The organism is Hallella seregens ATCC 51272 (genome assembly GCF_000518545.1).
Taxonomy (GTDB): Bacteria; Bacteroidota; Bacteroidia; order Bacteroidales; family Bacteroidaceae; genus Prevotella; species Prevotella seregens.
Genome location: NZ_JADU01000008.1, coordinates 57672 through 114758, shown reverse-complemented (window position 1 = coordinate 114758; position 57087 = coordinate 57672). Strand labels below are relative to the sequence as shown.

General features: G+C 59.0%; 53 protein-coding genes (1 of these 53 cut by a window edge). 33 read left to right on the top strand and 20 right to left on the bottom strand.

Annotation, left to right across the window (positions count from 1 at the left end; all coding sequences use genetic code 11):
* From L888_RS0103510 to rhuM, 17 genes are all read left to right on the top strand, one after another.
* Positions 1-1236, top strand: partial view of a thiamine pyrophosphate-binding protein gene (locus L888_RS0103510; protein WP_027951893.1) — the 3' portion only. 498 nt of this gene lie to the left of the window's left edge; the window shows 1236 of its 1734 coding nt (coding positions 499-1734); its start codon lies off the left edge, out of view; it ends in the stop codon at positions 1234-1236.
* The gene (locus tag L888_RS0103505) at positions 1233-1796 is read left to right on the top strand and encodes a serine O-acetyltransferase (RefSeq protein WP_005847206.1); all 564 of its coding nucleotides are present in this window, start codon (positions 1233-1235) and stop codon (positions 1794-1796) included. Before L888_RS0103510 ends, L888_RS0103505 begins: the two co-directional genes overlap by 4 nt.
* Before the next feature lie 3 nt (positions 1797-1799).
* A complete protein-coding gene (locus L888_RS0103500) occupies positions 1800-2855 on the top strand; it encodes a polysaccharide pyruvyl transferase family protein (protein ID WP_027951892.1) in 1056 nt (351 codons plus the stop codon).
* 63 nt (positions 2856-2918) lie between these two features.
* On the top strand, positions 2919-4160 hold the full coding sequence (locus L888_RS0103495; RefSeq protein WP_027951891.1) for a glycosyltransferase family 4 protein: 1242 nt from the start codon (positions 2919-2921) through the stop codon (positions 4158-4160).
* Between the two features lie 50 nt (positions 4161-4210).
* The gene (locus L888_RS0103490; protein WP_027951890.1) at positions 4211-5386 is read left to right on the top strand and encodes an EpsG family protein; all 1176 of its coding nucleotides are present in this window, start codon (positions 4211-4213) and stop codon (positions 5384-5386) included.
* 41 nt (positions 5387-5427) lie between these two features.
* The gene (locus L888_RS0103485) at positions 5428-6510 is read left to right on the top strand and encodes an acyltransferase family protein (protein ID WP_005847213.1); all 1083 of its coding nucleotides are present in this window, start codon (positions 5428-5430) and stop codon (positions 6508-6510) included.
* Between the two features lie 187 nt (positions 6511-6697).
* On the top strand, positions 6698-7681 hold the full coding sequence (locus tag L888_RS0103480) for a glycosyltransferase (RefSeq protein ID WP_005847215.1): 984 nt from the start codon (positions 6698-6700) through the stop codon (positions 7679-7681).
* A 35-nt stretch (positions 7682-7716) separates the two neighbouring features.
* Positions 7717-8679 (top strand): capsular polysaccharide synthesis protein, encoded by a 963-nt coding sequence (locus tag L888_RS0103475; protein WP_027951889.1) that lies wholly within the window; start codon positions 7717-7719, stop codon positions 8677-8679.
* A 14-nt stretch (positions 8680-8693) separates the two neighbouring features.
* Positions 8694-10040: a Gfo/Idh/MocA family oxidoreductase gene (locus L888_RS0103470; RefSeq protein ID WP_027951888.1), complete on the top strand. Its 1347-nt coding sequence runs from the start codon at positions 8694-8696 to the stop codon at positions 10038-10040.
* Complete coding sequence (locus L888_RS0103465; protein ID WP_005847222.1) at positions 10040-10774, top strand: SDR family NAD(P)-dependent oxidoreductase; 735 nt, start codon at positions 10040-10042, stop codon at positions 10772-10774. Before L888_RS0103470 ends, L888_RS0103465 begins: the two co-directional genes overlap by 1 nt.
* A gap of 1 nt (position 10775) precedes the next feature.
* The gene (locus L888_RS0103460; RefSeq protein WP_027951887.1) at positions 10776-11612 is read left to right on the top strand and encodes a LicD family protein; all 837 of its coding nucleotides are present in this window, start codon (positions 10776-10778) and stop codon (positions 11610-11612) included.
* Between the two features lie 32 nt (positions 11613-11644).
* Positions 11645-12778 carry a DUF1972 domain-containing protein gene (locus L888_RS0103455; protein ID WP_005847226.1) on the top strand — a complete coding sequence of 378 codons (1134 nt, stop codon included), beginning with the start codon at positions 11645-11647 and terminating at the stop codon, positions 12776-12778.
* A 73-nt stretch (positions 12779-12851) separates the two neighbouring features.
* Positions 12852-14033 carry a nucleotidyltransferase family protein gene (locus L888_RS0103450; protein ID WP_027951886.1) on the top strand — a complete coding sequence of 394 codons (1182 nt, stop codon included), beginning with the start codon at positions 12852-12854 and terminating at the stop codon, positions 14031-14033.
* Positions 14034-14055: 22 nt separating this feature from the next.
* Positions 14056-15267, top strand: a complete 1212-nt coding sequence (locus tag L888_RS0103445) for a GDP-L-fucose synthase family protein (RefSeq protein ID WP_027951885.1) — start codon at positions 14056-14058, stop codon at positions 15265-15267.
* A 320-nt stretch (positions 15268-15587) separates the two neighbouring features.
* Positions 15588-16688 carry a GDP-mannose 4,6-dehydratase gene (gene gmd, locus L888_RS13330; protein WP_015310465.1) on the top strand — a complete coding sequence of 367 codons (1101 nt, stop codon included), beginning with the start codon at positions 15588-15590 and terminating at the stop codon, positions 16686-16688.
* Between the two features lie 52 nt (positions 16689-16740).
* The gene (gene rfbC / locus L888_RS0103435; RefSeq protein ID WP_005847234.1) at positions 16741-17310 is read left to right on the top strand and encodes a dTDP-4-dehydrorhamnose 3,5-epimerase; all 570 of its coding nucleotides are present in this window, start codon (positions 16741-16743) and stop codon (positions 17308-17310) included.
* 100 nt (positions 17311-17410) lie between these two features.
* Positions 17411-18436 carry a RhuM family protein gene (gene rhuM, locus L888_RS0103430; protein WP_027951884.1) on the top strand — a complete coding sequence of 342 codons (1026 nt, stop codon included), beginning with the start codon at positions 17411-17413 and terminating at the stop codon, positions 18434-18436.
* Between the two features lie 65 nt (positions 18437-18501).
* Here the strand turns inward: rhuM and L888_RS14400 are convergent, their stop codons facing one another.
* The 10 genes from L888_RS14400 to L888_RS0103380 all read right to left on the bottom strand — a co-directional run bounded on the left by L888_RS14400 (position 18502) and on the right by L888_RS0103380 (position 30382).
* Complete coding sequence (locus L888_RS14400) at positions 18502-18597, bottom strand: smalltalk protein (protein WP_015310466.1); 96 nt, start codon at positions 18595-18597, stop codon at positions 18502-18504.
* A 167-nt stretch (positions 18598-18764) separates the two neighbouring features.
* The gene (locus L888_RS0103420) at positions 18765-19268 is read right to left on the bottom strand and encodes an HU family DNA-binding protein (RefSeq protein WP_027951883.1); all 504 of its coding nucleotides are present in this window, start codon (positions 19266-19268) and stop codon (positions 18765-18767) included.
* 394 nt (positions 19269-19662) lie between these two features.
* Positions 19663-20796, bottom strand: a complete 1134-nt coding sequence (locus tag L888_RS0103415; RefSeq protein ID WP_044248540.1) for a Rid family hydrolase — start codon at positions 20794-20796, stop codon at positions 19663-19665.
* An 18-nt stretch (positions 20797-20814) separates the two neighbouring features.
* The gene (locus L888_RS0103410; RefSeq protein WP_027951881.1) at positions 20815-21987 is read right to left on the bottom strand and encodes a Rid family hydrolase; all 1173 of its coding nucleotides are present in this window, start codon (positions 21985-21987) and stop codon (positions 20815-20817) included.
* 15 nt (positions 21988-22002) lie between these two features.
* Complete coding sequence (ccsA, locus tag L888_RS0103405) at positions 22003-24081, bottom strand: cytochrome c biogenesis protein CcsA (RefSeq protein WP_027951880.1); 2079 nt, start codon at positions 24079-24081, stop codon at positions 22003-22005.
* Positions 24081-24830, bottom strand: a complete 750-nt coding sequence (locus tag L888_RS0103400; RefSeq protein ID WP_027951879.1) for a hypothetical protein — start codon at positions 24828-24830, stop codon at positions 24081-24083. Before L888_RS0103400 ends, ccsA begins: the two co-directional genes overlap by 1 nt.
* A 10-nt stretch (positions 24831-24840) precedes the next feature.
* Entirely contained in the window at positions 24841-26181 is a 1341-nt protein-coding gene (locus L888_RS0103395) for a porin (RefSeq protein ID WP_052323272.1), read from the bottom strand.
* A 37-nt stretch (positions 26182-26218) separates the two neighbouring features.
* Positions 26219-27676 carry a di-heme oxidoredictase family protein gene (locus L888_RS0103390; RefSeq protein ID WP_027951877.1) on the bottom strand — a complete coding sequence of 486 codons (1458 nt, stop codon included), beginning with the start codon at positions 27674-27676 and terminating at the stop codon, positions 26219-26221.
* 99 nt (positions 27677-27775) lie between these two features.
* Positions 27776-28993 carry an imelysin family protein gene (locus tag L888_RS0103385; protein WP_027951876.1) on the bottom strand — a complete coding sequence of 406 codons (1218 nt, stop codon included), beginning with the start codon at positions 28991-28993 and terminating at the stop codon, positions 27776-27778.
* A 57-nt stretch (positions 28994-29050) separates the two neighbouring features.
* Positions 29051-30382 carry a hypothetical protein gene (locus tag L888_RS0103380; protein WP_027951875.1) on the bottom strand — a complete coding sequence of 444 codons (1332 nt, stop codon included), beginning with the start codon at positions 30380-30382 and terminating at the stop codon, positions 29051-29053.
* A gap of 226 nt (positions 30383-30608) precedes the next feature.
* Here L888_RS0103380 and L888_RS0103375 point away from each other — a divergent pair, with 226 nt between their 5' ends.
* Complete coding sequence (locus L888_RS0103375; protein WP_005847255.1) at positions 30609-31565, top strand: LuxR C-terminal-related transcriptional regulator; 957 nt, start codon at positions 30609-30611, stop codon at positions 31563-31565.
* Complete coding sequence (locus tag L888_RS0103370) at positions 31565-32155, top strand: helix-turn-helix transcriptional regulator (RefSeq protein ID WP_027951874.1); 591 nt, start codon at positions 31565-31567, stop codon at positions 32153-32155. Before L888_RS0103375 ends, L888_RS0103370 begins: the two co-directional genes overlap by 1 nt.
* A 311-nt stretch (positions 32156-32466) precedes the next feature.
* On the opposite strand, the gene L888_RS0103365 is transcribed toward L888_RS0103370, so the two are convergent.
* The 5 genes from L888_RS0103365 to L888_RS0103345 form a co-directional block, all read right to left on the bottom strand.
* The gene (locus L888_RS0103365) at positions 32467-33063 is read right to left on the bottom strand and encodes a UpxY family transcription antiterminator (protein ID WP_027951873.1); all 597 of its coding nucleotides are present in this window, start codon (positions 33061-33063) and stop codon (positions 32467-32469) included.
* Positions 33064-33065: 2 nt separating this feature from the next.
* Positions 33066-34652: a peptide chain release factor 3 gene (locus L888_RS0103360; RefSeq protein WP_027951872.1), complete on the bottom strand. Its 1587-nt coding sequence runs from the start codon at positions 34650-34652 to the stop codon at positions 33066-33068.
* Between the two features lie 21 nt (positions 34653-34673).
* Entirely contained in the window at positions 34674-35558 is an 885-nt protein-coding gene (gene rfbD / locus L888_RS0103355; RefSeq protein ID WP_027951871.1) for a dTDP-4-dehydrorhamnose reductase, read from the bottom strand.
* Positions 35559-36101 (bottom strand): DUF4924 family protein, encoded by a 543-nt coding sequence (locus L888_RS0103350; RefSeq protein WP_005847265.1) that lies wholly within the window; start codon positions 36099-36101, stop codon positions 35559-35561.
* Between the two features lie 102 nt (positions 36102-36203).
* On the bottom strand, positions 36204-36872 hold the full coding sequence (locus tag L888_RS0103345; RefSeq protein ID WP_027951870.1) for a LysE family translocator: 669 nt from the start codon (positions 36870-36872) through the stop codon (positions 36204-36206).
* A gap of 572 nt (positions 36873-37444) precedes the next feature.
* On the opposite strand from L888_RS0103345, the gene L888_RS0103340 reads away from it, so the two are divergent.
* The 4 genes from L888_RS0103340 (at position 37445) to rplT (ending at position 39449) form a co-directional block, all read left to right on the top strand.
* The gene (locus L888_RS0103340) at positions 37445-37831 is read left to right on the top strand and encodes a rhodanese-like domain-containing protein (protein ID WP_005847269.1); all 387 of its coding nucleotides are present in this window, start codon (positions 37445-37447) and stop codon (positions 37829-37831) included.
* A gap of 270 nt (positions 37832-38101) precedes the next feature.
* The gene (gene infC / locus L888_RS0103335) at positions 38102-38788 is read left to right on the top strand and encodes a translation initiation factor IF-3 (protein WP_027951869.1); all 687 of its coding nucleotides are present in this window, start codon (positions 38102-38104) and stop codon (positions 38786-38788) included.
* Between the two features lie 79 nt (positions 38789-38867).
* The gene (rpmI, locus tag L888_RS0103330; protein WP_005847273.1) at positions 38868-39065 is read left to right on the top strand and encodes a 50S ribosomal protein L35; all 198 of its coding nucleotides are present in this window, start codon (positions 38868-38870) and stop codon (positions 39063-39065) included.
* 39 nt (positions 39066-39104) lie between these two features.
* Positions 39105-39449, top strand: coding sequence for a 50S ribosomal protein L20 (rplT, locus tag L888_RS0103325; protein WP_005847275.1), 345 nt, complete (start codon positions 39105-39107; stop codon positions 39447-39449).
* 95 nt (positions 39450-39544) lie between these two features.
* On the opposite strand, the gene L888_RS0103320 is transcribed toward rplT, so the two are convergent.
* A complete protein-coding gene (locus L888_RS0103320; RefSeq protein ID WP_027951868.1) occupies positions 39545-40963 on the bottom strand; it encodes an FN3 associated domain-containing protein in 1419 nt (472 codons plus the stop codon).
* A 210-nt stretch (positions 40964-41173) separates the two neighbouring features.
* Between L888_RS0103320 and L888_RS14995 the strand changes: the two genes are divergently transcribed.
* Together L888_RS14995 and rpe are read left to right on the top strand one after the other, a co-directional pair.
* Complete coding sequence (locus L888_RS14995; protein ID WP_005847279.1) at positions 41174-41299, top strand: hypothetical protein; 126 nt, start codon at positions 41174-41176, stop codon at positions 41297-41299.
* A 36-nt stretch (positions 41300-41335) separates the two neighbouring features.
* Positions 41336-42001: a ribulose-phosphate 3-epimerase gene (gene rpe, locus L888_RS0103310; RefSeq protein ID WP_027951867.1), complete on the top strand. Its 666-nt coding sequence runs from the start codon at positions 41336-41338 to the stop codon at positions 41999-42001.
* A gap of 4 nt (positions 42002-42005) precedes the next feature.
* Here the strand turns inward: rpe and L888_RS0103305 are convergent, their stop codons facing one another.
* The 3 genes from L888_RS0103305 to mscL form a co-directional block, all read right to left on the bottom strand.
* Positions 42006-42602: an RNA polymerase sigma factor gene (locus L888_RS0103305; RefSeq protein WP_027951866.1), complete on the bottom strand. Its 597-nt coding sequence runs from the start codon at positions 42600-42602 to the stop codon at positions 42006-42008.
* Between the two features lie 137 nt (positions 42603-42739).
* A complete protein-coding gene (locus L888_RS0103300; RefSeq protein ID WP_027951865.1) occupies positions 42740-43225 on the bottom strand; it encodes a pyridoxamine 5'-phosphate oxidase family protein in 486 nt (161 codons plus the stop codon).
* Between the two features lie 14 nt (positions 43226-43239).
* Positions 43240-43662 (bottom strand): large-conductance mechanosensitive channel protein MscL, encoded by a 423-nt coding sequence (mscL, locus tag L888_RS0103295; RefSeq protein ID WP_015310468.1) that lies wholly within the window; start codon positions 43660-43662, stop codon positions 43240-43242.
* A 243-nt stretch (positions 43663-43905) separates the two neighbouring features.
* On the opposite strand from mscL, the gene gap reads away from it, so the two are divergent.
* The 6 genes from gap to L888_RS0103265 all read left to right on the top strand — a co-directional run bounded on the left by gap (position 43906) and on the right by L888_RS0103265 (position 53004).
* Positions 43906-44973: a type I glyceraldehyde-3-phosphate dehydrogenase gene (gap, locus tag L888_RS0103290; RefSeq protein ID WP_027951864.1), complete on the top strand. Its 1068-nt coding sequence runs from the start codon at positions 43906-43908 to the stop codon at positions 44971-44973.
* Between the two features lie 159 nt (positions 44974-45132).
* A complete protein-coding gene (miaA, locus tag L888_RS0103285; RefSeq protein ID WP_027951863.1) occupies positions 45133-46080 on the top strand; it encodes a tRNA (adenosine(37)-N6)-dimethylallyltransferase MiaA in 948 nt (315 codons plus the stop codon).
* The gene (locus L888_RS0103280) at positions 46071-47003 is read left to right on the top strand and encodes a diacylglycerol/lipid kinase family protein (protein ID WP_027951862.1); all 933 of its coding nucleotides are present in this window, start codon (positions 46071-46073) and stop codon (positions 47001-47003) included. The genes miaA and L888_RS0103280 overlap by 10 nt, the downstream gene beginning before the upstream one ends.
* A 1160-nt stretch (positions 47004-48163) precedes the next feature.
* Positions 48164-50107, top strand: coding sequence for a glycogen debranching enzyme N-terminal domain-containing protein (locus L888_RS0103275; RefSeq protein WP_027951861.1), 1944 nt, complete (start codon positions 48164-48166; stop codon positions 50105-50107).
* A gap of 15 nt (positions 50108-50122) precedes the next feature.
* Entirely contained in the window at positions 50123-51391 is a 1269-nt protein-coding gene (locus L888_RS0103270) for a glycosyltransferase family 4 protein (RefSeq protein ID WP_005847294.1), read from the top strand.
* 197 nt (positions 51392-51588) lie between these two features.
* A complete protein-coding gene (locus L888_RS0103265; protein WP_015310473.1) occupies positions 51589-53004 on the top strand; it encodes a glycoside hydrolase family 57 protein in 1416 nt (471 codons plus the stop codon).
* Between the two features lie 646 nt (positions 53005-53650).
* Here the strand turns inward: L888_RS0103265 and L888_RS14610 are convergent.
* Positions 53651-53800 (bottom strand): hypothetical protein, encoded by a 150-nt coding sequence (locus L888_RS14610; protein ID WP_169732664.1) that lies wholly within the window; start codon positions 53798-53800, stop codon positions 53651-53653.
* Positions 53801-53961: 161 nt separating this feature from the next.
* Here L888_RS14610 and L888_RS0103250 point away from each other — a divergent pair, with 161 nt between their 5' ends.
* Positions 53962-55461, top strand: a complete 1500-nt coding sequence (locus tag L888_RS0103250; RefSeq protein WP_027951860.1) for an alkaline phosphatase family protein — start codon at positions 53962-53964, stop codon at positions 55459-55461.
* Positions 55462-55519: 58 nt separating this feature from the next.
* Positions 55520-56917, top strand: a complete 1398-nt coding sequence (axeA1, locus tag L888_RS0103245) for an acetylxylan esterase AxeA1 (RefSeq protein ID WP_027951859.1) — start codon at positions 55520-55522, stop codon at positions 56915-56917.
* Positions 56918-57087 lie beyond the last annotated feature (170 nt).

Sequence of the window (57087 nt, the reverse complement as noted above, 5' to 3'; positions counted from 1 at the left end):
AACATCAGGATAGACGACCGTGTGCAAAGCGTCTTCGACCAGAAAGAGCTGCCCAGCGTTCGCACCATCAAGCGTTACGAATACTGGGACGACTGGAGTGAGTTGGAACTCAAGGGAAAGAAGATTCTCGTCGTCATTGGCGAGCACCGGCCTTTCACGCAGGCCCAAACGGAAGCCATCGATGCCTTTACCCAAAGACATCATGCGGCGGTATACACCAACAATCTGTCTAATTTCCATGGCAGGAACACAGTCCAGGGCAATTTGCTGGTGTCTTCCCGCAGGATAGCCGACAGTCGCCTCTGTCCTGATATTGTCATTACCGTTGGCGGACAGACAGGCGACTATTCCATCTTTGGCGCCTTGAGCGGACTTGGCGAACGGACGGAGGTGTGGAGAGTTGACCGGGGAGGCGACGTGGTGGACACCTACGGCCGGCTGACCAAGGTCTTCGTGTCGCCCGATGCAGACTTCTTCAAACGGACAGCAACGGTCGACGAGGTCGAGGAGAACAATTATTTTACGGAATGGGAAACCGAGATACAGAACTTGGTAACCGACACACAGCTTCCTTTGTCCAATCTTTATGTCGCCCAACAGCTTCATTCCCTGATCCCTGAAAACAGTTATATCAACTTCGCCATCCTTAATAGTCTCCGTTGCTGGAACTATTTCCCACTGAAAGCCTCTGTGAAAGGCTTTGCCAACGTGGCGGCATTCGGAATAGATGGCTGCACTTCCATGCTGGTTGGAGAGAGTATGAACACAGAAGAACTGTGTTTCTTGGTTACCGGCGACCTGGCTTTCTTCTATGATATGAACGCTCTCGGCATCCGCCACATCAGGAAAAACGTGAGGATTCTTTTAATAAATAATCATACGGGAGCGGAGTTCAGGGTGATGACCCGTCCGTGGAAAGACAAGGTAAAACTGGATCAGTTTGTGGCGGCCAGCGGACACAACGGCACGGCCAAGGGTTGGGCCGAAGATTGTGGATTCGTTTATTTGTCGGCCACGACCAAGGAAGAGTTCGAGGAAAAGAAGTTCATCTTTGTCGCTCCGTCCGAGCAACCTGTTGTCTTTGAGGTCACCACCAACCCTGATGATGAGGTGAAAGCCATTCAGGAGCTTATCGGAAGCAACAGCAACGAGCCTGCCCATACGCCTAAAGCGATACTGAAGAAAGTGTTGGGACCGGCAGGAACAGCTTTGGTTAAAAACCTAATCAAGCAATGATTCGCTCCTGGGAAGACTACAAAGCGTATGTAAAGGCCGATCAATCGAATTTTGTCGGTCGAGGTTTACGCGGACAAGCATTCGCCGATCCCATTTGCGACCAGTACCTGCAGCGGCAGTATCTTCGCTGTCTTCGGATGGCAGAATATGCCATCAACTGCCACCACCCCTTGTTGAAACTGTATGCCTTGTGGCGTTTGAGGAGACTTGGGCGAATATCCGGCTTCCAGATTCCGCCCAATGTCCTTGGCAAGGGGGTAACTCTCTTCCATTGGGGGACGATAATCATCAATGGCGAAGCACGGATTGGCAGGAACGCCACCTTCCAACCAAACGTTGTTATCGGCAAAAACAAGAAGAAAGGCGGCTCTCCACAAATAGGCGACAACTTCTATGCTTGTGCCGGAGCAAGGATCTTTGGGGAGATAACGATTGGGCACAATGTGCGGATCGGGCCCAATTGCTGTGTATATAAAAGCATACCCGACAACTGTACCGTAGTGGGAAATCCGGCGGTGATCGTCCGTAAGGACGGTATTAAATGCAAAATCAAACTTTAGACAATGGGCGCATTAGCAAAGATAAAAAGAAAAATAGGCAATATCTTTACTGATATTTACTGTAACAGGCAGGCCGACAAACTGCAAGACGAGATAAAACGAAACCCGGCCGCCAGAACACTCTACCTTTTTTGTGCACCGACGCATAGCAATTTGGGCGACCAGGCACAGTTGTTCTGCTGGCTGCGACTTTTTAAAGAGTGGTATCCTAACCATCGCATCATCTGCGTTCCGACGCGGTATCGCCGGCTGTCCACGCTTTTCGAGATCAAGAAAAAGATAAAGAAAGACGACCTGGTGTTTGTCCACAGCGGTTATCTGCTCTACGATCCTCATCCCGAACTCCCGTTCATTCAAGACGTGGTCAATGCTTTTTATGACCATCCGGTGACCATTCTGCCCCAGACGGTCAATCTTTTGGCCGACTGGTTCCAGCATGTCGTTGCCCAATGCTTCAATAATCACCCCTCCTTGACTTTGATTTGCCGTGACGATGTTTCTTATGCAAAGGCACAGCAACTATTCCCAAAAGTCAAGTTAAGGCTCATGCCTGACGTGGTGACGTCGTTAATCGGCAACAAAGATTTCCATTATCATCTGCCACGGCGGGGCATTTGCTTCTGCACTCGCAACGATGGCGAGAAGTTTTACTCGGACGAGCAGCTGCGAGCCTTGAAAGAAAGGTTCGGCAAAATCAGGACATTCCAGTGCGACACGACCATCGAGGCACCGATAAGTGCCTGGGAAACGCAGCGCGAAAAGCTCATCCGCAAGATGCTCAGGCGTTTGGCACAGTACCAAGTGGTTGTCACCGACCGCTATCACGGCACTATTTTCTCGCAAATAGTCAATACCCCGGTCGTCGTTATCTCCTCCGGCGACCACAAGCTTTCCAGCGGAGTCAAGTGGTTTCCACGAGAAGAGTTTGGAAAGAACATTTATTTTGAGGAGACCCTGGACGGTGTTTATTCCCGTGTCATGGAGATTCTGGCGCGAAATGGGCAAGAAATCGTCAACCCATCTTGGTTTAAGGATAATTACTATTCTTCCCCATTATGAGGCCTGCCCATCGATTCGCAATCCTCGCAGATACAAGATTACACACGTAAAAGACGGTCAATCATGAAAGTTTTATGGTTCACTCCCTCGCCGGGACTTTACGCACCGACCCCCTACGGCACCTGGGTGGAGGCTCTTCAAAGGGCCGTGCAGCGTTATGGAGGGGATATGGAGACAGCCTTGTGCTTTGAATATACGCGTGCAGACGGCAAGACCGTCAAGGACGGATTCACCTATTATCCTGCAAATATCAGGCAGACGCTGACAGACAAGCTGAAAGCGACGCAGTCTCCGAGAAAAGAATACGAGATGCTGAAGCGGCACTACAAAGAAGCCATTGCAGACTTCCGCCCCGACATCATCCATTGTTTTGGCACGGAGCTTTGGCATTACAGCCTTCTGGCGCAGGAAATCAGCACGCCGATGGTGGTCCATATCATGGGTTTTCAGAACATATACACCGACATGGCCGGTATGGTCACCCACAAGGCAGACATCTATCACGAGAAGCATTACAATCCGTTCAGCATCTTCCGCTATGCCTTTTTCCGCAAACGCAAGGCTCAAATACGCTGCACGATGGAGCGGGAGGAGATGAAAGCCAACAGATATTTCATGGGGCGGACCGAGTGGGATCGCAGCATCGTCAGGTATTTCTCTCCGGGAAGCAGGTATTTCCACTGTGCCGAAGCCATCCGTCCGCAGATCTACGACGCCGCCCGGCGATGGGTGCTCCACGACCACAAACAGCTGCGACTCGTCACCATAGGAAGCGGCAGCACCTTGAAAGGCAACGAAATCATCCTCAAGACGGCCCGAATACTGACAGAACTGCTGCACGCCGACTTTGAGTGGCGGCTGACATCCACCGAGAACGACCTCCGTGCCTACGAGCAACGAACCGGCATATCCCACAAAGACGTGAACGTCAACCTGATAGGGCGCGTCGGTGCCGAGCGGATAGCAGAAGAACTGGCGGATGCCGACCTGTACATCCACCCTGCCATCATAGACAATTCGCCCAACACGCTCTGCGAAGCGCAGCTTATAGGCACACCCGTCATAGCCGCCAACGTCGGCGGAATCCCCCAGTTGGTGGAAGACGGCACCACGGGCATCCTCTATCCCTATAACGAAAGCTACACCCTTGCCTTCAAAATCATGGACCTGTACGGAGACAAGGCAAGGATGCAGGAGCTGAGCGAGAACGAGTACAGGCTCTCCCACGATCGCCACAACCCGGAGCACATCGTCCGTACACTCGCCGGCATATACCGCGAAATCATTTCGGAACAGACGGCCTGACACGCTTTTACCGCACCCTAACCGAAGAATAATGGCATAATTTTCATAGAATGGACATCTTCAGACCCTATATACTTCTGTATTCCTTTTTTATTCTCTCTTTCATTGTCATACAGTTCTACCTGCATAGATACGTCAGGGCGACGGGGCCGGGCGGCATATCTCCAAGGCAGAAAATCGAAAACAGGGTCTTTTGGCTCTATGCACTGCTTGTGTTCTTGTTCATAGGCACCAGGGATGCCCTTGTAGGGACCGACACCATATCCTATGTTTACTTCTTCAGAAGCCCCAATTTCCATTACCAGGGCGCAGCCACCGACCCGGCATTTGAGTTTATCGGGAGATTTCTCCGCGACCTTTCCACCGACGATAAGTTCTTTATCTTTGCCGATTCCCTGATTTCTTGCTACGGCTTGTTCTATCTTATCACGAAGACGAGCCTGAACAAGCTGTATGCCCTCCTCCTGTTTCTCATGGCGGGAACGGCCAGCATCACCCTGTTTCTCTACATGAGCATGATGCGGCAGTGCACTGCCATGAGCTTCTACTTCGTCTCCATCTACCTCTTTTTTTCCAATACGGCCAGAAAAAAGCGCAAGTATATCCTGGCCGGAGCACTGTATATGGTAGCCGTCCTTACCCACAAGTCGGTATTGTTTTCCTTGCCGTTCATCCTTGTCGCTTACTTCAAGCCTTTCAAAAAGAGCTTCTGGCTCATAGTCTTGGCCTCCTCCTACATCCTGAGTGTCCTCAACATCACGTTCGTCAACCAGATACTTGCCATTGCCTCCAATGCCATCAACTTCGGCCACTATGAGAATTACAGAAGCCTCAGTTTCGGGTTTATCGAGGGCAAGGGCTGGCTGAACATGAATCTGCTCCCGTTCATGGCAATTGCTTTCATGCTGCTTTATCTTGAAACGAACGACAAGCTGAAGCTGTGGTACAATCAGTTGTTCCTCTGGGGAGTGTTGGCCAACAACTTGTTCTACAACAATCTGATGTGGAGCCGACTGATACTCTATCTCACCATTCTTGTTATTATCGTCATTCCCAACGCCCTCCACGGCCAGAAACTGAAAGTGCAGATAGGCTTTTCGGTCCCTATCTTCGCCTACTTTATGTATAAGGTGACCACGCAGCTGCTGGTGCAGACGGCTTTTTCGGCAGAGGGACTCATCGTCGTTCCCTATCACAGCTGGCTGTTCGACGGCATACTTTATTGACCCGCGGCCCTCGGCCGTGCCATCACATTCCCCACAACTTCATGGAAAGATACAACAGTTTCAACGGTTTGCGCGCCATAGGCGCATTCGGCATCGCCATGATGCACTACCTTGTCAATATGAACGACGCCACCGCGGCGGCCTTGCGGCACAGCGGCATTCTGTACGAGCGGGCAATTCCGTTCTTTACAATGTTTGTCTTTATGTTTTTTATCCTCAGCGCTTTCTCCATGTGCTGCGGATATTACCATAAGTTTGATGTTGAGGCCGGCCGTTCGTCGTTCGACGCCGAGCGCTTCTACAACAAGCGATACAGCCGGATATTTCCGTTTTTCGCCCTGCTTGTGCTGATAGATTTGCTGATGAATCCCACCCGTGAGGAGCTCTATCAAGGCTTTGCAGACCTGACACTGGCTTTCAATTTCCTTCCCAATCCAGACATACACGTCATTGGCGTGGGATGGTTTGTCGGCGTAGTCTTCGTGTTCTACATGCTGTTCCCTTGGTTTGTCTATATCCTGAAAGACCGTCGGCGGGCATGGTTTGCGTGGGGCGTGGCCTTGGCGATGCACCTGCTGGTCGTCAACTATTTCCTTACGGAGCAGTTTGTGCTTCCCTCGGAAATCATAAACTACCGGCACAACATCGTGTTCAGCTTCCCATTCTTTATCAGCGGCGGCTTGCTTTACATTTATCGAAAGCCGCTTGGCAACGCCAAGCTTAGGTTTGCCTACCTGCTGGCGGCGGTGGTTTGCACGGCACTGCAAATCCATGTCGCCCCCAAGATATTCGGAGAGAACATTCTTTTCATCCTGATAATCTTCATTTTCTGGATACTCTATGCCATGACCGGGGGATTCCGCATGTTGAAAACGAAGTTGCTGGACAACCGAATCATGACATTCCTGAGCGCTCTGTCCATGGAAATATACCTGTGTCACATGATGATGTTCCGACTGCTTGAGAAAGCGCACCTGGAAAGAATGATAGAAAACCCGCAGCTGCTCTACTGGACCTACTGCCTGCTGGGCATATCGCTGGCCGTCGCGTTCAGCTTTCTGGTCAAGAACATAGCCTTCCCTGCCATTGGAAAGCGAATCCCTGCCCTGTCGTTTCTGAGATAGGCTCGCGCCCGACGGAGTGCCGGCCTATGGCCCGCGCATTCCCACGGCGGCCTGATGCCGCTGCCGATACGGCTTTTTCGCCCGGCGTTCGAGCCGTACACGCATTGCGAATACGGCTTGTTCGCATCGCCATAACGGCGGTTTCGCCACGCGTTTGCGCCTTTTTCTGCTACACCGCACCACACACATGAACGATCAAAGCACACTCTCGCCCACGGTTTCGATAGTGATTGTCTGCATGAACAATCCCGAAAACCTCTGCCGCTGCCTTGACAGCATACGGAAATATACGTCGGTCAGCTACGAATGCCTCGTTGTGGCCTACCTGTTCAGTCGGGAAAACCTCGAAAAAATCAGGGCCGCCTATCCTTGGCCGACCATCATTGAGAGCAACGAGACGAGGGGCTTCTCCGAGAACAACAACCTGGCCCTGCGGCGGGCTGCCGGCAAATACTGCCTGGTCATCAACGACGACACGGAGCTGAAGATGCCCTGCGTGGACAAACTGGTGGAGACCATCGAGGCGTTGCCCCCACAGGTAGCCGTGGTGAGCCCCAAGGGCATCCTGGGCAATGGCCGGATACAGTATTGCGGCAGGGCGGCACACACGCCCCTGACTTATACGTTGGGAGCTTTCGGACTGTGGAACGAGCGGAGGATAAACAGGCGCAATCCCGTCCATGGCATATTCAAGAGCCACGACATCATCGGTGCTTATTTCCTCATCAAGACCAGTGTGTTCAGGGAAATAGGGTGGTTCGACGAGCAATACTTCTTCACCCCGGAAGACATTGCCGTGAGCTACACCCTGCGCCGGCGGGGATACGAGTGCTGGGTGGACGCAGATGCCGAGATCGTGCACTACGAGGGGATGACCGGCCGCAGCCTGAGCCCCGTGCAGACAGCCACCGGGCCCGCAGGGTTTGTAGGCACGATGCTGTTTTGCGGCGGCGGCTCGCGCTGGGGCTATTGGCTCCACACGCTGTTGCACGTGCCCTATCTCGTGGGGCAATACGTTTACCACACGGCACGGTCGAGGGGCAAGGCCGACCCCGAACGATACCGCATGCTGGCATGGAAAGACCGAAACACGCTCTCCGTATGCTTTACGGGGAAGACGCCCAAGCAGGTATTCCAGAAGTTTTATGCCCGCTGCCAGCATCGGCCATAGGCCCGGAGACGAACATTTTTACGAACACTGACGCCATGGGACACATCTTCAATCTGTACAAACGCTTCGGAGGGGCGAGTCTTCTCCGGGAATACCTCACCACCGGCTTCCTGTTCAAGGCCCCCTTGCAGTTGCTGGCAACGGGGCTTTCAGACAAGGGGCTGGAACTGTTTCGCGAGGCAGCATCGCTCTCCACCTACCGATACCTGGAAAAGCACTATGCAAAATACCTGCCTGCAGCCGACGACTGTACCCCGCCTGTGCAGTGCGGCAGCCGGAAAGTATGGATATTCTGGTGGCAAGGCATGGACGGAGCACCCCGGTTGGTGAGGCAGTGTTACAGGTCTGTATGCCAATACCTCGGCGACTGGGAGGTGGTGCTCATCACGAAAGACAATTACAAGGACTACGTTTCTTTCCCTCCCCGTATCCTCGAGAAGCTGGAGTCGGGCGCCATCACGCTGACCCATTTCTCTGACTTGCTGCGCATAGAGTTGCTCGTCAACCATGGAGGGCTGTGGCTGGACGCCACGGTGCTCTGTACGGGAGGGGACATTCCCCCAAGCATTCTCGACTCCGAGCTCTTTGTCTACCAGACGCAGAAGCCCGGTTCAAACGGGCATGCCACGCAGATGTCGAGCTGGTGCATGTGGGCCCGGCCCGGCAACAGCATACTCCGCGCCACCCGCACGCTGCTCTATGCCTACTGGCAGCGCAACGACCGGCTGCTCAACTATTTCCTGCTGCATCATTTCTTCACCCTCGCCTGCAAGTTCCATGCCGACGAGGCCCGGCAAATCCCGCCATATACGAACGAAACACCGCACATATTGCTCCTGCATTTCTTTGACGCCTACCGGCCGAGCCTCTGGGAAGATTGGAAACGCCAGACGTGCTTCCACAAGCTCAGCTACAAGCTCGACCCGGTGAAGGAACGGCAGGAAGATACTTTCTATGCCCATATCGTCAAGGCTGAGGGCGAACAAGGGCTATCATGAAAACTGACTATACGATGAAAAGAGTAATTACATACGGCACCTACGATCTGCTTCACCAAGGGCACATCAACCTGCTGAAGCGGGCCAAAGCCCTTGGCGACTACCTGATTGTGGGCGTTACGAACGACAATTTCGACCGGGAGCGCGGCAAGCTCAACGTCAAGAACAATGTGCTCGAACGCGTGGAAGCCGTCAGGCAGACCGGTCTGGCCGACAAAATCATCATCGAGGACTACGTCGGACAGAAGATAGACGACGTCCAGAAATACGACATCGACATCTTTACGGTCGGGTCAGACTGGGAGGGACACTTCGATTATCTCCGTGAATTCTGCGACGTAGTCTATCTCCCGCGGACGGAAGGAATCTCTTCTACCATGCTGCGCGAGGAGCAGGACGCCGACATCCGCATCGGCATTGTCGGCTGCGGACGCATCGCCCGCAGGTTCCCCCCGGAGGCAAACTACGTCAGTCAGGTGAAAATCTCCAGTGTCTACGACACCGATCGCGATGCCGCCACCCGTCTGGCCGCCGCCCATCGGATAGAGGACGTATGCAGTTCGTTCGAGCAACTGGTTGCCCGCGTCGATGCCGTCTACATCGCCACACCCCATCTTTTGCACTATCAACAGGCCAAATATGCCATCGGCCAGCACCGGCACGTGCTTTGCGAAACGCCGCTGGTGCTGCAGGGAGGGCAGGCCCGCGAGCTCTACAAACTGGCCGAGGACAACGGCGTCATACTCATGGAGGCCAACAAGACGGCCCACTGCCCGGCCTTCAACCATCTCATCACGATGATCAAGTCGGGACTGATAGGCGAGGTGGTGGATATAGACGCTTCCGAATCCAAGGTGTGGGGCGACCCCTCGCTCCGGGAGCTGGACCCACGGCAGGCCGGCGGCTCGTTCTACGAGATGGGGTCTTATCCGCTGCTTCCCATCATCCGGCTGTTGGGAACGGAATACAAGAACCTGAATCTCTACTCCCGCATGCGCAACCAAGTCGACGTTTACACGAAAGGAGTCATGAGATACAAGAACGCCGTGGCCTCTTTCAAGCTGGGACTGGGCGTGAAAACCGAGGGCAATCTCGTCATATCAGGCACCAAGGGCTATGCCTATGTTCCCGCACCATGGTGGAAAACAGATTACTATGAACTCCGCTACGAAGACCAGAACCAGAACAAGAAGTACTTCTACACGTGGGATGGCGAGGGGTTGAGATACGAGATACAGGAGTTTATCTCCTGCATCGTCAACCATCGCTTCAGTACGGCAAGGCTCAGACGCAGGGAAAGCATAGCCATGGCAGAGATTATGGAACAGTTTACAGAAAGGAAAAACTTCATAGAATTGTGATGAAAAGAATATTGATCGTGGGAGGAGCAAATGGCATTGGCCTGTCGATGGCCTGCCTCCTTGCCGAAAGAGACGAAACCGAAAAGGTGTATATCATCGACAAGGCACCGCTCGACAAGGCTTTCGCATCCCCTAAAATAGAGAGCAGGCAGTTTGATTTAACGGCCGAAGACTACAGCATTCTGGATGCTTACGAAGACATAGACGGGCTCATCATCACGGCGGGCTTTGGCCGGCTGGCGCTCTTCGAGGACATAGACGAGCGTATGATAGCCACATATTTCCAGGTGAACACCATCCCCGTCATCAGAATCATCAAGCACTTTTACCATAAATTAAAGTCGGACAACGATTTCTTCTGTGGCGTTATGGTCAGCATTGCCGGGTTCATGTCTTCTCCTTTCTTCTCCCTTTACGGCGCCACGAAGGCCGCGCTCAAGATATTTATAGAGAGTGTGAACGTGGAACTCGAGAAAGGTGGAAGCCCCAACCGGATACTGAACGTAAGTCCGGGCTCCATCAAGGGCACGAGTTTCAGCCAGGGCAAGACCGACTTGGCGGTGACGGCACCGCTCGCACGGGACATATTGTTGCACATGGAGGCCAAGGATGACCTTTTCATCCCGCAGTACGACGAGGTGTTTCATGAGGTTTTGGAGCGGTATCACCATGATTTCCGCAAGGAGGGGCTGCACAGCTACGACTACAAGGTTGCATCAAAAAGAATAAAATAGGATGACAAACATAGAAAGACTCCATCAGGCCGACCTGAATATCGTCAAGGAAGTGATCAATATATGCAATGAGAACGGCCTGGTTTATTATGCCTTGGGCGGCACCATGCTCGGCGCCATCCGGCACAAGGGCTTTATTCCCTGGGACGACGACATCGACCTGGGCATGCCCAGGGAGGACTACGAGCGGTTTCTGGAGATTGCTCCCTCCTTGCTCAGCAAGGAGTTGCGGCTCATCAATTACAAGACAGACCGCGACTACCATTACTATATCACAAGAATACAGGACACCGAAACCAAGGTGATGGAAAACAGATACGAGGCGGAGGGCAAGTACACCCATGTCTCCATCGACATTTTCCCGTTGGACGGTTCGCCCGACAACGGTCTGCTGAGGAAGCTGTATTACTTCAGGGTGATGGCTCACAGGGCCATGATGGCCTTGCACTACAAGAAAGGCATTGACAAAGAGCGGAAAAGAGGATTTGCCGAAAGGCTTTTCCTGAAGCTGATAACGGCATTGCCAACCGACAAAATGTTCAATGCCTACCACCAAAAAGAGAAGATAGACCGCATTCTGCGGAAGCATGACATGTGGACTTCCGAGATTTCCGGCAACATTATGGGGGCATACAGAACCGTGGAGATGATTCCAACTTCCTGGTATGGCCGGGATACGTTCTACGATTTTGAGGACATCAAGCTAAGAGGCATCAAGGAATACGACAAGTATTTGTCGCATTTGTATGGCGACTACATGAAGCTCCCCCCTGTAAATGCCCGGAAAATTCATTTCAGAATCGTGGAGATTCACGGCCAGAGCGTAACGGAATCTTAAGCGAAAACCCTTTATAGCATAGCATTTAGAACATGAAGATAGCATTTGTAAGCACACGGGGCATCCCCAACAACTACGGCGGCTTTGAGCAATTTGCCGAATATATATCTGTGGGACTGGCCAAGCGCGGGCACGACATTACGGTTTATTCCCCGCATTACCATCCCTACCAGGAGAAAGCGTACAAGGGAGTCCACATCAAGCACATCTATTCGCCTGAGAAATGGATGGGAGGCTCGATAGGAAGTTTCTTCTACGACTTTGCCTGTCTGAGGGATGCACTCAAGAAAGAGCAGTTCGACATCATCTATGAGGCCGGATACACGAGCATTATCCCTGCTTACATCTGGTTTAATGTGAAGAATATCAAGCGTCCGCTCTTTACCACGAATATGGACGGACTGGAGTTCAAGCGTTCCAAATTCAACAAATGGGTGCAGAAATTCGTGCATTGGGAAGAGCGTGAGGCAGTAAAACACAGCCATTATCTCATTGCCGACAACATGGGCATCCGTGACTATTATAAAGAGGTGTACGGCAAAGAGAGCAAATTTCTCGCTTATGGTGCCAACATATACGACAATTACGATGTCCGGCATTTGGAAAGTCTGGGCCTGACACCGAACGAATATTACCTGCTTGTTGCCAGAATGGAGCCGGAAAACAACATGCTCATGGCAATAGAGGGCTACAAGCAATCGACGGAATATGGAAAGAAGCCCCTTGTCATTGTGGGAAAGACGACTACGAAGCATGGGCAGGAGCTCGTGAAAACCTATGGAAATGACAAGAACATCAGGTTCGTCGGGGGCATTTATGACTTTGACAAGCTGAACAGCATACGTCATTTCTCTTTCGCCTACTTCCACGGACACAGCGTAGGAGGAACCAATCCCTCGTTGTTGGAGGCGATGGCGTCCGACTGTTTCATCCTTGCACACGACAATATCTTCAACAAAGCCGTATTGGGTGACAATGCAGAATACTATAAATCTGCAGAGGATGTTGCAGGATTGCTCAATCATATAGAGGACATCGCCGGGGAGAAGAAAGAGAAATACATCGCATCCAATCTTGAAATCATCCGTCAGGAGTATTCCTGGGACTACTTGGTGGATCAGCACGAAGCGTATTTCAAGTGGATGCTTCGTGACAGTCAGTTGTAGTCTTCGGGAACAGCCGGATCCCGTTTGCCTATGGTCTTCTGCCTGAACCTGTAGGATTGAAATCTAAAATCGGATGAAAGCCCCGTCCTCCTCCTGCCCATTGTTCCTCCAGTTGCTGCGCTATAGCATCGGAACGGCCGATGCAGTGCCCGCCGCCCTCACGCCGGACAGGGTGAGGGAGGTGTTCGACATGGCCGGACGGCAGTCGCTGACGGCGGTGATGCTGGAGGGAGTCAAGCGGCTGGAGGTGGAAGGCGATGACGGAACGATGGCCGAGGTCATGATGGACTGGTGCAGCGAGGGCCTCGTCATCAGCCGCACCAACGAGCGCATAGACGGTCATGTGGCGGCCGTCGTGCGCAATTTCAGGAAGTCGGGCTTCGAGTGCTGTCTGTTGAAAGGGCAGGGCAATGCCTTGATGTACCCGGACGGCAGGCTCCGCACGCCGGGCGATATCGACCTATGGCTGCGCACGGCTGCGCCCGCCGGCGGCAGCACGGCCGCAGAAAGGGAGGCGGCCGTGAGGCAGGACACCCGCCGTATCATTTCCTACATCAGGCGCTTCATGCCTGCTGCAAAGGCCATCTATCATCATATCGAGTGTCCGGCGTATCAGGGCACGGAGGTGGAGATACATTATCGGCCGCATTTCATGTTCAATTTCCGGCACAACCGGCGGCTGCAGGAGTTCTTTTTTGCGCATGCCGACGCCCAGTTCGCCCACGAGGTGGAGCTGGGTGGCGGTCGGGTGGCCGTGCCCACGGCCAGGTTCAACGCCGTGTTCCAGCTGAGTCACATCTTCCAACATCTGTTCAAGGAGGGCATCGGGCTGCGGCAGTTGCTGGATTATTATTACCTGCTGACGGCCAGCGAGGATCTGGTCCACGGCTCGAAAGCCGAATGGAAAGGGTTGTTCGCCCGCCTGGGGCTCGGCGGCATTGCCGGGGCGGTGATGTGGATTCTGACCGAAGAGTTCGGCATGGACTCGCGATATACCTTGGTGGAGCCCGATGCCCGGCGGGGTCGGCTTGTGCTGGACGAGGTGTTGAGGGGTGGCAATTTCGGCAAATACCATGTGCGCCGTCTGGGCAACGGCATGGTGGGACGCAATCTTGGCCGTCTCATTCGCGACGTGCGCCTTGTGCGTTATTTCCCTGTCGAGGCCTTGTCCGAGCCTGTATTCCGGCTTTGGCATGCGGCATGGCGGTGGCGGCACAGCCCGTCCAGGCTGCTGGGAGAGCGTCGTTTAAAATAGATTATCATATATTTATATCATCATGTCTTTAAGCAAGGATAGCAAGATTTATGTTGCCGGCCACCGTGGACTCGTGGGATCGGCCATTTGGAAGAACCTCGAGCAGAGGGGGTATCGGAATCTGGTGGGGCGAAGCCACCGCGAACTGGACTTGACGGACCAGCGGGCCGTGACGCAGTTCTTCGATTCCGAGCGGCCCGAAGCCGTGGTGCTGGCCGCTGCCTTCGTAGGGGGCATCATGGCCAACTCGCTCTACCGTGCCGACTTCATCATGCAGAACATGAAGATGCAGTGCAATGTCATCGAGCAGGCCTATCTGCACGGCGTGAAGAAGCTGCTCTTCCTCGGCTCCACGTGCATCTATCCTAAGGATGCGCCCCAGCCCATGCGCGAGGATGCCCTGCTCACCTCGCCACTCGAATACACCAACGAGGAGTATGCCATTGCCAAAATTGCCGGGCTCAAGATGTGCGAGAGCTACAATTTGCAGTATGGCACCAACTACATGGCCGTGATGCCCACCAACCTCTACGGGCCGGCCGACAACTTCCACCTGGAAAACTCGCACGTCATGCCGGCCATGATGCGCAAAATCTATCTGGCCAAGCTCATCCATGAGGGCGACTGGCAGTCCATCCGCACCGACATGAACCGTCGCCCCATCAACCCCACCGACGCGCTGCGCGCCCTCATCGGCGAGGGTAACGTGGACGGCAGCAACCCCGAGGAGCGCATACGCAGGGCACTGGCTTTCTATGGCATCGAAGACAATCGGGTGACACTCTGGGGCGACGGCAGTCCGCTGCGCGAGTTTCTCTGGAGCGAGGACATGGCCGATGCCTCGGTGCACGTGCTGCTCAACGTGGACTTTGCCGACATTATCGGCATTGAAAAGTACTCCTCGGTGTTCTATGGGGCACGGACCGACGGTGCCGTCGACCGCAACAATTCCGAGGGACGCGGCGGGGCCATCCCCTCGCTTGGCGAGATACGCAACTGCCACATCAACGTGGGAACGGGCAAGGAGCTCACCATCGGCTCGCTGGCGCAGCTCGTGAAGCGCACCGTGGGCTTCGGGGGAGACATCGTTTGGGATGCGTCCAAGCCCAACGGCACGCCGCGCAAGCTCATCGACGTGTCCAAGCTCCACCGGCTCGGCTGGACGCACAAGGTGGAAATCGAGGAGGGCGTGGCCCGGCTCTACGCCTGGTACCGCCAGTCGCTCGCAGACTGACGGCGCGCGGCTCCCACGAACGAGGCGTTTTTCTCACAGATTCCACGGATTTCGCAGATAGCTGCACGGCATCGTGGGGGCTCTCGCAAATGATAATTTCTCACAGATTCCACGGATTTCACAGATAGCTGCGCAGTGTTGTGGGGCTCTTACAAATGGGATGTTATTCTCACAGATTCCTCGGATTCCACAGATTGTTGCGTGGTGTCACATGGCTTTTATATATTAGAAGATGTGGGAAAAATCGGTGGAATCTGTGAGACGACATCGTCTTGACAAGCAATCATTATAGAAATAGAGAAAAGAAAAATAAGAGAAACATGGCAGAACAAAAGAACATCGCCCTCATTACGGGCGTCACAGGACAGGACGGCAGCTATCTCAGCGAGCTGCTGCTGAGTAAGGGATACGAGGTGCACGGCATTATTCGCCGTTCGTCCGTGGACTATCGTGAGCGCATTGCCCACCTTGAGGGCCAGCCCCACTTCCACCTCCACTATGCCGACCTCGGCGACTCCATGTCCATCGTGGGCGTGGTGGGCAAGGTGCGGCCCACGGAAATCTACAACCTGGCCGCCCAGAGCCACGTGCAGGTGAGCTTCGACTCGCCCGAATATACGGCCGACGTGGATGCCGTGGGCGTGCTCCGCATCCTCGAGGCCGTGCGCACGTGCGGGCTGGCCTCCACCTGCCGCATCTACCAGGCCTCCACATCCGAGCTCTATGGCAAGGTGGAGGAGGTGCCGCAGAACGAGAACACGCCCTTCCACCCCTACAGTCCCTACGCCGTGGCCAAGCTTTACGGCTTCTGGATAATGAAAGAATACCGCGACGCCTACGGCATGTTTGCCTGCAACGGCATCCTCTTCAACCACGAGAGCGAGCGTCGCGGCGAGACCTTCGTCACCCGCAAGATTACGCTCGCCGCCGCCCGCATCAAGCAGGGCAAGCAGGACAAGCTCTATCTGGGCAACCTGAGCAGCCTGCGCGACTGGGGCTACGCCCGCGATTACGTGGAGTGCATGTGGCTCATCCTGCAGAACGACAAGCCCGAGGACTTCGTCATCGCCACCGGTCAGCAGCACAGCGTGCGCGAGTTTGCCACGCTGGCTTTCCGCCATGTGGGCATCGAGCTGGAGTGGCAGGGCGAGGGAGCCGACGAGAAAGGCATCGACCGCGCCACGGGCAAGGTGCTCGTCGAGGTGTCGCCCGACTTCTACCGGCCCACCGACGTGGTGAACCTCTGGGGCGACCCCACCAAGGCCAAGGCCCGGCTGGGCTGGAATCCCAACGCCACCACCTTTGAGGAGCTGGTCAAGCTCATGGTTGACCACGACATGAAAAAGGTGGCCGGCGACGATGCCGCCGCCCGCGTGCGCGTCAATCTGGAGGAGTATCTGGAGAAAGGCATCGTAAAATAACACCCCTCTACGGGTTCCTTCCACATCTTGTCACTATTTATTCAGCATACAAATGAACGTCATCAAAACAGAAATCGAGGGCGTGGTCATCATCGAGCCGCGCATTTTCCGCGACGACCGCGGTTATTTCTTTGAGAGTTGGAACGAGAAAGCCTTCAACGAGCAGGTGCGCCCCGTGCGCTTCGTCCAGGACAACCAGTCCAAGTCGTCCTACGGCGTGCTGCGCGGCCTCCACTTCCAGAAAGGCGAGCACGCCCAGAGCAAGCTCGTGCGCGTAGTCGAGGGAGCCGTGCTCGACGTGGCCGTCGACCTGCGCAAGGGCTCGCCCACCTTCGGCCGCCACGTGGCCGTGGAGCTCACGGCCGAGAACCAGCGGCAGTTCTTCATTCCCCGCGGCTTCGCCCACGGCTTCAGCGTGCTCAGTCCCACGGCCGTTTTCCAGTACAAGTGCGACAATCTGTATTGCCCCGAGAGCGAGGGCGCCATTGCCTGGAACGATCCCGCCCTGGGCATCGACTGGCGCATCCCGGCCGACAAGGCCCTGCTCTCGCCCAAGGACACGAACCATCCGCTGCTGAAAGACAGCGACTACTTCTTCGACTACGGCGTGAGCCTGTACTGATTGCCGCTCCACCAGAGGCATGCGCACCTGCCGCCCGCACCCCGTCCGGACATGAAATGCCGGGCGGGGTGCGGCAATCAATATTTCAAACAAAAGAAAAATGGAGCAGAAAGGCAATAGCGACATCATCATATACCAGTCTCAAGATGGATTAATCAAGATAGATGTACACTTTGAGAACGAGTCGGTATGGCTCTCTCAAGCACAAATGTGTACACTTTTTGGGCGTGACCGTAGTGTCATCACCAAGCATATCCGTCATGCCTTTGAGGAGGGCGAGCTTGAAGAAGAGGGCAATGTGCATTTTTTGCACATTGCAAATTCAGACAAGCCAGTGAAGTACTACAGCCTCGACGTGATTATTTCCGTAGGCTATCGGGTGAAGTCGCTGCAGGGCACCCAGTTCCGCATCTGGGCAACACAGCGTCTGCGCGAGTATCTCGTCAAGGGCTTTGCGCTGAACGACGAGCGGTTCAAGAGCGGTTCGTCCTACAATTATTTCAAGGAGTTGCTGGACAGGATACGCGAGATACGCCTCTCCGAAAAAGTGTTCTACCAGCAAATCAAGGACATCTACGCCACCAGCATCGACTACAACCCCTCCGACGAACAGACGTTGGCTTTCTACAAGGAAGTGCAGAACAAGCTCTTGTGGGCCGTCAGCGGCAAGACGGCGGCCGAGTTGGTGTATTATCGTGCCAATGCTTCCCTGCCCATGATGGGCCTCACCTCGACCGAACGCGAGGGAAAGGTGACGAAAGCCGACGCCCTGGTGGGGAAAAACTATCTGCATGAAAAGGAAATCGGCGGGCTGAAACTCATCGTAGAGCAGTTTCTTGCCTATGCCGAGGCGCAGGCCCTGGCCGAGAAACCCATGTATATGCGCGACTGGGTGCAGAAGCTGCGGCTCATCCTCACCATGAACGAGAAGAACATTCTGGAACATGCGGGCAAAATATCCCATCAGTTGGCCGTCCGGAAAGCCACCCAAGAGTACGAGGCTTACATGCAGCAGCAGCGTCGGCTCGAGCGTCTCGACAGCATCAGGCAGCTCGACCGCGACATCAGGCGGCTCTCCACTCGCCGCCGCGCCACAAGCGACGACAGGGCGGACGGGGCGGGATGAGCCGCTGCCGCAACCGTCACCACACAGCAATCCCGGGGCCATGGCCCCGGGATTTTTCGTTTGTGCTACCTGCACGAGGTGATGCCCAGCGTGGTGGCGACGGCCGTCAGGATGCTGACGGCGATTTGGAGAATCATTCTCCAGGTTTCCTTGTTTTTCATGTCGTGTGTTTTTCAGAGTTAGATTGAAGTGAAGCATGGGGGAGGAGAGGGGGAGGGGGCGGCGGAGCCGCGCCGCGTGCCGTGCGTCCTGGCGGGCCCCGCCCGCCGTCGCGCCATCGTTGTGACGCCGCTACCGGCCCGCATGGCCCGGCCTCTCCCCCGCGGGCTTAGCCCTGTCCCTCGGTCTTGCCGCCGTTCTCGGTCTTGCCTCCGGGCTGCGGCTTGGCGTCTTTCACCGTGTTCTTGGGCGTCTCTTTGGCGGTCACGCCCTCCAGCAGGTTCTTGATGTAGATGCCGGTGCGGTGGCCTTTCGCATTCACGCCCGTGGCGTTGAACGTGGACTCGGGCTTGTAGAGAATGCGGAAGTTGGTGATCTTCGTGCCGTCGCAGTCGGCGGCGGTGTCGGAGGGCTTGGAGCTGATGCCCACCTTGAACGCCCCGATGCCGTCGAGCACCACGCGCTGCGAGTTGAGCAGATGGGTCTTCATGGCCACAGACACCTCCCAGAGCACGGCCATTACGTCGGCATAGGTCACGGTGGTGGAGTGCGAGATCTCCTCGGCCAGCCTCTTCGTGTCGATGGTATCGAGCACCACGGCGCGGGCGTACCACTTGCCGAAGGTGGGACTGTTGTTCAACTTGTTCTGTACTTTTCGATAACGGATTGCCATAATTCGGTTCCTTTCTTTGCTTTAAGGTTAAACATGAGTTGTGTGTTTGTGTCTTCACAGTGTCTGAGTGATGCATCCTTTCTCTGTTCGACGATGCAAAGATACGGCACCGGGGGCACAACGCCAACGCCCTGTGGCCTATCGCGTAGACCACAGGGCGTTGAAGTTTGAGGTTGCAGGGGGCGCAACGGCCTCGCCGTCAGGCCAATAGGATGGGCTCGGACAGCCGGGGACTGTGCGTTGGGCGGCTGGTGGCGACGCGTTGAGGGGTTCGGGTGAGGCCGCCGGGCCCGCGGGGTGCCTTCGTGCAATCCGTAAGGGGACAGTGACATCATTGTGAGGAGGCCTCGTATCATCCGTGAGGCCCCCTAATATAATAAGGTGTAGCGTCGCTTTAGAGCGGGGCAAAGGCCGTGTGCAGGGGCCGGGCGGCGATGCACTCCATCTCGACGAGCCAGCCGGGACGGCACACGCCGGCCTGCACCACGAGGCGGGGCAGCGACGGGCCGAAGCGTTCGGTCAGCATGCGGCCCACGAGCGGCGCGTCGGCGCGGTCGCGCAGGTAGCAGATGAGCATCTTCACGTCGGCCCATCCTGTGCCTCCCTCGGCCAGCAACGCCCCGATGTTGTCCCACACGCGGCGGCACTGGGCGGCCACGTCGCCCGCGTGCATGATTTCGCCCTGCGGGCTGGCGCTGGCCGTGCCCGAGACGAAGACGTGGCGGCGGTCGCCGTAGTCCACCTGTACGCCCCGCTCGAAGCTCACGCCGTAGCGGCTCGTGCGGCTCAGGTGGGCCGGCGCATAGAGATAGCGCAGCTGTCCGCGCTGCAGCCCCGCCACGGCATAGTTGTCGAGTTGCACCAGCACCTTGGGGTTGTTCTGCCGTCCGCCGATGCCGGTCGAGGCGATGAAGTGGGTGCGGTCGCTCATGTTCTGCGTGCGGAACACGTCGTTGCGCGCGCCCACCACGCCGGGATAGTTGTTATCGATGTCGTTGATGAAGAACCAGGTGCGCAGGCAATTGGCCTCGAGCGTGCAGCCCTCGCCGAGCAGCTGCATCACGTAGTCGTTGAGCAGCAGCTTGGTCTGCGCCTCAGAGCCCTGTGCGTCGATGCTGTTGCCGCCGCTCCAGAGGTGGCGGTAGCTGCCGTGTGCGGCCTCGAAGAGCCCGCCGGGGCAGGCGCGTGTCTGCACGCCGGTCATGAGCCAGGCCCACAGCGCCAGCTTGCCTCCGCCGGCGGGCGGCTGCTGCACGGCCGAGACGGCATAGTCGGGACTCTCGAGCTCATAGTTCATGAGGCCGGGAAACTGGTTGGCGGCGTCGCTCATGAAGTAGCGTTTGAACACGGGTTGTGCGCCGAGCTCGCGGCGCAGCGTGTCGAAAGCCTCCATGAGGGCCTTGAGCTGCTCCTCGTAGGTCAGGGTGAAGCCCGCCGGGGCGATGGAGAGCAGGGCGTGGCTCTCGGTCACGCCCTCCGTGCAGGGCAGCGTGCCCAGCTGGATGTCGATGTAGGGATGTGGTGTCATGAGGGGTGGGGTTTGGGGTCAGGCATGTGCCGGGGCGTCGGCCTCGGAGAGGGGTTTCATGGCGATGCACTCGGTCTCGATGAGCCATCCGGGCCGGCACACGGGGGCGTTGACGATGATGTAGGGCGTGTGGGGGAAGCGGCCGGCCATGAGGGAGGCCACCACGGGGTAGTCGGCCACGTCGCGCAGGTAGACGGTCATCTCGGCCACGTCGTCGAATGTGCAGCCGGCCTCGGCCAGCAGGGCCTCGATGTTCTCCCACATGCGCTCCACCTGGCCGCGTATGTCGCCCACGTGGACGATGTTGCCGCGGTTGTCTATGCTGGCCGTGCCCGAGATGAAGACGCGCCGGCGGCCGTCGAAGTCCACGCAGGTGCCGCGCTCGAAGCGCACGCCGTACTCGCTTGTGCGGTTCAGATGGTCCAGTGCATAGAGGTAGTGCACCTGTTCGGGACGTATGCCGCCGATGGCCAGGGCGTTCATCTTGCAGAGCGTGCGGGGGTCGGCGTCGCGCCCGCAGATGCCCGTCGAGGCGATGTAGTGGGTCTGGTCGGTGAGCCCCTCGCGGTCGAACACGTCGTTGCGGGCCCTCACCACGCCGTCGTAGTGGTTGTCAATGTCGTTCACGTAGAGCCAGGTGCGCACGCAATTGGCCGCCAACGTGCAACCATTGCGCCGCAATCGCTCGGCGTATGCGCCGAAAAGGGCGGCCGTTTGCACGTAAGACGTGTCGCCATTTGCCGTATTTTGTGTGGACCACAGCTCGTCGTAGCCGCCGTGCGAGGCGCGGAACAGGTGGTCGTCGACCCGTGCGGTCTGCACGCCTGTCATGAGCCAGGCCCACATGCCCACCTTGCCGCCGCAGAGAGGAGGCTGCTGCACGGTGGAGACGGCGCAGTCGTCCTGCCCCACTGCGGCCCAGAACGCGTCGGCCTGGTTGGCGGCGTCGCTCAGGTAGAACCGCTTGAACACGGGCCGCGCCTCGGCCAGGCCGGGCACTTGGCCGTGGAACCGGCTCGCGAGCAGCTCGTCGTAGGCCTTGAGCAGCCAGCCCAGCTGCTTGCCGAAAGGAGCTTCGGTGGGTTCGAGGGTGAACATGCAGAGGTATTCGCCTACGCCGTTGGCGCCGTCGAGGGCGAAGAGACGGATGAGTACGTGGTCGTTTTGAATCTGCAACTTTTGGGTTTCCATATTGTTTTGTGGTTGTTATGCGTATGCGTGCATGCCCCCGAGAAAGTAGTTCACGCCGAAGTAGGTCATGAGCACGGTGAGGAATGCACAGATGAGGTAGAGGTGGAACGCGCGCGGGCGGCGCAGGGCGGGCAGCGAAGCGGTGTGCATCGGCACGGCGTAGACCATGAGCGTGATGAGCGCCCACGTCTCCTTGGGGTCCCAGCTCCAGTAGCGTCCCCAGCTCACGTTGGCCCACACGGCCCCGAGAAAGATGCCGGCGGCCAGCAGGAACACGGCCGGATAGAGCATGAGGCGGCTCAGCACGGTGAGCTGGTCGGGGCCGTCGGCGGTGTCGGGGCCCGTCGTGGCGTCGCGGCGGCCGCCGCGCGGGGTCAGCAGCAGGGCCAGCACGCCGTTGAGGGCCATGAAGGCCAGCAGGGCGTAGGCCGCCATCGTGATGCTCACGTGGATGCTGAGCAGCGGGCTCTGCAGCACGGGCATGAGGTTGGTAATCTGTGGAGACATCTGCCCCAGGTGGCTTACCAGCAGCGTCAGGCCCGAGAGCAGGAAGCCGAAGGGCAGCACATAGTCCAGCCGCCGCAGGGCCAGCGTGAGGCCCATGAGGGCCAGCGACATGAAGAGCATGGTTTCGTAGCCGTTGCCCAAGGGCACGCGGCCGCCCACATACCAGCGCAGCGCGTAGCCCGCCAGGGCGAAGACGAAGGCCCCTGCCAGCACCGCCCAGCCCGCATGCCACAGTTGCCGCATGGCGCGGCCCGCGCGCGGCCCGCGCGTGCGGCCCATGGCACAGAGCAGGGCGAGGAACGTGGCGAGCCCCATCGTGAGGTTCAGCATGAAGAGGATGGTGGCAAAGGGGATGCGGTTGTAGATGATTTCGGCCTCGACGCGCGCCTCGCTCAGGCGTGGCGCACCGGCGGGCAGGGGCGTAAAGAGCGTGTGCCCCGTGAGCATGAGCACGAGGCCGGCCTGCTCGTCCAGCTCGCGGATGGCCTTGCCCATGGCGTCTTGCCGCTGCTCCTCCTGGATGAGGGGCATGAGTCGGTACTTGCCGTCGGCATCGAAAAGGTCCTGCATGGCGGCATACTTGCCCTCGATGCCCAGCCGGCGGCGCAGCGGGGCGTAGGGAATGCGTATCATGGGCTCGCGCTTCCAGGCCTCGGGGCTCACGAGCCAGCCGTAGACCACCTGCTCGGCCCGCAGCCCACGGTAGCTGCGACGGCCGTAGAGCTTCTGCACGAAGTCGATGGCCACGGTGTTGAGCGGCACCACGCGGCCGTTGTACTCCACCTGGTAGCGGGCCACCTCGCGGGCCTTGGCCTCCTGAATGGTGGGCACGCTGCGGGCGGCGGCCAGGGCGGGCACGGCGAGCAACGCCAGCCCGAAGAGGCGGCGGCGCAGGGCCGGCGAGCGCAGCAGGCGGCGGAACTCCCCGCGGGGGCTCAGCAACGTGAGGACCATGGCCACGGCAAGCAGCGCGTAGCCGGCGTAGGTCAGGGCCGTGCCCCAGGGGTCGTGGTTTACGGTGAGCACCGTTCCCTTGCGGTCGGTGTCGAAATTGGTCTGGTAGAAACGGTAGCCGTGGGTGCTTAGGATGTGGTTCATTGAGATGACGGCCGGACGGGCGTGGCCCGTGGCGCGGTCGGTGCAGGTGACGCGGCTCACGAAATCGGCCGGTGTCTCCGTGCCGGGGTAGGTCGTCACCTCGAAGCGGTCGAGGCGCAGGGCCACGGGCAGGGGCTGCATCTCGTGGCTGCCGCGCGGCATGTAGCTGGTCTCGGGCATGCCCTCGCGCAGGTGGATGCGTCCCTCGCGGCCGGTGAGGAAAGTCACTGCCGCCCCCGTGAGGATGAGCAGCAGGGCTCCGTGCAGCAGGGCCACGGCCGGTCGGCGGTGCAGGCGACGCGTCGCGGCGTAGGCTGCGCCCGCTGCGGCCAGCCCCGCCCACAGGGCGAAGAACCAGGGCGTGTGGTAGATGCTGCGGGCAGCCTGGTCGGTGCCGTGTAGCTTCTCCACCACGGTGCCCGCGGCCAGCACGGCCACGGTGGCCGCGAAGAGCAGTCCCAGCAGGGTCTTGAGCGTCTTTGTCGGCATCACTCGGGGGCTCCGCTGCTTATCCAGTTGTCGATGAGGGTGAGCAGATGGGCGGCACGCTCCTTGTTGAGCATGTCGGCATGGTTCTGGTGCCAGTCGGCCGAGACGTTGGTGTTGAGCACCTGGTGGAGCACGCTGCCGCCCACGTCGCCGGGCTGCACGCGGTTATGGTCCTTGACCTTGACGGACTGCCGGCCCACGAGGGCGGCGTAGCTGTGGCCCTCGGTCAGGTCGAGGCCGGCGGCCGAGCGGCCGTTTCCGCCGTGGCAGGCGGTGCAGCTGGCGTTGAACACGCTCTGCTGCACGGCGTTGAGCATGCTGGTGTTGACCGTTCCGAGGTCTATGCGGATGGTGTCGGTGCCTTTCTCGTTGGCAATGTTGCGGCTGGTGAAGGTCATGATGCGCTGTCGCAGCCGGTTGAGCACGCACACCTGCACGGTCTCTATGCTGCCGCCGATGCCCGAGAGCGACATGGAGACGTGGCCGTTGGCGTCGGCCGTGATGACTTTCGATATGGTGGCGTAGGGCGACCACTCGTCGGCGCTGTTGTCGGTAAACCCGGCCAGCGACACGTCGTAGTCGTCGGGCCAGCTGTCCAGACCGGTCAGCGTGCCCTCTACCTTGACCACTTTGCCGCCCTCGGCCACGTGCTCGGCCTCGTGGATGGGGCCGTCGTCGCACGCGGCAAGGCAGAGCGCGAGGCCGAGGAGGGCCGGCAGGGCCGGGCTTTTGTGTGTAAGGATGTTCATGGCAGTGGGTTTAGAAGGCGTATTGCAGCATCACACAGGCCGTGTGGGTGGCTATGCCGAGGTCGTCGAGGTCGCGGTCGAGCTGGGTGTCGTGGCCCCATCGGCCGATGTACTGGTACATGGCGGAGACCTTGATGTTGGTCTTCGGCACGAAATAGTTGCATACCACGGCCGGCGAGTTCAGGCTGCCGTCCTTGTGGTTGCCGTTGCGGTCCATCCAGTCGTAGCGCAGACCGAGCTGCCAGTCGCGGCCGACGAAGTAGCCCAGCTGGGCGTAGGCACCCATGTAATTGTAGCTTTCGTCGATCTTCTGGCGCTTGGTGAATCCCATGTTCATGTAGTAAGCCTCGGCGGCCACCGACCAGCGGCCGCTGAGCAGGGCGAAGTCCACGCCGGCGCGGAAGTCGTTGGTCGACTCGTATTCGGCCTCGTTGTTGTAGTTGGCCGAGAGGCCGATGACGTATTTCGTGCCCAGCTGCGTGAGGTTGGGGTTGCCCTGGCTCATCGGCATCGGGCCGTTGCCCTGGAAAGTGAGGCGTGCGGCATAGAGCAGCGAGGGCAGATGGTTGTCGTCGCTGATGGTCTTCGTGGCGGTGTTGACGGTTCCGCCGGTTCCGTTGAACAGGCCCAGCTCGTAGCCCCACTTGTTGGCAATGAGGCCGTGCATCTTGAAACCGAGGTCCCAGCCCGTGTTGATCGGCGGTGTGACGGCGTTGAGACTGTGGGGAAGAATGACGGCACTGGTGAGCGATGTGGGCATCATGGGGAAGAGCGTCTCGCCCAGCGTGGTGAGGAAAGCGGCGGCAAAGGGCGTCTTCTGCTTGCCCGCGCGGAAGCGGAGGGCGGGGCTCACGGCATAGTCTATCCAGGCTTGTTGCAGGATGGCCCCGCCGGTGGCGGCCGCGTTCACGCAGATGTTGTAGTCAATCTTGCCGAACGCCCTGCCCGTGAAGCCGATGATGCCGAACGGAATGGCGAAGCCCGAGTTGGCAATGTTGTCTTGATTGTAGGCCTTGTCGAGGCCCTCGTCGGCATAATAGTTGTAGGTGAGCGTGGTTTGAAGCATGAGATAGGGCTTCAGGATGAAGCGGCCGTCGGCCGACTGCAGGGAGAAGCCGCGGTTGTCGGCAATGGGAAGCACGCCGTTCTCCATGTCGTAGTGGGTGGCCTGGCGGCCGGAGGCCTGCGGAGCGGCGGCTATGGAGTCGAGGCGGGCGGCGGTGGCGTGGAGTGAGGCTGCGGCCTTGCCCAGGGCATTGTCCTCGGGAGCAGCGGGGTTGGCTGTCTCGGCGCAGACGGTTGCAGACAGGCTGGCTGCGACGATGGCAGCAAAAATGCAGTTGATTTTCATATCGTGATGTCTTTTCTGGTTTGTTTTCGGATGTCGGTTACAGGCTCCACAGGAAGCGGATGAGCTGGGCGCGCTGGGCCTTGGAGTAGTGGGCGAAGACCTGTTTGCTGGCCTCGGCCTCGCCGCCGTGCCACATGATGGCCTCGGTGAAGTTGCGGGCGCGGCCGTCGTGCAGGAAGTAGGTGTGGCCGTTGACGAGCTGCTGCAGGCCGATGCCCCAGAGCGGGGTGGTGCGCCACTCGTTGCCGCGGGCCAGTCCGCTCACCATATTGTCGTTGAGGCCCACGCCCATGATCTCCGATCCCATGTCGTGGAGCAGGAAATCAGAGTAGGGATGGATGGTCTGGCGGCCGCCGAGCCAGGGCAAAGTGAGGCCGGCCAGCAGGGTGGAACCGCGTTTGTTGGTGTGGAGCGTGGTGACATGGCACAGGTGGCAGCCGGCCTTGTAGAAAAGTTTCTCGCCCGCCTGCACGTCGGGGTCGTTCACGTCGCGGCGCGCCGGCACGCCGAGGCTGTGCAGATAGAGGTCCACGGCCTCCATGTCGGCTGTGCTCACGTCGAGCTTTTCATAGCTCAGCCCCATCATCGAGCCCTCTTCTATCTGTCTCTGCCCGCGGCATATCTCCTCGGGGTAGCGGCTGTTGGTGAGGCCCATGTCGGAGGAATAGCCCAGCTCCACGGTGAGGTCGCCGTGGTGTGCCTTGTTGCCGCCCACGCCAATCTGGCTCACGTTACGCTCTGAGACGACGTTGCAGCGGCCGCTGATGCCCCAGCGCGGGTAGTTGCTGCGGGCTGCGAGCTGCTGTATCTCGGTACGGTCGAGGGCCATAATCTGGCCCTGGCCCACGTGGCGCAGCGGTATGCGCACGGAGATGAACAGGTCTTCGGGGCGGATGCTGTCGGCATACCACTTGGTAATGCTGAAGCGAGGGTAGCAGAGCGTGTAGCGTTCGCCGTCGGGGAAGCGGTAGACGGCCGAGTCGATCTCAAAGTGAATCTCGCCCTCGGGGGTCACGCCGTAGATGGTGTTGTCGTGGATCACGCGGCCGTAGTTCTGGAAAAACTTGCCATTGCGCCGTGTCACGTAGCAAAGCATCGAGGTGAAGCCGTACTCGCCCGTGGCTTTTCGGCTGCCGTTCTTAAAGGCAGTCCAGTACGAGGGCTCGGTGCGGCCCGCGTTGCGGTGGCAGCCGCCGCAGCTGTAACCGGCATAAACCGGGCCCAAGCCACCGCCGGCATGGTTGTAGTTGCTGGTGGCCACGTTGTCGTAGAGCCGGTCGCCCTTGTTGAACAGGGCGTTGTACTCGCCCGAGATCCAGCTGGCCGGCTGGTCGTAGGAGAATGCCGACCGCGAGAACTCGGTGGCCGTGCCGGCCGAGAGGGCGTAGCCTGCGGGCACGTCCACGTCGGCAATGGTGAGCTGCCCGTCGTTGTCTTCACAGGCCGACAGGGCCAAGGCTCCGAGAAGCAGGAATGAATACTTGATGGGATTCATGAATGGGGATATTTTTAACGATTTCTTTTAGCGCACAAGAGCGAAGACCGGAGTTGGGAACTCTCGGCCTTCGCTTCATGTCTTTGGACGGAAAGAGGCTTAGCGAATGGTGCGAGCCTTGCCGTTCTTGAAGATGAGGAACTCCAAAGTGTGGAATCCGCGCAGAGCTTGGCTGGCTCCGATGCTGGCGTCATCCTCGTTGAACTCGCCGGTCCACTCCAGATCGGCCCATTTCTGCGACTTCAGCACGTTCATGATGCCGTCCTGGTCGAGGGGCCAAGTGTCCATGTTGGGGTCGAGACCCTTGTCTGAAACGGGGCCGAAGAGGAAAGCCTCGGACGACTCCCACGGCTGGCGGGCCGCAATCCAGGCCTCGCAGCAGGCGGCGAAAGCGGCGTTGGAGGGCTTTTCCTCAAAGGCCACCACTTTCTTATAGAGGTTGGTGTTGAGGTCGAGCAGGTCCTTGTAGGTGGGCAGGATGACGGCATCCACCACTTGGGCAACGACCGGAGCGAGCTCGGCTTCGGTGTTGGCTTTCTCGCTGAAGAAGGTCTTCAGCTCCTTGGAGAGCAGCGACTGCAGGGTGGCGCAGGCGGTTTGGGCCTTCACCGACTCGGCCGAGTTGATGTGGTTGCGGAAAGGTTGCGGAATGTCTTGTATGGCCTTGATGGCGGCGTCGATGGCAGCCACGACCTGAGTGTGGAGTCCCGGGTTCTTGGCCTCCACCACTTTGTACATGGAATTGGCGGCCGGCGTCTTGCTCATGCTGCCGATATTCTTGTCGTAGACCCCGTAGTAGGCATTGCGGATGGACAGAATGTTGTTGGAATAGTCCAGTCGCGAGTGCCAGCTGTACCACGACTCCACGGCGTAGAGACCGGCGCGCATGCTCTTTTTATCGGGGTATTTGGTGGTGTAGAGCTTGTAGGGATCGCCGATTTTGGCCTCGCCCACCTCGTTGGCAATGTCGGACATGCCGTCGAGTACCTGCTCCACACAGGCCAGGCTGGTGGTCAAACCTTTCAGCTTGAGCCCCTTGAACTGACTGCCATAAGAGGCTCCTCCGTTGAAGCTGACGGCCCAATCGTTGTAGAGTGTAGTGGCATCTTTGACGAGCAGGTTGCCTACCACGCGCATGTAGTTGCCCCACGCCTTTGCACGGGCAGAGGTGTATTCCACGGTGTCTTCGGCATCAATCTCGGCGATAATCTTCTCGTCGTTGGTCTGTGCTGTCCCATTTCCCTTGTTGTCGTCGCCGCATGATACGAACGTGAGGCCCATGGAGAGCAACCCCAGAAGCAATAAACTCTTTTTCATGTTACTGTCTGATTACGTTAAAAATATAGTGGTTGTTTATTTGTTTGTCGACTGACTTTATTTCTTGGCGAGGTAGAGAGCGTAGGCCACGCCGATGCGCAGCTCGTTTTCGGAGTTGTAACGGCCCTTGCCGAAGAGGCTGTGGGTGCCGAACTGGCGGGTGGCGTAGTCGGCCTTGACCACGAGGCAGGGCAGGGGCCGCCAGTTGAGGCCGCACGCCCACATGCTCACCTGGGTGCGTGGGTCGGCAGCAGTGCCGGCCGACATGCTTTCCTGCGGGTTGTAGTAGTCGTAGTGGGCGTAGGGATAAATGGCGGGAAACTTCACGCCGGGGAAGAAACCGGCCAGGTTGAAGCCCAGTTCGGCGCTATAGGTAAGGGCGTGAGAGCCCACGCCGCGGTTGCGGGTGCCGTAGGGCGAGGCCGACGAAACGGAGGCGGCACTCACCTGGTCTGAGGCCGAGAGGTAGCCGTGGAGCACGTTGGCACGGGCCGTGACGTAGCGGCCGACGTACTGGGCGTCGAACGAATACATGAAGACGTTGACCTTGTTCAGGGCTTCATAGTTCACCAGCTTCTCGCAGTTCTTGCCCGAATTGGGGTTGTAGTAGGCGCTTACACCCAGCCGAAGCCCGGGCACGCCTGTCCAATTGAGGCGCGCGGTGTAGGCGGGCGAGGTGAAGTTGTCGAACTCGAAGGCTCCCTGCTTGCCGCCCTTCACCCATTCGTACTTGCCGAATCCGTCGGGGTTGAGGCCGCTGGTGATGAGGGCCTCGTAGTCGAACGAGGCCAGGCCGCGGCCGAACGAGCCGAAGAACTCGAGGCCCGTCTCGTGCCAGGTGGAGGGAATGATGGAGGTTTCGCCCTCGGGACGTGCTGGGGTGAAGAAGTTGAGCGGCTCGTGATGGGTGTTGGTAAGGCCCATGGGCACGACGAGATGGCCCACGCGCACGTTGAACGCCGGCACGACAAGACGGGTGATGTGGAACTGCTCGAGCGCCACCTCGCCGCCCTTTTCGGTCTCGGTCTCGTATTCGCCGTTCTCGGAACCCGAGCCCGACTCTATCTCATAGGCCGTGCCTACGCCGCCAGCCTCGAACTCAACTTCGACTCCAAGTATCCATTTGCTGGACAGTTTGTAGTCGCCCGAGAGCACGAAGCGCGGAATAGAAATCTCGTTGTGTTTGATTTTTGTGTTGCCTTGGGCGGTGCCGGCAAAGCGATTCAGGCCGTAATCCTTGAAGCGGGCCAGCATCTCGCCATAGCCGCCGATGCGGTATTTGCTGAATGCGGTATCCTGGGCAGCCGGTGGCTGGGCGGCAAACGCGGGGGCGGAGAGGCTCAGGCACGCCAGCAGCGCGATGGCCAGTCCCTTGTTTGACTTGTTCATATCAGTATCGTTGATGTCTGTAATTCGGCTTTCGGGACTCAGTTTGATTCCGGACTACAAAGTTACGGCCGAATCGCGAACCGCGCAATACCTACAAGTGGGTATATTTGCAGGGTCATTATTTTTAGGTATTATACCGCGAAAAAGGCAAAAAGGCGGCCGATTCTGTTGTCAATGTCCCAGTTTTTTAGTTATTTTGCACCTATTATTCACAACGAACAGACAGATGAAGAATCAGAAGATGTATGAGCCCGACGATAAACTAATCTCTATTATCCGGGACAATTACAATACGCTGCAGAGCCTCGGCTCGTTCGGCATCAACCTGGGCTTCGGCGACAAGACGGTGAAAGAGGTGTGCGAGGACCAGGATGTGGACACCTACACTTTCCTGGCCGTGGTCAATTACACCATCAACGGCTACCGCGACTACGACGACGCCGACCGCCTGTCCATCCCTACGCTGCTGCAATACCTCAAGGCCAGCCATGCCTACTACCTCGACTTCCAGCTGCCCTTCATCCGCAAGGCCCTTACCGACGCGCTCGACGAGAACGACAACCTGGCCCGACTCATCATGAAGCTCTACGATGAGTACGCCCACAGCATACGCAACCACATGCAGTATGAGGAGAAAACGGTGTTCCCCTACGTCGAAGCACTCGGGCAAGGCAACGCCCCCACCAACTACGACATCGAGACTTTCTCGAAGCACCACAACCAGACCGACCAGAAACTCAAGGAGCTGAAGAACATCATCATCAAGTACCTGCCGTCCGACGGGCTGCACAACAACCAGCTCTCGGCCGCCCTCTACGACATCTACAACTGCGAGCAGTGGCTCATGGAACACGCCGAAGTGGAAGACGAGATCCTCATCCCCGCCATACGCCGGCTCGAAATGAAGTCGAAGCAGAGCGACGTGAGCGTCAAGATCAGCAACATGATTAACCACAACGCCGAGTCGCAGGAGACATTGTCCGACCGTGAAAAGGACGTCATCGTGGCCTTGGTGCAGGGCATGACCAACAAGGAGATAGCCAACCACCTCTGCATCTCCATCAACACCGTCATCACCCACCGCCGCAACATCGCCCGCAAGCTGCAAATCCACTCGCCGGCCGGGCTCACCATCTATGCCATCGTGAACAATCTTGTGGACATCAGCACCGTGAAACTGTGATGGAAAGGCCCAAAATAGCCGTCGTCGACGCCAACACGCTCGCCGTACTGGGCTTGAAACAGCTGTTGCAGACCGTGGTTCCCATCATGGACGTGTCGGCTTTCGGCTCGTTTGCCGAGCTGGAGGCCAACCGCCCCGACAGCTTCTTCCACTACTTCGTGGCCCAGAGCATCGTGCTCGGGCACCGCCGGTTCTTCCTGGACCGCCGGCAGAAGACCATCGTGCTCACCATGAACACCGACCCGGCCACGCAGCCGACGGGCTTCCACTGCCTGTGCATCAACGTGCCCGAGGCGCAGCTCGTGCGCTCGTTGCTCGCACTCGAGCAGCACGCCCATGCCCACGGCCGCAATCTTCCGTCCATGCCCCGCGCCCTCACCGGCAAGCTGTTGAGCGACCGCGAGATAGAGGTGCTCAGCCTTATCGTGCAGGGTTACATCAACAAGGAGGTGGGCGAGCGGCTCAACATCGGCCTCACCACGGTCATCACCCACCGTAAGCGCATCATGGAGAAGCTGGGCATGAAGAGCGTCTCGGCCCTCACCATCTATGCCGTGACCCACGGCTACGTGGACATCAACAAGATATGACGGCCATCCCCGGCTTTCACCATGGGTGAGGGCCGGGGATGTTGCGGGGAGCCTGGGCCTAATTATAGGATGGTTTAGGCCGAAATGATAGGATTTGATAGGATGTTATAGGAGGATGATAGGCTGTGTTTTGCAGGACGGTATGGGTTGTTATGAGATTTTATAGGCCGTATTCGCAATGGGTTTACGGCGTATTCATCGGACGAATACGCCGTATTTGCCCGATGTTTGCGGCGTGTTCGTGAAGCGTGTACACGTTAAAACAGACGGGTGTACACGCTGAAGCAGGTGGTTGTGCGGCGTTCCTCTCCTTATTCGCCTATGGGCTGGCAGCACCATCGCGTCACTTTGAGCATGACGGCCATGCCCGGAATCTCCTTGAGCAGGAAGTAATGCTTGTTGGACCGCACCAGTTTGCCCTGCAATCCCCGGAGCGGACCGTGGGTGACACGGACGGGAGTGCCCGCCTTGAGCCGTGCCTGCTCCTGGGAGAGGTAGCGTTTCATGAGGATGTCGGGGTTGCACATGGCCTGGAACTCCTGCATCTGATGGGCCGGAATCTCGCAGTAGTCCTGCCGGTCGCGGCTTTTGCGGATGACGGCCATCTTGTAGTCGAGCCCGTGCAGCAGGGTGCGCAGCTCCTCCTCCTCCATGGTTTTGCGGATGAAGATGAGGTTGTGCACCACGGGCCGCAGCTCGTGACGGATGTGGTGCGTGCGGTCCTCGCGGTCCCGATACTCCATGGGGATGTAGATGTCAAGGCCGAGCGACTTCAGGTGTTCGGCCACTTCGGACTGCCGCAGCGTGAAGAGGCGCAGGGCGTACCACGGCCGGTCGTCCTGCATGCCGGTGTCGGCGGCCGGCAACAGGGCCTCTTCGCTGCTGTCGGGACTGGGGTGCGGGGCCACGGTCAGAACTCGGAGGTGAAGTGAAACTTGATGGCTTTGAAGTCCTGCTGGGCCATGGCGAGCACGTATCCCGAGTCGGCCAGGAACACGTCGCGGCCCTCAATGTCCTTGGCCATGTACTGGTACTTGCGCTTCTTGAAGTTGTCGAGCTCGTCGGCGTCCTCGGCTTCTATCCAGCATGCCTTGTGCAGGTGCACCGGTTCCCAGCGGCACTTGGCGCCGTACTCGTGCTCCAGCCGGTACTGGATGACCTCAAACTGCAGCTGCCCCACGGTGCCCACGATACGTCGGCCGTTGAACTGGTTGACAAAGAGCTGTGCCACGCCCTCGTTCATGAGCTGTTCGAGGCCCTTGGCAAACTGTTTGGACTTCATCGGGTCGTCGTTTTCGATGTATTTGAACAGCTCGGGCGAGAACGATGGCAGCCCGCGGAAGTGCAGGTCTTCGCCTTCGGTGAGCGTGTCGCCTATCTTGAAGATGCCGTTGTCGGGCAGTCCCACGATGTCGCCGGGCCATGCCTCGTCGACGGTGCTCTTGCGCTGGGCCATGAACTGCGTGGGCGAGGAGAAGCGAACGGTCTTGCCCAGCCGCACGTGCAGGTAGGGCTGGTTGCGCACGAAACGGCCCGAACAGATTTTGCAAAAGGCGATGCACGAGCGGTGGTTGGGGTCGATGTTGGCCGTTATCTTGAACACGAAGCCCGTAAACTTGTCTTCTTCGGGCTCCACCGTGCGTTCCTCGGCCTTGGTGGGACGGGGGCTCGGGGCTATTTCGACGAAGCAGTCGAGCAGCTCCTGCACGCCGAAGTTGTTGAGCGCCGAGCCAAAGAACACGGGAGCCACCTGGCCCCCGCGGTAGTCGGCCACGTCGAACGCCGGGTAGACGCCGTCCACCAGCTCCAGGTCGTCGCGCAGTTGCCGGGCCTCGCGCTCGCCCACGGTCTGGTCGAGCTCGGCCGACGCGACGTCGACGGCCACTTTCTCCGTCACCCGCTGCTTGTTGGGCGTGAAGAGGTTGAGCTGCCGTTCATAGATGTTGTACACGCCCTTGAACTTCTGTCCCTGGCCGATGGGCCACGAAAGGGGCCGCACATGGATCTGGAGTTCCTCTTCGAGCTCGTCGAGCAAGTCGAAGGGGTCGCGGCCTTCGCGGTCCATCTTGTTGATGAAGATGATGACGGGGGTGTTGCGCATGCGGCACACCTCCATGAGTTTGCGGGTCTGCGCCTCCACGCCCTTGGCCGAGTCGACCACGATGATGGCCGAGTCCACGGCGGTAAGGGTGCGGTAAGTGTCTTCGGCGAAGTCCTGGTGGCCGGGCGTGTCGAGGATGTTCACCTTGTAAGGCTCGCCTTCCTGCGCGTCAGGCAGGTAGTCGAACTCCATCACCGAGGTGGAAACCGAGATGCCTCTTTGCTTTTCAATGTCCATCCAGTCGGAGGTGGCCGTCTTGCGAATCTTGTTGCTTTTCACGGCGCCGGCCACCTGAATCTGCCCGCCGAAGAGCAGGAACTTCTCGGTGAGCGTGGTTTTTCCGGCGTCCGGATGGGAGATGATGGCGAACGTCCGCCGCCTTTCTATTTCTTTCATGCAGTGATTTGGTTTGATGGCTTACCCCTGCTCCAGCAGCCGCGCCTCGCACTTGCGCAGGCTGTCTTCCCAGTAAGGGATGCTGATGCCGAAAGCGGACTTGAACTTTGTCTTGTCGAGCACGCTGTAGGCAGGCCGCACAACGGGCGAGGGGAACTCGTCGCTGTGGCAGGGCTGGATGTCGCAGGCCGTGTGTCCGGCCAGCTGCGCTATCTTCTTGGTGAAGTCGTACCAGGAGGTGACGCCCTCGTTGGAGTAGTGGTAGACGCCCGATCGGCCCTCGAACTTGCGGTGCTCCACGATGTCGAAGATGGCCTCGGCCAGGTCGCCGGCGTAGGTTGGCGTACCCGTCTGGTCGAACACCACCTTGAGGCTGGGCTTGGTGGCCGTGAGCTGGAGCATGGTTTTCACGAAGTTGTGGCCGTACTCGGAGTAGAGCCAGGCCGTGCGGAAGATGAGATGGTCCACGCCCGTGCCCTGGATGCGCTGTTCGCCGTGCAGCTTGGTCAGTCCGTACACGCCCGTCGGCGTGCCTTTCTGGTCTTCCTTGCAGGGCGTGTTGTAGGGGTCGCCGCCGAAAACGTAGTCGGTGGAGATGTGCACGAGCAGCCCTCCAACCTCTTTCATGGCGCGTGCGAGGTTTTCGGGGGCCGTGGCATTGAGGGTCTCCACGATGTCGCCGGCCGTTTCGGCCTTGTCCACATTGGTCCAGGCGGCGCAGTTGATGATACACTTCACGTCATTGTCGCGCACCGCCCGTCGGACGGCTTCGAGGCTGGTGATGTCGAGTTTCTCGTAGCCCTCGCACACATCAGTGAAGATGTAGCGGTCGGCTGCGGACTTTTGGCTGGCGCGCTGAATGGCGTTGCCGAGCTGTCCGTTGGCTCCTGTCACTAAGATATTCATTTATTCAAATTTAAGTCCTTCGTCACGATTCTTGATATAATAGTCGCTCAGCATGCCCACAAAGGTGGAAATCTCCTGGATGGCGTGGGTGGTCTCGGGTGAAACAGCCTTTTGTTGCAGCTTGAGCAGCATCATGCCGTAGAGCGCGTCGAGGCAAGTCTCCACCTCGTTGAGCTCCTTGTCGCCCTTGTTGCGCAGCTCCACGATGAAGGGAAGCACCTTGTAGTACTCGGCGTTGTAGAACGGGAACTTCGTCGATTCCAGCAGCTGGTGGTGCAGTTCGGCCAGGTCTTGCAGCACCACGCGGTTGATTTGCAGGTGCCCTCCCTCGCGCCGTCCCTCCTCGTTCATCATGCGGATGAGGTTGCCGAACCAGTCGGTCTCCTCCTCTTTCTGCGCCTCGGTGTAGTCGAACCGGTCGATATACTCCTTGCGTATGCGGCTCAGCGAGCAGCCGTAGGCGCGGATGAGGTCTTCCATCTGCCACATGTAGAGCAGGTATTCGGCGATGGAGGTCTTGCGTATTTCTTGAGCGATAAACATGGATGAGCGTCTATATATAATAAGGTGTGTCTTTGCAGCCGTTGCGCCGTGCCCTTTCCAAAGCGCGGGGCCCGGCCCGTTGCGGGCCCGTTGCGGGGCGGGCTAATAGTGGAACGTGTAGAGATTGAAGACGGTGCCGATGAGCACCACCAGCGAAAAGACGATGACCACCGACCCGATAATCTTGTTAAGGATGAGGATGCCGCTCTCGTCGAACTTGCCCCGCACCTTGTCCACGAGCCACGTCAGCCCGAACCACCACAGCAGCGCCCCCACGACGATGCTCAGATAGCCCAGCGTCATCTCCGTGGGGTGGGAGGGAATGACAAAGGCGAACTGGGCAAACGTGGCCATGAAAAGGAAGATGATGAGCGGGTTGGAGAACGTGACGAGGAACGCCGTCACCCCGTTGTGCCACAGTGTGCCCTTTTGCTTGCCGCTGCGGTGCATGTTGCTGGTGGGGTTGCTGCGCCAGCAATAGATGCCGAAGACGAGCAGCAGCACGCTGCCCGAGATTTGCAGCCAGAACTTGTTGGTGGGGTTGGTGATGAGATCCATCACGAAACTCATGCCCAGGCCCGTGATGAGCGCGTAGATGATGTCGCTCGCGGCGGCGCCCAGACCCGTCACGAAGCCGTACCAGCGGCCCTTGTTCAGCGTGCGCTGAATGCAGAGCACACCCACTGGACCCATCGGAGCCGAGGCGATGACGCCTATGAGCAGCCCCTTGAGTATCAGTTGCAGCAGGTCTATGTGTATCGGAAACGGCATCATACGGCTGCAAAGTTACGACTTTTTTCAGACATGGCGAAGACTTCCCGCGGAATATGTGGCCCCCGCAGCCGTAAAACCCCGCCCGCACACGGCCATCGTGGAGCCGCCGTGGAGCCGCCGCTGCGTTTCCGTGGAACCTTTGACGTGCCGCCACGGAACCGCCGTCCCGTTTCCGAGAAGCCGTCGCCGCCTTGCGGCTGCGCCGTATTCGCCGCGCGTTTACGTCGTTGTCGCCTCGCGTCTGCGGCGCATTCATTGTGCGTTTGCACCGTTTTTGTCGCACGTCTGCTGGAGTCTGCATGTCGCCCCTGCCGTTTGGGCCGTGCGCATGCGCCCTTTTTGCCGTGCGTCCCAGCCCTTTTTGCCGCCCGTCCGCGCATTTGCCGCAACGGGGCCTGGCCCTTTTGCCTCCCATACCGCCCCATTCCCACGGCGCGACCGCCCTGTTTCCGCCCGACGGCAGACACATTTTGTGGCCTGAAAATGCGGGAAAAACAGATTTTTTCTTATCTTTGCAATCGAAGGGCCACCGCCTGTGGCGGCCCCGCACACCCAACAAACCGCAGACTATGGGAAATTTATGGAACGCCCTGCTGGCGCGATTCGGATTCGGCGAGCAGGCCAGAAAGGTGAGAGAGAACATAAGCTCGGTGAACGCCGCCGCCTTTGCCGACGGCGTGGCCACCCGCAGAGTGCAGATTCTGGACGTGCGCACCACCGAGGAGTACACCCTGGGACATCTTGAGGGAGCCGTCCACGTGGACGTGCAGCACACCAACTTTGGCGCCCACGTGCGGCAGCTGCTCGACCCTGCGCTGCCCGTCTACGTCTATTGCCGCAGCGGCAAGCGGTCGCTCACGGCGGCCTACATCCTGGCCCGTGCCGGCTACCGCGTGGTGAACCTGGCCGGCGGCATCATGGAGTGGGCCGCCGCCGGCCGCCCCATCGTGAGGTGAGGGGCGTGGGGCGACGGGGAATGGCTCTTCGGGCATACGCGACACATGAAGCCCCTGCCCGCAGCGCTTCTGCGGTCGGGGCCAGCACCTCTGCTTCTTGTGGGGGCCGCCGCCGCGGTTCCGGCTTGCAGGACGACATGCCAGGCGCGGCCGGCGGCGGATGAAAAACCGGCAAAACATTTGGAAGTTACAGTTTTCTTTTGTAATTTTGCATCTTGAATTGGGCGCATTGTGCCCTGTCATCCGTAAAAAAGGCTTTAATATAGTTGAATGAAGAAAGACAATGTGAAGAATCAATACCGCGTGAATGGGCAGATTCATGCCCGCGAAGTTCGTGTGGTAAGTGACAATGGCGCTGAAGTGATGCCGACCCGCCAGGCGCTGGACTTGGCTCGTCAGCAGGGGGTAGACCTCGTAGAAATCTCTCCTAACGCCCAGCCGCCTGTCTGTCGGATTATCGACTATAGCAAATTCCTCTACCAACAGAAGAAGCGGCAGAAGGAAATGAAGCAGAAACAGGTCAAGGTCGAGGTCAAGGAAATACGTTTCGGGCCGCAGACCGACGACCACGACTACCAGTTCAAGCTCAAGCACGCCAAGGAGTTCCTCGACGAGGGCAACAAGGTGCGCGCCTACGTGTTCTTCCGCGGACGCTCCATTCTGTTCAAGGAGCAGGGCGAGGTGCTGTTGCTGCGCTTTGCCAACGACCTCGAAGAGTATGCCAAGGTGGAGCAGTTGCCCAAGCTGGAGGGCAAGAAGATGTTCCTCTTCCTCGCCCCGAAAAAGGTGGGCGTGACCAAGCAGAGCCAGCAGAAGCGCGACCGCTTGGCCGCCGAGGCCGCTGCCCAGGAGGCTGCCAAGGCCCAGAAGGACGAGGATGCCGGGAAGAACGGACTGCTGGCCAATGCCAAGGGAGGCGATGTTCTGAAGAAGCTCGTCGGCGAGACGGCCGACTGATACGGGTCAATACTGTGTGGTACCGCCGGGTATATGCGTTGCCACCTTTCAATAATCATCATTTAAACAACAACAAAAAATGCCAAAAGTAAAGACGAACTCCGGTGCGAAGAAGAGATTCCGTTTCACCGGTACGGGTAAGATCAAGCGTCATCACGCTTACCACAGTCACATTCTGACTAAGAAGACCAAGAAGCAGAAACGGAACCTTGTACACCAGACTCTGGTGGACCGTTCCAACCTGAAGCAGGTACGCGACCTGCTCTGCCTGCGCTAACCATTAACTTTTTAGTCGAACGTTTAAAGAAAGAAAATTATGCCAAGATCAGTCAACCACGTTGCATCAAAAGCAAGAAGAACAAGACTCCTGAAGCTCACCAAGGGTTACTATGGCGCCCGCAAGAATGTTTGGACCGTAGCCAAGAACACTTGGGAGAAGGGTCTCACCTACGCATACCGCGACCGCAAGAACAAGAAGCGCACTTTCCGTGCGCTTTGGATCCAGCGTATCAACGCTGCGGCCCGCCTGCAGGAGATGAGCTACAGCCAGCTCATGGGTGCTTTGCACAAGGCCGGCATCGAAATCAACCGCAAGGTGCTCGCCGACCTCGCCGTGAACAACCCCGAGGCTTTCAAGGCCATCGTGGACAAGGTGAAGTAAGCGGTGGCCCCCGCAGGGCCCTTTCGCTTTAGGCCATTAAAAAAGAGCAGGAACCGGCAATGCCGGTTCCTGCTCTTTTTGTGTTTGGGCGGGGTCTATTGCAGGTGCTTGCGGCCCTTGCGGATGACGATGCCCTTGAAAGACTTGCCCACGCGCTGGCCGCTGAGGTTGTAGAGCGGGGCGTCGGTATCGTCGGCAAACAGCTCGGCACGCTTCACGGAGGTGGTGACGAAGCCGCCGGTCGTGGTGGGACAGATCTCGAAGCCCTTGCCATGGGGCACGAGGATGCCCGTCACGGTGTTGCCCTCGCTGGAGGCCGGGAGCTGGGTCTGGGCCAGCGTCTTGAACGTGTCGTACACCTGGATGGTGTCGCCGTTGAGCGAGGCGTAGAGGTTTTTGCCGATGGAGTCGAGCTTCACGCCGCTGATCTGCACCAGTCGGCACACGTTGGCATTGCTCTTGGCCTCGGCAATGGAGAGCACGGAGGGGGCCACGGGGTCGCCGTCGGTTAGGGTGAGCTTGTCGGTGGAGGTGAGGGCGTTGGCCGTAAATTCGGGCAGAGCGTAGTAGATGACCAGTGTTCCGGCCACGCTGCCGTTGAGCGTCTGGCCTGTTTTGAGGCCCAGTCCGGTGTTGTAGAAGCAGATGGCGCCCGTCTCGTCCTGCACGTAGGCGTAGCGTCCGCTGGCGTCTGCGAAGACGACGCGGGCGTTGTTCAGCGCCAGGTTGGCCACGGTCTTGTCGGTCTGCTGCTTGAAATCGTCAATGTCCGACGTCTCCACGGCGGCCGTGAACTCCTTGGCGGTCACGTCGCTGGTCTTGGTTCCGTCGCTGGCAATGGCTTTCACCGTGGCCGAGGCCGTGAGCGTGAAGGGGCCAGCATACTGCTGCGAGGCCGTGGTGGGCTCTTCGCCGTTGGTGGTGTAGTGGATGGTGGCGCCCTCGGTGGCGGTGAGTGTCACCAGGGTGGTGCCCAGGAAAGGTGTCGTGCCGTCGATGGTCGGTGCGGCCAGAGCGTTGGTACTGCTGCCGTAGGTCACTTGGATGCTCTTCACGTAGAGGGCTTTCTGGGTGGAAGGCTGGCTCAGCGTGATGACCACGTCGCCCGTGGCGTTGGGCTCAAAGCTGTAGTCGGTGGCCTCCATTTTCAGGTCATTCTGCCCCGAGAAGCCGCCCACGGCCACGGTGATCGTGGCTTTCGCGTCCTTGGCCGTGCTGGCATTCACCACCACGCGGCTGATGTTGCCGTCGAAAGCAGACGACTTGAGCACGATGCTCTTGGCCGATTTCTTGCTGCTTCCCAGCTGGATGCCCTTGCCATAGTTCTTGTCCCAGCCGAAGTAGGCCGAGGAATTCCACTCTGCACTCACGTCCCAGGCCGAGCCGGAGAGCGTGACATTGCCCACGGCATTGATGTCGCCTTCGGTGAAAGTGTGGGTGTAGTTGGCGGCATGAGCGGCCAGACCTGCAAGTGCGAGGAATAAAAGCATCGGAATGCGTAATACTTTGTTCATAGACAAACGGTTTGTAAATGGTTATAATAAATAATGTACGCGCGTGCGACATATTGCAAAGATACGAAAGATATTCGGAAGCCGCAACGGCTCCGGCCGGAAAAACGAGGGTTTGCAGAAATATATCGCGCGGACATGTAATAAAGGCCATGGGCCTTGCGTTAGACAATCAGAAGACGGCAAACCACGTTCCACAAACAAAAATAGCCTATGAAGAATTTTACTCCCGAAGAAATCAAACCCTCTGAGCGCACGCTCGGCATCATCCGCCAGATGGCCTACACCTACCGTGTGGCCAAGGTGCAGGGCCGGAATGTGCCTTGTGGCATGAACTGAACACGGCCCCCTGACCGCTAAAAACTGATATTTGCAATGACAACACTTGTTTCGCCCTCTCTGTTGGCCGCCGATTTTGCCAACCTGAGCGGGGAGATAGACCTCATCAACCGCAGCGAAGCCGACTGGTTGCACTGTGACGTGATGGATGGTTCGTTTGTACCCAACATCTCGTTTGGCTTTCCTGTGCTCGAGGCCGTGAAGCGCATCAGCCGCAAACCCCTCGACGTGCACTTCATGATAGTGCATCCCGAACGCTACATTGCCCGTACGGCGCGCCTGGGTGCCATGATGATGACCGTGCATCAGGAGGCTTGCACCCATCTGGACCGCACCATTCACGAGATACACGAGGCCGGCATGAAAGCCGGTGTGGCCCTCAATCCGGCCACGCCCGTGGCGTTGCTCGAAGATGTGCTGGCCGAGGTCGACATGGTGTTGCTCATGAGTGTGAATCCCGGATTCGGCGGACAGCGGTTCATTGAGAACACGCTGGCCAAGGTTCAACGGCTCAGAAGGCTCATCGCCGAGAGCGGCTCGCACGCCCTCATCCAAGTGGACGGCGGCGTGAACGGCGACACATCGCCGCGTCTGGTCAGGGCCGGCGTGGACGTGCTGGTGAGTGGAAGCTATGTGTTCGGGGCCGAGCGGCCCGGGGAGGTCATCGGCATGCTGAAGCGGCTGGGCGCAGAAAGGGCATAGACGCTTAGCCCACCTCCAGCTGTACGTCGTTGTCTCGGGCCATGCGGCGCATGTTGAGGATGGCGTAGCGCATGCGGCCCAGGGCCGTGTTGATGCTCACATTGGTGGTGAGGGCTATCTCCTTGAACGACATCTGCTGGTAGAAGCGCATGAATACCACCTCGCGCTGCGATGCCGGCAGGTGGTTCATCATGTTTTTTACGTCGCAGAGCACCTGCTCATTCACGTAGTGCCCCTCGATGTTGCCGTCAAGCAGGGTGTCGTGGCTCAGGTTGGAGAGGTCGTTGTCCTCGCCCGCCTCAACGATGTGCCTGGCCCGTTGCTCGCGGTACCAGTCCATGATGACGTTATGGGTGATGCGCATGCACCATGCGGCAAACTTGCCCGTGGGGGCGTATTTGCCGCTCTGCAGCTTCACGATAATCTTGATGAAAGCGTCCTGGAACAGGTCGTTGGCCTTGTCTTCATCGTGTACGACGAAGAGGATATACGAAAAAAGCCTGTCCTGATGCCGCGACAACAGCAAATCGAACGCCCGGTTGTTGCCGTCCATATAAGAAAGGGCCAACTCCTCGTCGGTCATCTCTGTAAGATTCTTCATTTTCTTAGTCTTGTTGTTGAATAAGTAAATGTGTGTCGATAGGCGTTGATTAATTTGTCGTTTTGAGGTGTTACGTGTGCAAAATTATGGAAAATCTGTAAGTCCGCCAAATTTTTCGCAGGCTAAATGCAATCAAATCACAAAGTCACTTTCTTGCGCTTGCCGCTGAATTCGGTAAAGTCCACGCGGATGATTTCCACCCGGTGAAAGCTCTTGCGGGCGTATTTGTCGCCCGTGTCGCGGAAGTCGGCCGACAGTTTGTCGATGAGCAGGTGCAGGGCGGCCATCTTCTCCTCGTCGTCCAGACGGGTGTGGGCCTCGCCGAAGAAGAGTGCACTCTCGTATTCGGTGGTGAACTTGCCGGGCAGCAGGTTCACCCTCCCGACGAGACAGAACGACACCCGCGCGTTCTCGGCCAGTGCCCGCAGCTTGCGGCCCTCGGGGGCGCAGTGGATGTAGATGCTTTGGCGGCCGTCCCACACGTAGTTCACGGGGATGCCGTAGCCGCCGCCCTTGCTGACCATGCTCAGCACACCGTACTCGCTGGTGCGGAGCAGCTCCAGAGCCCGCCCCTCGTCCATCAGCCGGTCCTGCCGTCGCACGGTGTCGTTGACGTATTTCATGATGCGCGCAGGAGCTATTTGTTCTTCAGCAGGTCGCGTATTTCGGCCAGCAGCTTCTCCTCGGCGGTGGGCTCCGGGGCGGGAGCGGGTGCGGCGGGCTCCTCCTGCTTTTTGCGGGCCAGCTTGTTGATGCCCTTGACAAGCAGGAACACACAGAAGGCGATGACCACGAAATCGAAAGCCGTCTGAATGAAGTTGCCGTAGTTGATGGTGGCCGGAGCCGTGGTCTCGAGCCCCATATCCATGGCCGGAAGCGTCACTTTAAGGTCGGAGAAATTCACGCCGCCGATGAGCCAACCGATGGGCGGCATGATGATGTCGTCCACAATACTGCTGACGATTTTGCCGAACGCGCCGCCGATGATGACGCCGACAGCCATGTCTACGGCATTGCCTTTGACGGCGAACTCCTTGAATTCATTGATAAATTTGCTCATGATGCTGTGATGATGACAAGTCAATATCGTGGTTTTGGCAAGTGGATGTTGCACCCGTTACCGCGCAGTCGCGCTTTTGCCAAGTCGGAATGACAGTCTGTTCCTTTTTAATTAATTTAATACTCAAACCGAATGCAAAAATAGAAAATAATTCGTAACTTTGCAATCGAGCAAGCCAAAAACTTGCGTCATTCCCTGAATAGGATACATTTTTATAAACTTTTATTAATAAATCAAAGTAAAATGACAAAAGTAGCTATTAACGGTTTCGGTCGTATCGGCCGTCTCGCATTCCGTCAGATGTTCGAGGCAGAGGGTTATGAGGTTGTTGCCATCAACGACCTGACCAGTCCCAAGATGCTCGCTCACCTGCTGAAGTATGACACCGCACAGGGTGGTTTCGCCGGCAAGTTCGGCGAGGGCAAGCACACTGTAGCTTTCAAGGACTCTGTTCTCGGCGAGGACGGCAAGACGGTGGTTACTCCGGGCTCCATCACTGTGGACGGCAAGGAGATCACTATCTATGCCAAGCCCAACGCTGCTGAACTGCCTTGGGGCGAGCTCGGAGTGGACGTGGTTCTGGAGTGCACGGGCTTCTACACCTCCAAGGCCAAGGCTTCCGCTCACCTTCAGGCCGGTGCCAAGAAGGTTGTTATCTCTGCTCCCGCAGGAAATGACCTCCCCACCATCGTGTACAACGTGAACCACAAGACCCTGAAGGCAGACGACACGGTTATCTCGGCTGCTTCCTGCACCACGAACTGCCTGGCTCCGATGGCCGCTGCTCTGAACGGCTACGCTCCTATCCAGTCTGGTATCATGTCCACCATCCACGCTTACACGGGCGACCAGATGATTCTCGACGGCCCCCAGCGCAAGGGCGACCTCCGTCGTTCGCGTGCAGGTGCCTGCAACATCGTGCCCAACTCCACGGGTGCAGCCAAGGCCATCGGTCTCGTTATCCCCGAGCTGAACGGCAAGCTCATCGGTTCGGCCCAGCGTGTACCGACTCCTACGGGTTCCACCACCATCCTCATTGCCGTGGTTAAGGGCAAGGATGTGACCGTAGAGGGCATCAACGCCGCCATGAAGGCCGTCTGCACCGAGAGCTTCGGCTACACGGAGGACCAGATTGTATCCAGCGACATCATCGGCATGCGCTTCGGCTCGCTCTTCGACGCCACCCAGACCATGGTGAGCAAGGTTAGCGATGACACCTATCAGGTGCAGGTAGTGTCTTGGTACGACAACGAGAACTCCTACACTTCGCAGATGGTTCGCACCATCAAGTACCTCGCCGAGCTGAAGTAAGAGCCCGCCGAGACTGCTTGACGGAACGCCGTCCAAACAGGTTATGACCGCCCGACACACCGTGTTGGGCGGTCTTTTTTTGCGAAAACACGGCGTAAATCTTCGGCCGTCTGATAATTTTTACCTATATTTGCCGCCGTGAACGCTCATTATCAGGACATGACAGGCCCACCGGCGGTCCCTGCACTCATCACCATTCTCGGCCCCACGGCCTGCGGCAAGACGGCGCTGGCGGCTGCCTTGGCGGCCGACCTGGGGGGCGAAGTCATCAGCGCCGACTCGCGGCAGGTGTATCGCGGCATGGACATCGGCACGGGCAAGGACCTGGCCGACTATGTGGTGGGCGGACGGCAGATACCTTACCACCTGATAGACATCGCCGAGCCGGGCACCAAATACAACCTCTACCGCTACCAGCAAGACTTCCAGGCGGCCCTCGCCGACATTTCGCGGCGCGGCGTGCAGCCCATCCTCTGCGGGGGAACGGGGCTGTACATCGAGGCGGTGCTCAAGGGCTACGCCCTGTCCACCGTGCCCCAGAACGCCGCGTTGCGCGCCCGCCTGGAGGGCGAGACGCTGCCCGCGCTCACTGAGCGGCTGCGGGAACTGAAGCGGCAGACCGGCTCCGCGATGCACAACACCACCGACGTGGACTCCCGCCAGCGCGCCATCCGCGCCATCGAGATAGAGACCTACAACCAGGAGCACGCCGCCGAGCGGCGCGCCATGCCGCGGGTGGACTCGCTCGTGGTGGGGCTCGACATCGGCCGCGACGAGCGGCGACGCCGCATCACGGCCCGTCTGCACCAGCGCATGGACGAGGGCATGGCCGACGAGATACGCCGGCTGCTGGCCCGGGGCGTAGCCGAAGAAGACCTTATTTATTATGGGCTGGAATACAAATACGTCACCGAGTATGTCGCGGGACGGCTCACGCGCGAGGAGATGCTGCGCCGGCTCGAAATTGCCATCCACCAGTTCGCCAAGCGGCAAATGACTTGGTTTCGCGGCATGGAGCGGCGCGGCACACCCATCCACTGGCTGGACGCCACGCTGCCGACGGAAGAAAAAATCAACGCAATCAAACGAATGAGAACATGGAAATGAATCGTTGGGGAATCGTCTACTGCCCGAAGTCGGGCGTGATGGGCTCGTCGCGCAAGCGGTGGGAGCGGATACAGCAGTGCCTGCACGACAATGGCATCGACTTTGACCACGTGCAGAGCGAGAGCACGGGCAGTGTGGACCGGCTGGTGAAGATGCTCATCAACAACGGCTACCGCACCATCGTCATCGTGGGCGGCGACTCTGCGCTCAACGACACCGTGAACTGCCTGATGCAGGCGGAGCGCGAGGTGCGCGAAAGCATCGTCCTGGGCGTGATACCCAACGGCATGATGAACGACTTTGCCCACTTCTGGGGCTTCGACGAAGACAACTACGAGCAGACCATCAGTTGGCTCAAGGCGCGCCGCGTGCGCCGGATTGACCTGGGTTGCATCCGCTACACCAACAGAGAGGGCGAGTCCTGCCGCCGCTATTTCCTCAACTGCGTGAACGTGGGGCTCATTGCTTCCATCATGAACCTGCGCCGGCGCACGCACCATGTGTTTGGCAGCCGGGCGTTGTCGTTCCTGTTTTCGTTCCTGCTGCTCACGTTCCAGCGGCTGGACTACCGGATGAAGCTCCGCATCAACACCGACACCATCGACCGCAGGGTGATGACGATGTGCATCGGCAACGCCTCCGGCTACGGGCAAACGCCCAATGCCGTGCCCTACAACGGGCTGCTGGACGTGTCGGTTGTCTACCATCCCGGCATGACTCAGCTCTTTGAAGGCATCTATCTCTTCGTGCGCGGCAAGATACTGAACCACCACAGCGTGCACCCATACCGCACGCACAAGGTGGAGGTGGAGCGTGCGGAGGGTGCGCTGGTGGGCGTGGACGGCCGGCTGATGCACACTCCCGTGGGCCCCTACCGCGTCACGGTGGAGCAGGAGGTCGTCAATTTCCTCATCCCCTCGTAGGGCCCTTTCGCCCCCTTTCTTTCTGTCGCTCACCCCGAGCACTTGCCTCACGCAGCCCTCTTCCCTCTTTCGCGTAGAGCTGCTTTCTCTTTCACGCGGAGGCGCCGAGAAGCGGAGTTTCCTGCCCCACCTTTTCTTTTATCCTCTTTTCCTCCGCGTCTCCGTGTAGGAGTCCGCCGAGTTCTCGCGCGAGGACATGCCTCACGCGGAGACGCCGAGAGGCAGAGCTTCTTGTTCCACCTTTTCTTTTATCCTCTTTTCCTCCGCGCCTCCGTGTAGGAGCCCGCCGAGCTTTCGTGCGAGGGCATGTCTCACGCGGAGGCGCCGAGAGGCGGAGCTTCCTGCCCCACCTTTTCTTTTATCCTCTTTTCCTCTGCGCCTCCGTGTAGGAGCCCGCCGAGTTCTCGCGCGAAGACATGCCTCACGCGGAGGCGCCGAGAGGCGGAGCTTCCTGCCCCACCTTTTCTTTTATCCTCTTTTCCTCTGCGCCTCCGTGTAGGAGCCCGCCGAGTTCTCGCGCGAGGACATGCCTCACGCGGAGGCGCCGAGAAGCGGAGCTTCTTGTCCCACCTTTTCTTTTGAGCCTTTATTTTTCTTGCACGCGGAGGCGCCGAGAGGCAGAGCTTCTTGTCCCACCTTTTCTTTTATCCTCTTTTCCTCCGTGTCTCTGCGTGCGAGTCATGTCTCACGGCGAGTCTCTTGTTCTCTCACGCAGAGTCGCAGAGCCTCTGCGTTTCTCTCCTTTTCAGCCCATCAATCTCCTTTCCTCTGCGCCTCTGCGTGCGATAACGCAGCTTTCAGCGTGCGCCCACGCTGTTTTCAGCGTGCGATAACGCCGTACTCGCGCGCCCTCCACGCCGCAATCGCGCCGCCTCCACGCCGCAATCGCCGTGCGTTTACGCCGCAAAGCGGGGGCCTCTGCGGGGCTCCCGCGGGCGTGCTTCGCCGTCTTGTGTGCGGCAACGCCCGGCAGCGCATTTGCAAAAAAGAATCAACGGCCTCAAAAATGATACATTTTTCCAAATAATTGGTCAGTATTTTTGCGCGGTTTCAAAATAATGCTTATCTTTGGGAATGGAATATAGGCATTCGCAGCGCAACGCCGCGGGCCTACTCCTAATGAACAATCGCATATACAACAACAGCCTTAATTAGCAACTATGAGTTATCTTAGATTTGAAAAGGCTCTGATGACTAACCTGCAGGAATCCCTTCCCAAGGAGCTCCTACGCACCAACCGCTCGGGAGCATACTCCTGTTCGACCATCGTGGACTGCAACACGCGCAAGTACCACGGTCTGCTCGTGGTGCCCGTGCCCGGGCTGGACGACGAGAACCACGTGCTGCTCTCCTCGCTCGACTGCACGGTGATTCAGCATGGCGCCGAATTCAACCTCGGCCTGCACAAGTATCAGGGCAACAACTTCAGTCCGAAGGGGCACAAGTACATCCAGGAGTTCGACTGTGACAAGGTTCCCACCACCCTCTACCGCGTGGGCGGCGTGCTGCTTAGGAAAGAAGTCGTCTTCCAGCACTACGAAGACCGCATCCTCATTCGCTATACGCTCGTCGACGCCCACTCGGCCACGACGCTGCGCTTCCGCCCGTTCCTCGCCTTTCGCAGCGTGCGCCAGTTCACTCACGAGAACTCCACCGCCAGCCGTGACTACCAGGAAGTGGACAACGGCATACGTACCTGTATGTACGCCGGCTACCCCGACCTCTACATGCAACTGTCCAAAAAGGCGCAGTTCGTGTTCCAGCCCGACTGGTACCGCGGCATCGAATATCCCAAGGAGCAGGAGCGCGGCTACGCCTCCAACGAGGATCTCTACGTGCCTGGCTATTTCGAGCTGGGCATCCGCAAGGGCGAGAGCGTGGTGTTCTCGGCCTCGACCACCGAGGCCAAGACGCGCGGGCTGAAAGCGCTGTTCGAGAAAGAGGTGGAGGAGCGGTCGCCGCGCGACAGCTTCTTCCACTGTCTGGTCAACGCCGCACACCAGTTCCATGTGGAGGACAAGGACGGCAACAAATACGTGCTGGCCGGCTACCCCTGGTTCAAGGCCCGCGCCCGCGACACGTTCATTGCCCTGCCCGGCCTCACCCTCTCCATCGAGGAGGACGAATACTTCGAGGCAGCCATGGCCACGGCCGAGAAAGGGCTGCGCGAGTTCATGGCCGGGCAGCCGCTTTCGGTGAAGCTTTACGAGACCGACCAGCCCGACGTGCTGCTCTGGGCCGTGTGGTGCATCCAGCAATATGCCAAGGAAAAGGGGCTCGCCACCGCCCGCGCGCGTTACGGGCAGCTCGTGGCCGACATCCTGGCCTACGTCGAAGCCGGCCGCCATCCCAACCTGAAGCTCGACGACAACGCCCTGCTCCGCACCGAAGGGCGCGACAAAGCCGTGACGTGGATGAACTCCATGGCCAACGGCCGGCCCGTGGTGCCGCGCACAGGCTACGTGGTGGAGTTCAACGCCCTGTGGTACAACGCCCTGCGTTTTGCCGCCAGCATGGCTGAGGATGCCGGCCAGTCCGAGCAGCAACGCCACCTGGAGGAGCTGGCTGCACGCTGCCAGGTCTCGTTCGTGAGCACCTTCGTCAACGAGTACGGCTACCTCTTCGACTATGTAGACGGCGAGGCCGTGGACTGGAGCGTACGGCCCAACATGATCTTCCCCGCCGCTTTCGACTACTCGCCGCTCTCTCCCGACCAGAAGAAGCGCGTCATCGACATCTGCACCCGCGAGCTGCTCTCGCCCAAAGGGCTCCGCTCGCTCTCGCCCAAGAGCGGCGGATACAACCCCATGTACGTGGGCCCGCAGACCCAACGCGACTATGCTTACCATCAGGGCACGGCCTGGCCGTGGCTCGGCGGCTTCTATATTGAGGCCAGCTTGAAGCTCTACAAGCGCACCCGCCTGAGCTTCATCGACCGGCAGCTGGTGGGCTATGAAGACGAGATGTTCTACCACTGCATGGCCACGCTGCCCGAGCTCTTCGACGGAAACCCGCCTTTCCATGGGCGCGGCGCCGTGTCGTTTGCCATGAACGTGGCCGAGATCCTGCGGTCACTGGAACAGTTGGAAAAGTATAAATACTAATAGGAGGACCTGCAAATGAAAGTGTTAATGTTTGGATGGGAGTATCCTCCTCACGTGTACGGCGGCTTGGCCACCGCCAATTTCGGCATCTCCGAGGGCCTTCACGCCCAGGGCGACGTGGACATCACGCTGTGTCTGCCCAAGCCCTGGGGCGACGAGGACCGCACCTTTGCCCGCATCGTGGCCATGAACAGCGTGCCCATCGCCTACCGCGACGTGGGCTTCGACTACGTGCGCGACCGCATCGGCCACCTCATGGACCCGAACGAGTACTACCGCTACCGCGACCACATCTACTCCGACTTCAACTACATGCACGTCAACGACCTGGGCTGCATGGACTTTGCCGGAGGCTACCCGGGCAACCTGCACGAGGAAATCAACAACTACTCCGTCATCGCGGGTGTCGTGGCCCGGGCCGAGGCGTTCGATATTATCCATGCCCACGACTGGCTCACCTATCCCGCCGGCATCCATGCCAAGCAGGTGAGCGGCAAGCCGCTGTGCATCCACGTGCACGCCACCGACTACGACCGCAGCCGCGGCCACGTGAACCCCACGGTTTATTCCATCGAAAAAGACGGCATGGACCATGCCGACTGCATCATGTGCGTGAGCGAACTCACGCGGACAACCGTCATCAACCAGTACCATCAGGACCCGCGCAAGGTGTTTACCGTGCACAACGCCGTCTATCCGCTCAGTGCAGAGAACGCCGCCATCCCCCGCCCCAACCACGCGGGCAAGGAGAAGGTGGTGACCTTCCTGGGCCGCATCACCATGCAGAAAGGGCCCGAGTACTTCGTCGAGGCTGCCAACATGGTGCTTCACCGCACGCACAACGTGAGGTTCTGCATGGCCGGGTCAGGCGACATGCTGGAGCAGATGATCTATCTGGCCGCCGAGCGCGGCATCGCCGACCGCTTCCACTTCCCCGGTTTCATGCGCGGCAAGCAGGTGTACGAGTGCCTGAAAGACTCCGATGTCTACGTCATGCCCTCCGTAAGCGAGCCTTTCGGCATCTCGCCGCTCGAGGCCATGCAGTGCGGCACCCCCACCATCATCTCCAAACAGAGCGGTTGCGCCGAGATATTGGACAACTGCATCAAGCTGGACTATTGGGACATCCATGCGCTGGCCGACGCCATTTACGGCATCTGCCACAACGACAGCCTCTTCCGCTACCTGCAGGACGAGGGCAAGCGCGAGGTTGACCAGATCACTTGGGAGAAAGTGGGGGCCTGGATTCGCGAGCTCTACATGCGCACCATCGGCTGGATCTGACCCCCAGCACCGGGCCGCCGCTCCGCAAGCAACGGCTCAACGCCCTGCCGGTAACGGTTCAACGCTTCGCGATTAACGGCCCAACGCCCTGCCGGTAACGGCTTAACGCTCCGTGATTAACGGCCCAACGCTTCAAGGCGACGGCCCGCCGCCCCGCAGGCAAAAGTTCAAAGTTCAACGTTCAAACATCAAAGTATATGAAAACCATCTGTTTGTATTTCGAGATACACCAAATCATCCATCTCAAACGGTACCGTTTCTTCGACATCGGCACCGACCACTACTACTACGACGACTACGAGAACGAGCGCAGCATCACCGATGTTGTGGAGCGTTCGTACATGCCGGCCCTCGACACGCTGGAGCAAATGATTCGCGAAAGCGAGGGCCGCTTTAAGGTGGCGTTCTCGCTTTCGGGCGTGTGCATCGAGCAGTTCGAGCTCCATGCCCCGCAAATGCTCGACAAGCTGCAGGCCATGAACAAGACGGGCTGCGTGGAATTTCTGGCCGAACCCTACTCGCACGGCCTCTCTTCGCTGAAAGATCCCGAGTGCTTCGCCGCCGACGTGCGCAAGCAGTGCGACAAAATCAAGGAATATTTCGGCAAGAAACCCACCGTGCTGCGCAACTCCTCGCTCATCTACAGCGACGACATCGGGCTGCAAGCCGCCCAGATGGGCTTCAAGGGCATGCTTACCGAGGGCGCCAAGCACGTGCTCGGATGGAAGTCGCCCCACTATGTTTACAACTGTGCGCTGGCCCCCAACCTCAAGCTCCTGCTGCGCGACGTGCGCCTGAGCGACGACATTTGCCTGCGCTTCAACAACTCCGACTGGGACGGCTACCCGCTCTTTGCCGACAAATACATCGGCGACATCGCCTCGCTGCCCGCCGAGGAGCAGGTGGTCAACATCTTCATGGAGCTCTCGGCCATAGGCATTGCCCAGCCGTTGTCGTCGCACATCCTGGAGTTCCTGCGGGCCCTGCCCGAGTATGCACGCCTCAAGGACATCCGGTTTGCCACGCCGTCGGAGATCTGCGCCTCGGTGAAGAGCGTGGGAAGCATCGATGTTCCCGACACGTTGTCGTGGGTGGACGAGGAGCGCGACGTGAGCAGCTGGCTCGGAAATCCCATGCAGCGCGAGGCTTTCGAGAAGCTCTACAGCGTGGCCGAGCGTGTGCGCATTGCCAATGACGCCCGCATCAATCAGGACTGGGACTACTTGCAGGCCAGCAACAACTTCCGGTTCATGACCACAAAGCCCTCCAACGTGGGTCTCGACCGCGGCATCTACAGCAGCCCGTTCGACGCTTTCACCAACTATATGAACATTCTTGGCGACTTCATCACCCGCATCAACGACCGCTATTCCACCGACATCGACAACGAACAGCTCAATTCTCTGCTCACCACCATCAAGAACGAGGGCGACGAGATAGAGATGAAAGACAAGGAGATAGCCCGCTTGCAGGCCAAGATAGAGAAGATTGAGGCCGCCGCCGAGAAGCTGCGGCAGAAGTATGAGGGCAAGAAGCCGGCGCCTAAAAAGCCGGCTGCCCCGCGGAAGAAGGCTCCCGCCAAGGCCGAGGCTCCGGCCGGGGAGGCGAAATAGAGCGTAGGGCTGTGGGCTTGTTCGGCCCTGTCCCGCTGTTTGTAAGCCCCTGTCCGCCGGCCAACGGCCGGTGGACAGGGGTATTTTGTGCATGCCCGGTGCATTGATATAGGTCAAAGAATCGGGACTTTCCTTTCTTTTTTTCGTCCTTGCGGCGGCAAAATCGGGCAAACGGCACTAACTTTGTGCCGCTAAAAGTAAAAAGATTGTAAAGCATTATGGACAAATTGGTAACAATGAACGCCCAGGCCGAGCTGCAAACCAACAGCCGCCTGGAGAAGATTCTGGCCGACCGCCGCGCCGCGCTGGCCGACAAAGAGAGCAAGAAGTAAGAGAAACGAAAGGCCCCGGCCCTGCCACACAGCAGGGTCGGGGCCTTTTCCTTGGGGGAGGAGGGGGGCTGGGAGAGGCCTTGAGAGGGCCCCTCGATAGGCTTTGATAGGACTCGATAGGAGAGGATAGGCCTTGATAGGGCGGGCCGGCACAGAGGCCGGCCCCTAAGCGATAGGAGTTGATAGGAAATAATAGGCCTTGATAGGAGAGGATAGGGCGGTTGCCTTATCGGATGATGGGCCTTGCCAGGAGGGGATAGGGCAATTGCCTTATCGGATGATGGGCCTTGCCAGGGGTGGATAGGGCGGTTGCCTTATCGGATATAGTCTTTCGACACGAGGTCGTAGTAGAGGGCTTCGAGCTCGGCCAGCGAGAGTTTGGCCACGCTGTGCTCGATGATGCGGATGAGTTCGGCGCGCCGGCTCTCCTCGTCGGCGGCAAAATGGGTGAAGACCTTGGGCATGGCGGACATGGGGTTGTGGGTGAATGGCTGTGCAAGAACGCGCCGCCGGCTTGCGGGTGGGCGCGCTGCGGTTGCAAAGTTACGGCTTTTCGGCCGAATCGTTTGCCGTTCGACGGGAAATTTGTAAATTTGCGCCAAGAAACGTCTAAACCGCAATCCGAATGAAAAAACTGCTTGTGCTCCTTGCCGCCGCCCTGCTGGCACTGCCCGGCCGGGCCGAGGTGCAGCGTCCGCGACTCGTCGTGGGGCTCGTGGTCGACCAGATGCGCTGGGACTACCTCTATTATTATCACGACCAGTACGGCCCCGACGGTCTGCGCCGCCTCATGGACGGGGGCTTCAGCTTCGAGAACACGATGATTAATTATGTGCCCACGGTGACGGCTATCGGCCATGCCAGCGTCTACACGGGCAGTGTGCCGGCCCTGCACGGCATCGCCGGCAACAACTTTTACATCGACGGCCGCAAGACCTACTGCTGCTCGGACACCACCGTGCAGAGCGTGGGCTCGAAGAGCCGCGAGGGCCAGATGTCGCCGCGCAACCTGCTGGCGTCGGGCCTCGGCGACGTGCTCAAGACGGCAACTGACTTTCGGGCCAAGGTCATCGGCGTGGCGCTGAAGGACCGCGCCGCCATCCTGCCCGCCGGGCATGCCGCCGACGCCGCCTACTGGTGGGACACTTCGGCCGGCCATTTCGTCTCGTCCACCTATTATATGCAGGAGCTTCCCCGCTGGGTGCAGCAGCAGAACCGACGCCTCGGGGCCAAGCCCGGCACCGATGTGAAAACTTCGGTGGAGGGCGTCACCAAGACTTTCCAGATGGCCGAGGCCGCATTGGAGCACGAACAGCTGGGCCAGGACTCCGTTACCGACCTGCTGGCCGTGAGCATTTCGTCGACCGACGCCATCGGCCACACGTTTGGCACGCGCGGACAGCAGAACCACGACGCCTACATGGAGCTCGACCGGCAGCTGGCCCGCTTCCTGAACGTGCTCGACGAGCGCGTCGGCCGCGGCAACTACCTGCTCTTTCTCACGGCCGACCACGGCGCGGCCCACAACCATAACCTCCTGCGCCGCCACCGCATTCCGGCGGGCGGGCTGGAGACGTGGACGTGGATGGACAGTGTGGATCGGGCCGTCTGCCAGCAGTTGGGGCTGTCAACGCCCGTCGTTCAAGGCGAAGACGCGGGGCGAATCTACCTTAATCGCGACGCGATTGCCCGCCAATCGCAGCGCGTTGACGCCGTAAAACAAGCCCTTATCCGCGAGTTGGAGCGGCGCGACGACATACTCTACGCCGTGGATTACGACCGCGCCCTCACCACGTCGGTGCCGCAGCCCATCCGCGAGCGCATCGTCAACGGCTACAACAAAAAGCGCAGCGGCGACATTTTCTACGTGCCCCGCGCCGACTGGGAGAACGTAAGCAGCAAGCCCGATTACCCCGGCACCACGCACGGACAGTGGAATCCATACGACGCCCACATCCCCTTCGTGGTCTATGGCTGGCATGTGGGCCACGGCGAAACGGCCGAACCCACGGCCATTGTCGACATTGCGCCCACCATCTGCGAGCTGCTCCACATCCAGATGCCCAACAGCTGCGTGGGCAACGCCCGGCCCGTGCCCGCCCCCGACGGCCGCGAGGCCCGCTGACGGCTCTTGCCCCGCCGCCACTCATCCCCGTAAATTCAACAACTACAACAACTCTTTTATGAAACATTTCATTCTTGTCCTGGCGGCATCGCTCGCCGTTTCCATTCAGTCTGCGGCGCAGACGGCCCGCAAGTTTGTGCTCCCCAACTCGGCCGACGGCCAGTCCGAGCTCACGGCCTACCTGCCCGCGCGACCCACGGGCCGCGCCATCGTCGATTGTCCCGGCGGCGGCTACGCCCATTTGGCCCTTGACCACGAGGGCCACGACTGGGCGGCCTACTTCAACCGGCAGGGCATCGCCTACTTCGTGCTGAAGTATCGCATGCCCCACGGCGACCGCACCATCCCCCTGACCGATGCCTACCGCGCCATGCGCACCGTTCGCGACTCGGCCGCCACGTGGGGCGTCAACCCCCACGACGTGGGCATCATGGGCTTCTCGGCCGGCGGCCATCTGGCCTCCTCGGTGAGCACCCATGCCCCCTGGGCCTCGCGTCCCGACTTTGCCATCCTCTTTTATCCCGTCATCACCATGGGGCAGGGCTGCCACGGCGGCTCCAAGGCCAACTTTCTGGGCGACGGACAGGACGACCCTGCACTGACACGGGCCTGGAGCAACGAGACGCAGCTGCGCCGTCACCTCACTCCGCCCACCGTCATCCTGCTGGCCAACGACGACGCGGCGGTGCCCCCCGTGCCCAATGGCGTGGCCTATTATTCGGCCATGCGCAGTCTGGGCAAGGACTGCGCCCTCTACATCTATCCCTCGGGAGGCCACGGCTTCGGCTTCAGGCCCAGCTACGCTTTCCACGACCAGATGCTCGCCGACCTCACCCAGTGGCTTGCCGCGCTGCCCTCGCCCCGTCCCGGAGCCCGCCGCGTGGCCTGCATCGGCAACTCCATCACCGACGGCGCCGGCCTCGCCATGGCCGAGTCGCAGGCCTACCCCGCCCGGTTGCAGCAGCTGCTCGGCCCCGACTGGCTCGTGAAAAACTTCGGAGTCTCGGCCCGCACCTTATTAAATAAGGGCGACCACCCCTACATGCAGGAGCCGGCCTGGCGCGACGCTCTCGACTTCCAGCCCCAGACCGTCATCGTCAAGCTGGGCACCAACGACTCCAAAGCCCACAACTGGCAGTACAGGGCCGACCTGGAGCGCGACCTGCAGCAGCTGGTCGACTCGCTCAAAGCCCTGCCCACCCGGCCCGCCATCTACCTGTGCACGCCCGTGCCCACCACGCGGCTCACCGGTCGCGACATCAACGACAGCATCATCACGGCCGGCGTTATCCCCGTCATTCGGAAGGTGGCGCGCAAAAACCGCCTCACCCTCATCGACTTGCACGCGGCTTTCAGCCTGGCCGACGGCCGGCAGATGCAGCGCGACGGCGTACATCCCACTGCGGAGGGGGCCGAACAGATGGCCCGCATCATCGCCCCGTATCTCAAACCGTGAGCTCCCCGTGTCCCCGCCGCCCGGTGTTGGCAGCCGGGGCACGGTCTCTAAAAGCCGGGTCTGAACGCCCGGCTTTTTTGTTTTTAACCCGTGTTTTTTGGCCATTCTGCCGAAAAACGGTTGCTGCCGTGCCCGTCTCTCTCCACGATTCACTAATTTTGCAGCCGGAA

Bases quoted from the DNA above. Each gene is read 5' to 3' on its own strand.
- rhuM (WP_027951884.1), top strand. From the start codon at position 17,411: ATGGAGCAGAAAGGCAATAGCGACATCATCATATACCAGTCTCAAGAT.
- rpmI (WP_005847273.1), top strand. From the start codon at position 38,868: ATGCCAAAAGTAAAGACGAACTCCGGTGCGAAGAAGAGATTCCGTTTC.
- L888_RS0103480 (WP_005847215.1), top strand. From the start codon at position 6,698: ATGAACGATCAAAGCACACTCTCGCCCACGGTTTCGATAGTGATTGTC.
- miaA (WP_027951863.1), top strand. From the start codon at position 45,133: ATGACAGGCCCACCGGCGGTCCCTGCACTCATCACCATTCTCGGCCCC.
- rfbC (WP_005847234.1), top strand. From the start codon at position 16,741: ATGAACGTCATCAAAACAGAAATCGAGGGCGTGGTCATCATCGAGCCG.
- L888_RS0103345 (WP_027951870.1), bottom strand. From the start codon at position 36,872: ATGCCGTTTCCGATACACATAGACCTGCTGCAACTGATACTCAAGGGG.
- L888_RS0103340 (WP_005847269.1), top strand. From the start codon at position 37,445: ATGGGAAATTTATGGAACGCCCTGCTGGCGCGATTCGGATTCGGCGAG.
- L888_RS0103270 (WP_005847294.1), top strand. From the start codon at position 50,123: ATGAAAGTGTTAATGTTTGGATGGGAGTATCCTCCTCACGTGTACGGC.
- L888_RS0103415 (WP_044248540.1), bottom strand. From the start codon at position 20,796: ATGACACCACATCCCTACATCGACATCCAGCTGGGCACGCTGCCCTGC.
- L888_RS0103400 (WP_027951879.1), bottom strand. From the start codon at position 24,830: ATGAACATCCTTACACACAAAAGCCCGGCCCTGCCGGCCCTCCTCGGC.
- L888_RS0103505 (WP_005847206.1), top strand. From the start codon at position 1,233: ATGATTCGCTCCTGGGAAGACTACAAAGCGTATGTAAAGGCCGATCAA.
- L888_RS0103455 (WP_005847226.1), top strand. From the start codon at position 11,645: ATGAAGATAGCATTTGTAAGCACACGGGGCATCCCCAACAACTACGGC.
- infC (WP_027951869.1), top strand. From the start codon at position 38,102: ATGAAGAAAGACAATGTGAAGAATCAATACCGCGTGAATGGGCAGATT.
- gmd (WP_015310465.1), top strand. From the start codon at position 15,588: ATGGCAGAACAAAAGAACATCGCCCTCATTACGGGCGTCACAGGACAG.
- L888_RS0103385 (WP_027951876.1), bottom strand. From the start codon at position 28,993: ATGAAAAAGAGTTTATTGCTTCTGGGGTTGCTCTCCATGGGCCTCACG.
- L888_RS0103420 (WP_027951883.1), bottom strand. From the start codon at position 19,268: ATGGCAATCCGTTATCGAAAAGTACAGAACAAGTTGAACAACAGTCCC.
- L888_RS0103470 (WP_027951888.1), top strand. From the start codon at position 8,694: ATGAAAAGAGTAATTACATACGGCACCTACGATCTGCTTCACCAAGGG.
- L888_RS0103445 (WP_027951885.1), top strand. From the start codon at position 14,056: ATGTCTTTAAGCAAGGATAGCAAGATTTATGTTGCCGGCCACCGTGGA.
- L888_RS14995 (WP_005847279.1), top strand. From the start codon at position 41,174: ATGAAGAATTTTACTCCCGAAGAAATCAAACCCTCTGAGCGCACGCTC.
- gap (WP_027951864.1), top strand. From the start codon at position 43,906: ATGACAAAAGTAGCTATTAACGGTTTCGGTCGTATCGGCCGTCTCGCA.
- L888_RS14610 (WP_169732664.1), bottom strand. From the start codon at position 53,800: ATGCCCAAGGTCTTCACCCATTTTGCCGCCGACGAGGAGAGCCGGCGC.
- rfbD (WP_027951871.1), bottom strand. From the start codon at position 35,558: ATGAATATCTTAGTGACAGGAGCCAACGGACAGCTCGGCAACGCCATT.
- L888_RS0103500 (WP_027951892.1), top strand. From the start codon at position 1,800: ATGGGCGCATTAGCAAAGATAAAAAGAAAAATAGGCAATATCTTTACT.
- L888_RS0103465 (WP_005847222.1), top strand. From the start codon at position 10,040: ATGAAAAGAATATTGATCGTGGGAGGAGCAAATGGCATTGGCCTGTCG.
- L888_RS0103380 (WP_027951875.1), bottom strand. From the start codon at position 30,382: ATGAACAAGTCAAACAAGGGACTGGCCATCGCGCTGCTGGCGTGCCTG.
- axeA1 (WP_027951859.1), top strand. From the start codon at position 55,520: ATGAAACATTTCATTCTTGTCCTGGCGGCATCGCTCGCCGTTTCCATT.
- rplT (WP_005847275.1), top strand. From the start codon at position 39,105: ATGCCAAGATCAGTCAACCACGTTGCATCAAAAGCAAGAAGAACAAGA.
- L888_RS14400 (WP_015310466.1), bottom strand. From the start codon at position 18,597: ATGAAAAACAAGGAAACCTGGAGAATGATTCTCCAAATCGCCGTCAGC.
- L888_RS0103450 (WP_027951886.1), top strand. From the start codon at position 12,852: ATGAAAGCCCCGTCCTCCTCCTGCCCATTGTTCCTCCAGTTGCTGCGC.
- ccsA (WP_027951880.1), bottom strand. From the start codon at position 24,081: ATGCCGACAAAGACGCTCAAGACCCTGCTGGGACTGCTCTTCGCGGCC.
- mscL (WP_015310468.1), bottom strand. From the start codon at position 43,662: ATGAGCAAATTTATCAATGAATTCAAGGAGTTCGCCGTCAAAGGCAAT.
- L888_RS0103350 (WP_005847265.1), bottom strand. From the start codon at position 36,101: ATGTTTATCGCTCAAGAAATACGCAAGACCTCCATCGCCGAATACCTG.
- L888_RS0103495 (WP_027951891.1), top strand. From the start codon at position 2,919: ATGAAAGTTTTATGGTTCACTCCCTCGCCGGGACTTTACGCACCGACC.
- L888_RS0103375 (WP_005847255.1), top strand. From the start codon at position 30,609: ATGAAGAATCAGAAGATGTATGAGCCCGACGATAAACTAATCTCTATT.
- L888_RS0103305 (WP_027951866.1), bottom strand. From the start codon at position 42,602: ATGAAGAATCTTACAGAGATGACCGACGAGGAGTTGGCCCTTTCTTAT.
- L888_RS0103320 (WP_027951868.1), bottom strand. From the start codon at position 40,963: ATGAACAAAGTATTACGCATTCCGATGCTTTTATTCCTCGCACTTGCA.
- L888_RS0103370 (WP_027951874.1), top strand. From the start codon at position 31,565: ATGGAAAGGCCCAAAATAGCCGTCGTCGACGCCAACACGCTCGCCGTA.
- L888_RS0103280 (WP_027951862.1), top strand. From the start codon at position 46,071: ATGGAAATGAATCGTTGGGGAATCGTCTACTGCCCGAAGTCGGGCGTG.
- L888_RS0103475 (WP_027951889.1), top strand. From the start codon at position 7,717: ATGGGACACATCTTCAATCTGTACAAACGCTTCGGAGGGGCGAGTCTT.
- L888_RS0103395 (WP_052323272.1), bottom strand. From the start codon at position 26,181: ATGAAAATCAACTGCATTTTTGCTGCCATCGTCGCAGCCAGCCTGTCT.
- L888_RS0103275 (WP_027951861.1), top strand. From the start codon at position 48,164: ATGAGTTATCTTAGATTTGAAAAGGCTCTGATGACTAACCTGCAGGAA.
- L888_RS0103485 (WP_005847213.1), top strand. From the start codon at position 5,428: ATGGAAAGATACAACAGTTTCAACGGTTTGCGCGCCATAGGCGCATTC.
- L888_RS0103265 (WP_015310473.1), top strand. From the start codon at position 51,589: ATGAAAACCATCTGTTTGTATTTCGAGATACACCAAATCATCCATCTC.
- L888_RS0103300 (WP_027951865.1), bottom strand. From the start codon at position 43,225: ATGAAATACGTCAACGACACCGTGCGACGGCAGGACCGGCTGATGGAC.
- L888_RS0103250 (WP_027951860.1), top strand. From the start codon at position 53,962: ATGAAAAAACTGCTTGTGCTCCTTGCCGCCGCCCTGCTGGCACTGCCC.
- L888_RS0103390 (WP_027951877.1), bottom strand. From the start codon at position 27,676: ATGAATCCCATCAAGTATTCATTCCTGCTTCTCGGAGCCTTGGCCCTG.
- L888_RS0103490 (WP_027951890.1), top strand. From the start codon at position 4,211: ATGGACATCTTCAGACCCTATATACTTCTGTATTCCTTTTTTATTCTC.
- L888_RS0103460 (WP_027951887.1), top strand. From the start codon at position 10,776: ATGACAAACATAGAAAGACTCCATCAGGCCGACCTGAATATCGTCAAG.
- rpe (WP_027951867.1), top strand. From the start codon at position 41,336: ATGACAACACTTGTTTCGCCCTCTCTGTTGGCCGCCGATTTTGCCAAC.
- L888_RS0103360 (WP_027951872.1), bottom strand. From the start codon at position 34,652: ATGAAAGAAATAGAAAGGCGGCGGACGTTCGCCATCATCTCCCATCCG.
- L888_RS0103410 (WP_027951881.1), bottom strand. From the start codon at position 21,987: ATGGAAACCCAAAAGTTGCAGATTCAAAACGACCACGTACTCATCCGT.